The organism is Streptosporangium sp. NPDC000396 (assembly GCF_042898655.1).
In the GTDB taxonomy this organism is placed as follows: Bacteria; Actinomycetota; Actinomycetes; order Streptosporangiales; family Streptosporangiaceae; genus Streptosporangium.
The window spans coordinates 1-57,671 of sequence record NZ_JBIAZA010000033.1 but is presented as its reverse complement, the minus strand read 5'-3'; the positions used below and the strand labels follow the sequence as shown (position 1 = coordinate 57,671).

The window sequence follows — 57,671 nt, the reverse complement described above, 5'->3', positions numbered from 1 at the left end:
CACCCCGGTCACGAGGGTCGCGATGATCAGCCATCCCACCAGGACAAGAGGAAAGCACCAACGCACATGCCCACCCTTGCAGGGTGGACGTCAAGAGAAGGTTATGCGACCTATGGCTGATGTATACCAAAGGTCGCATAAATGCCAACTTAATGAAAAATGTCCAATATGTCGCCTTTCAGATTGGCAACTGTTCAGCATGAGGCGAGCACGGTCCGCATGGCATCCTTCTCCGCGGACGTCACCCACAGACCGTATTTGACCTTCACATCGATCTGACGCGAGACATAGGCGCACCGGTAGGTGCGGCGCGGCGGCAGCCAGGTGGCCGCGTCACCGGCCCCCTTCTGGCTGTTCAGCGGACCGTCCACGGCGAGCAGGTTCAGCGGGTCGTTGGCCAGTTCCTTGCGCTTGCCCTCCGGCCACTGCTGAGCCCCCTTCTGCCAGGCGTCGGCAAGGGCCACCACGTGATCGATCTGCACCGCCATACTGGTCTTCTGGCCGCGCTCGAACTTGATGATCCTGCCGCTGTAGGGGTCGTCGAGGGTCCCGCTCAGCACGATGCAGTCCTTGGTGCCCCGTTTGAACGTCTCGTCCTTCAGATCGCGCCTGAGGATGTCGTTGCGGGTGTCGCACCCGTTGTGGTCGACATCCGACCACGCGGGGCCGAACCGCTCCCGATCGAAGCCGGTCATCGGGGCACGGCCCTTGACCTGCAGCCTGTCCAGCTCCTTGAGCGCCGCCGCCGACGACTTCCCTCCGCCGACGGCCGAGCCGCCGGACCCCTGCCCCACGAGGCCGCATCCCGCCAGCGTGAACGCGATCGTCGCGACGACCGCTCCCCGTCCCAGCATCGACCGCACCATGCCATCCCTCACGCGCACTCGTTACCCATGAAATGGCAAATTATCCCAAATAGCGCTTTAGCCGTGAGAGACGCGCGGTGCCCGCCGGAAGTGAGAGCACAGGAGGCCACGCGGACACACCGCCGGACAGGGGCGACCCGGCTCAGACTCGCCCGTAGGAGTCTTCGAGACGCTCGATGTCGTCCTCGTCGAAGTAGCCGAAAGCGATCTCCAGGATCCGGGTGGCCTTCCCCGAGGAGCTGAGGCGATGAGTCTGGCCCGCCCGGATCAGCACCCGGTCACCGACCGAGGGCTCGATCCGCTCGCCGTCGATCTCGAACACCGCGCCGGGGTCGAGAGCGACCCAGAGCTCATCCCGGTGCTCGTGCCTCTGCAGGCTGAGCCGCTGCCCGGGCGCCACATCGATGATCTTCACCGTGGACGCCTCGTTGAGCGTGTAACGCTCGAACCCACCCCAGGGACGCTCGTCGCGAACGATCGCGCCGAGCCGGTCGATCTTCTGCAAGATGCCTCCACCTTCCTGCCTTGGTAACGCGGGAACTCTCGCACGCGTCCGTAACAACTACGCATGTTTCACGAAACCGGACTCTTAACTCAGGTAAGACGATTACCCCAGGAGTCTCAGGTGACGAGGATTCCACCGTCCACCGGAATCACGGCCCCCGTTACGTAGGAACCCGCGTCGGAGGCCAGGAAGATCGCCGCCGCGACGAGTTCGGCGGGGTCGCCCGGGCGCTTCATCAACACCCGGTGTTCGAGCTGCCGGGCCAGATAACCCTCCGCGTACTGCTCGGTCATCTCCGAGACGAAAAAGCCCGGCTCGATGCAGTTGACGCGGATACCCAGCCGGCCCGTCCACTGCTGGGCCAGGTCACGGGTGAGACCGACGACGCCCGCCTTGGAAGCGCTGTAGGCGGCCTGGGGCAGGCCGGCCGTGGTCTCCCCCAGGACGCTGCCGACGTTGACGATGGAGGAGCCGGGCTTCATGACCCGCGCGCAGGCCTGGGCCATCCAGTAGGTGCCGTGCAGGTTGATCTCCACCACCTGCCGGAATTGCTCGGGCGTCTCCTTGAGCGCGGGCACCGCCGTACCGACACCGGCGTTGTTGATCAGGATGTCCACCGCGCCCAGCTCCGCCACCGCCGCCTCGACCAGCGCCTGGCAGTCTTCGGGACTGGTCACGTCGGTCGTCACGGCCACACACCGCCTGCCGGTCTCCCTGACCAGGTCACGGGTCTCCTCAAGGCGATCTTTGCGGCGCGCGCCGATCACGATGTCCGCACCCGCCTCGGCAAGGCCTCGCGCGAACGCGACACCGAGCCCCGAGGACGCGCCGGTGACGATCGCGACCTTGCCGTCCAGCCGGAATCGGTCCAGCATCCGGATCCCTTCCCCTGCCCGCGGAACATACAGAACGGGATTCTAGAGGTGAAAGGCGCACCGCCCGCGAGAAGGTTCCTCACGGGCGGTGCGCCTCACGGGTCACGAGGCCGTTCGCGGCAGGCTCGCGGCCTGGTGGACACGGCCTACAGGCCGTACTCCTTGACGATGCGCTCGTGCCGCTCCACCTCGACATCGATGGACTTGGCCAGGTCGAGCCAGGCCAGCGGGTGCACCCAGCGCTCGGTGGCGTCGTCGAGCAGCGCGTCCACCTCGACCGGGGTGACGCCCGGCGGGACCGCGATCCAGCCGAACACACCCTGCAGCCGCTCACCCGAGGTCGGGTGGGCCACGGTGTAGTTCTCGTCGCTGTAGACCCACATCGGCCAGCCACGCTCGGCCAGCACCTCGTTGAACTCGGTCCAGTCGGCCTCGCTGGGAGCCGCGCCGTCGAAGAACCAGCTGGTGTAACCACCCGGACGGAGCATGCTGACCGCGGCGAACGGCGGGATGAAGTTCTCCTGCTCCTCCGGCTTCTCGGGAAGCGGTTCCAGCAGCTGCGGGTCGAAGACGACCAGGTCGCCGGCGTTGTAGTCCATGCCGGGCGGCTGCGGAATGGCCAGGCGGGCCGTCGCGGGACCGGTGCGCAGGCTGATGACCGCGCGCTGGCTGCCGTCGGGAGCGGGAAGGATGATGCGCACCAGGCCCATCTCCTCCTCGATCGGCCCCTCGGTGGACTGCAGCGGCATGCCGATCTTGGCGGCGCCCGCGCGGACGGTCTCCCAGTCTTCGGCGGCCGTCGCCATGGTGATCATCCGCCAGACGTCCTCCGGCTTGATCTCGTCGGAGTCGAGGACCTCGCGCAGAACCGCGGCGCCCTTGGCGTTGTCGTCGGCCTGCTGTACGGCGGTGGCCCACAGACGGTTCGCCTCGATGCCCGCACCGGCGGCGACCGCCGCCTCGCCCTCGGCCGCGGCCTGCTCCCAGCGCTCCCGCGCGAGGTGCAGGCGTCCCAGGGCCAGGTGGCGCTGGGCGGCGGGAAGCCGCTCCGCCATCTGCTCCAGGCGCTCGTCCTGGCGGGCCTCGATCAGCAGGCCGGTGAGGTAGGAGATGTCCTCCGGGTCGGCCGTCTCGACGGCGCCGGATTCGACCAGCATGGTCCAGTAGATGTCGGCACCCGTGGCCGGGTAACCGAGGAAGCCCAGCGTGGTGGTGTGCCTCCGGGTGGCCTCCAGGTTCTGCCCGGACAGCGGGAGCAGCCAGCCCACCCAGCGCTCGGGGTCGGCGTTGAAGCCGTCGGCGGCGTCGAAGTAGGCGACCAGCTCGTCCTGAGGCCCGGGAGCCGGGACCTCGGTGGCCTGGTCTGCGGCGGCGCGCAGCGCGGCGATCCGCTCGGCGACGTCACCGGGGTTCCTCAGCTCACCGGCTGCGGACTCGGCGAGGTCGGCCAGCATCCGGGCCTGCCAGACACCCTGCCGGGCGACGGCCAGGTCACCGGCGACGAGCGCGAGCTCGACCCGGGCGCGGTAGCCGCCCATCATCGCGAAGTAGTCGATCCACTGCTTGAGCACCCGGCCGAGCTGCCAGGTGTTGGTGATCTGCGCGGATCCGGCGAGCTTGCGGATGGCGTGCGCCCACTCGACCCAGTCACGCGGGTGGTCGCCGACCACGTCGAGGTCGGGCAGCGCGTCAACGGCCTCCTGGACCCGGTCCAGGGTGGCGAGCACGAGCGCGCGCAGCACACCCTCGCGGTGCGGCTTGGCCACCGGGTCGTCGGGCTTGAATCCCGTCGCGGCGTCGAGCGCGGCGAGCGCGTCCGCCGCGCGTCCGGCGGCCAGAAGCGCGCGGGCCGAAGCCGCCGCAAGCTCCCAGCTCGACTCACGGCCGGCCTCGCCCAGCTTCGCCACGGCGGACTCGGCGTGAGCGATCGCCTCGTCGAGGCGTCCGGCGTCCGCCAGAGCCGAGACGTACTGCTCGGCGACGGCGGCGAAGGCCAGCGAGTCAGGCTCGACGTCGACCGCGGCCAGAGCCGCGAGCCGCTCAGATGCGTAGCCGGGTCCGTCGGTGTTCGCCTGAACGACCGCCAACGCGATGACCGCGCCGGGAGTCGCCGGGCAGTCACGGGTGTCTTCGCGCTTGGCGAACTCCACCAGCGTCTCGGCGTCGGCTATGGCGACCGCTCCCTGCGCCCGGTCGCCGATGCGGCCGATCAGGTGCCAGTAACGGGCGTAGAACTCGAGCCAGGGCAGCTCCAGGTTCTCAGCCTGCTGCGCGATGGCCGGCGCGAGCACGTCGAGCTGCGAGTATCGGCCCTCCAGCGCCTGCGCGGGCACGTCGCCGATCGCCATGGCCAGGCCGGTGTTCCCAGCTTCGTGCAGTTGCCGCTGGGTGTCGCCGACCCAGGCCCAGATGTCCACGTCCATGGGACGTCAGTCTGCCAGGTTGGAGGGCATGCCCCAAACGACTCGGCTGTCGCGCCCGGCCGAGTGGGACGGCCGGATCGCCCGCGTGCCCTCAGAGAGTGAGCTCTCCCGAGGCGATCAGGACCGCGGGACCCGAGAGGTGGCTGGTGTGCTCGTCGAGGGTGACCGTGACGATGCCGCCCAGAACCTGGACTTCCCAGGTGCCGGTGGACTCCCCCGCCAGGTGTGCGGCCGCCACGGCCGAGGCGACCGAGCCGGTGCCGCAGGACCGGGTCTCGCCCGAGCCTCGCTCGAAGACCCGCATCACGACCCGGCGCGGGCCCACCGGGTTGAGCAGCTCGATGTTCACCCCGGCCGGGAACGTCTGCGGGTCGAACGCGGGCTGGTGGCTCAGGTCGAGCTGGGCGACCGGATCGCCGATGACGCAGGCCAGATGGGGGTTGCCCATGTCGATGTGGAGGCCTTCGTACTCGCGGCCCGCCACGCTCGTGCGGCTGCGGCCCAGCACCCGGGCCGGGCCCATGTCCACGGTCACGTCACCGGTCTCCGCCAGCCGTACGCGCCTGACTCCTGCCCGGGTGGCGACGCCGAACTCACCCGCGCCGGCCAGCCCCGCGTCGACCAGGTAGCGGGCGAAGACCCGCACCCCGTTGCCGCACATCTCGGCGATGCCGCCGTCGGCGTTGCGGTAGTCCATGAACCACTCGGCCTCGCCGGCCTGATCGGCGACCTCCGGGCTGAGCTTCGTCGGTGTCACGCGCAGCACGCCGTCGCCGCCGATCCCGGCGCGCCGATCGCACACCGCCGCCACGAACGCCGCGGACAGCTCCAGCTCACCGTCGGGATCGGGGAGGATCACGAAGTCGTTTTCAGTGCCGTGTCCCTTGACGAATCTCATGTCCCAACTCTAGGCCGTGCCCCCGGAGGCTCTCGCCTCCCGCGATCAGCCGCGCACCCTCATGAGCGCCTGGTCAAGAAGATCCGGGGCCTGCTGGGGAAGCCAGATCACCCGGGGGTCGCGGCGGAACCACGACTCCTGGCGGCGGACGAACCTGCGCGTCGCGCGGATCGTCTCCTCCATGGCCTGTTCCTCGGTCCACTCGCCGTCGAGGAACCGCAGCACCTGGGCGTAACCGAGGGCTCGGCTGGCCGTACGACCCTCGGCGAGCCCTCGCGCGGCGAGTCGCCTGACCTCCTCCACCAGCCCGGCCTCCCACATGTGTTTCACCCGCGCGGCGACCCGCTCGTCCAGCACGTCCCTGGGCACCTCCACACCCAGCTGCACGCTGTCGTAGACGGCGTCGTACGACGGCATCGTGGCCGAGAACGGCTGCCCGGAGAACTCGATGACCTCCAGCGCGCGGACGATCCTGCGGCCGTTTCCGGGAAGGATCGCCTCGGCGGCCTTCGGATCGAGTTCGCGGAGCCGCTCGTACAGCGGGGCCGGACCCGTGCGCTCAAGCTCCGCCTCCAGCCGGGCGCGGATCCGCGGATCGGTGCCGGGAAACCGCAGGTCGTCGAGCGCGGCCCGCACGTAGAGCCCGGACCCGCCCACCAGGATCGGCACGACCCCCTTCGCCCGCAGGTCGTCGATGAGCGGCCGGACCAGCGCCTGGTACTCGGCCACGCTCGCGGTCGTGGTCACCTCCCAGATGTCGAGCAGGTGATGCGGGACACCGCGTCGTTCCGCGAGGGAGAGCTTGGCCGTCCCGATGTCCATCCCCCGGTAAAGCTGCATGGAGTCGGTGTTGATGACCTCACCCCCCAGTTCGAGGGCGAGGTCCACGGCGAGATCGGACTTTCCGGCCGCCGTAGGCCCGACGACGGCGATGACTGGTAGCTGGCGCACGGGGATAAGTGTGTCAAGTCGCTGGGTATGCATGGGATACGAGGCTTCACCTCATCGGAATCGGGGGATTCGCCGATGTCAATCTTCGACAAGGTCAAGAGCCTGCTGAGTCAGCACAGCGACAAGGTCGAGGAGCTGACCAAACAGGGCATCGACAAGGCAGAGCAGATCGCCAAGGAGAAGACCCGCGGCAAGTACGACCAGTACATCGACACCGCGGCGGACAAGGCGCGTGAGATGGCCGAGAAGATCGACGACCAGACCGGCACGCCCACGACCCCCGGCCAGCCTGGCAGGCCCGCGGCTCCCGGCCAGACCGGCACGTCTCCCAAGCACCGCCGGCCCGGCGCGCCTCCGGATCCCGGCCAGCCCGGAACGCCTCATATCTGACATATCTGATCAGTCTGACCGGGGAGCGTGCCGGGAAAACCCGTGAAACCCTAGGAGGCCGGAGGAGGCTCGCTCCGCAGGCCCATGCGGTCGAGAGGAAGGATCTGCTCGGCGAGCACGGCGGCGATGACCGCGGCGATCGCGATGCCCCACGCGATGGGGTCCAACGGCACGCATCCGAAGAAGTGACTGATTCCCGGAATCTGGACGATGGCGGCCAGCAGCGCCGCGGAGCCCAGCGAGCTGAGCAGGATCGGACGGCTTCGCTCACCCGCGAGGAGTGTCTGGGCGAGCTGGGTCCCGACCAGGGCGACCAGCCCGACGGTACGGGCACGCGACTGGGGTCCGGTCAGCCTGGCGAGCGTCCAGCCGGCTCCCGCGCCGAGAGCGGTGAAGATCGCCCGTTGCACGATGTCGTGGGTGAGGGCCACTCCGAGGGAGGACTCGGGCCCCTCGTCGAGCAGTGCCGCCGCCGTGTCCTCCGAGGGCGCCCGTACGGCGATGGCCAGCGCCGGAGCGAGGTCGGTGAGCATGTTCACCAGCAGCAGTTGCCTCGCCGACAGCGGAGAGCGGCCCGTGGCGAGCGACACGGCGAGGGTGAAACCGATCTCACCGAGGTTGCCGCCGACGAGGATGGCCAGCGCCTCCCGCACCGAGGCCCACATGGCCCGCCCCTCGACCAGCGTCGAGATGATGGTCTCCAGGCTCTCGTCGGCCACGACGAGGTCGGCCGCGGTCTGGGCGGCCGGGGTGGCGCCGGAGCCCAGGGCGATCCCGATGTCGGCGAGCCGGATTCCGGCCGCGTCGTTGGAGCCGTCGCCGGCCATGGCGACGACCTTGCCGAGCCGCTGGAAGGACTGGATGACCCTGACCTTGTGGGTGGGGGTGCAGCGGGCGACCACGTCCACCGAGGGAAGCGTCCTGTCCAGTTCGGCGTCGTCCATGTCGTCGATGTCGTTGCCGGTCAGGACACGAAGGTCGGTGTCGTCGGTCACGTGGGCGGCGATGGCGCCGGCCGTACCGGGGTGGTCCCCGGTGACTATGACGATCTGGACACCCGCGTTCCGCAGGGCCGCCACCGCGGATACGGCGGTGTCGCGCACGACGTCGGCGAGGCCGAGCAGGCCGGTGAAGGTGAGATCTCCGACGGCGTCGTCGTCGAGCCGGTCGGTGTCCACACGCCGTTCGGCGACGGCGAGGACCCGGTGCCCCGAGGAGGCGAGGTGCTCGATGCGGGCTTCGACCGCGCGCCGGCTCCGATCGTCGAGCCCGGTGCATCTCGGCAGCATGGTCTCCGGCGCGCCCTTGACGCTGAGGAGCCGGTCCGCGCCGCGGCGTCCGAGCGTGGCGTGGTAGCCGCGGGAGGACTCGAAGAGGAGGGCGGTGACCTCCTCCCACCCGTCGGCCCCGGTCTGGCGCGAAACCCCGAGACCGGCCGCGCCCTCGGCGACGGCCTGGTCGGTGATGTGGCTGTATGCGCCGTTGCCGGAGTGCGGTGTGGCGCGCAGGGCCACGGCGATCACCTTCCGCAGGCTGTCGTCGAGCTCGCCCACGTCCCGCTCCCGGCGGGTGTCGCTGACCCGTGCCAGCCGGATCTGCCCTTCCGTCAGCGTTCCTGTCTTGTCGAAGCACAGCACCTCGACCCGCCCGAGCGCTTCGATGGTCCCCGGGTTGCGGACATGGACGCCGCGGGTGGCGAGCCGCCGGGTGGCGGCGAGCTGGGCCGCGCTGACCAGCAGCGGCAGGCCTTCGGGGACCGAGGCCACGGCCAGGCTGACGCCCTCGCCCAGGGCTTCCCTCAGCTGCCTTCCGCGGACGAAGCCGGACAGGGTCACTCCGGCGGCCGATCCGACCGCGATCGGGGTGGTCGCCCGGGTGATGGCGGCGAGCCGCTCCTCGACACCGCTCATGCGCCCGGTCTCCGCGGCGGCGGCCATCGCGCGCCCGACCTCGGTGGCCTCCCCCACGGCCACCACGACCGCTGTGGCGCTGCCGGCGGCGATCATCGTCCCCTCGTACAGCATGGAGCGGCGTTCGGCGACATGCTGCGCGAGCACCGGCCCGCTGCCCTTGGCCACGGGCAGGGACTCGCCGGTCAGGGATGACTCATCCGTTTCCAGGCTGTCTGCCTCCAGGATGCGGCAGTCGGCGGGAACCACCTGCCCGGTGTCGAGCACGACGATGTCCCCGGGAACCAGCTCCGCCGCCTCCACCTCGCGTTCCTCGCCGTCGCGTAGCACGCGGGCGCACACCCTGGTCAGGGCGGACAGCTCCGACAGCGTCCTGGCGGTGGCCGTCCGCTGCACCCCGCCCACCAGCGCGGACAGGCCCATGACGCCGAGGACGAGTGAGGCGTCGACCATGGAGCCGAGGACCGCCGAGCCGGCCGCGCCGGCCGCCAGCACCGGGGTGAACGGGTTGGCGAGCTCGGTGCCGACGGCGCGTGCCAGCGTCCAGGGCGCCGACGGCGCCTTCGCGCGGAGCCCGCGGCGCCGCTCCGCCTCCGCCGCGGTGAGCCCGGTCCTGCGGGTCTCCAGTGCGGCGAGCACCCGGTCGCCCGGCATGGCGTGCCAGGGCGTCGTGGGCAGCGCCGGGGCGGTCGTCTGCCGCATGCTCTGGTGGGCCTGCCAGGTGCCCTGCAGCAGTGAGAGCGCGGCGACGCCGTTCACCGCGGACAGCACCTGCCCGGTCGCCCGGTCCGGCCGCCCGGTCAGCCCGTAGATCGCGGCCACGCCGGTGCCCGCCTTGGCGAGCGTCACGCCGCGCTCGCTGACCCGGCGGGCCGCGCCCGCCGACTCGACGATCAGGGCCGCCGTTGCCAGGTCGTCGCCCACGAGCAGGTGAGCGCCCCACGGCGGCAGGCCGTCGGGACCGGTCACGCCGATCCCGCAGTCGGCGGCCGCCAGTGCCTTCCGGTCGCCCGACAGCAGCATCACGACGGATCCGTCCCGCTGTAGCTGGCGTATCGACGCCGCGAGGTTCTCGCCACCCGCCAGGTGATCGTCGGGCTTGCCCGCCGGATCGAGTCGATCGCCCGCGACGACCAGCCGCAGCCCGGCGCGGCGCGCGGACACGGTCAGGGCGTGCGCCTCGGGGGCCTGCCGGGGGACGACCTCGACGACGGCGTGGAGCCGTTCGCCGTGGGTCAGGGCCAGCACGTGCACGGCAGAGCCGTTCCGGAAACGGTCGCGGTGCTTCTTGCCCGCCCACCCCGTCCGGGGCAGGTCCTCGTAGGGACCGAGCGCCCAGTTCCCGTCCCTGCGGACCTCTTCCGGCGCGGCCGGGTCGAACAGGCCGTGGACCCGGACGGCGACCTCTTCGTGATCCGCGTATCGGGCGGGGGCCACTTCACCGATCATCACATGCTTCGAGATCAGCGCTTCGCCGTCCAGCACCACCGTGTCGACCCGGTCCAGGCGGCTCAGCACCTCGGGGTCGGTGACGATCACGCCGTGTTGGGCCAGCAACGCGCCCAGCTCGGCGGCGAAGGCCTCTCGTCCGGCCGATGACGCCTTGGGCAGGCCGGCGAGGGCGACCTCAAGGCCGCGGTGCATGTCTCCGGTCAGCAGCCCTCCGGCGAGGCTGCCGACCGCGCTGGCCGAGAGGACCTGCTCGGCGTGCCGCTCGATCGGGCCCTCGGGCAGTGGCGTGGATCGCGCGGGTGCCCGCAGGTGGGCTTCGGCGCGTTCGGGGGTGCCGGTCAGCTCGTGTTCCTTCCGCACCCACACGATGTCCCGCAGCCGTGCCTGGCGCATCTGCAGCAGCCGCTGCACCATGTCGATGGCCAGGCCGGTCCCTCCCGGGGTGAGGGTCTGGACGGTGGTGTTCACCAGCGGCATCCACGACCGGCACGCGGGGATCGACTTGTCGATCACTCGCCGCAGCTGGGGAACCGCGGTCAGGTAACCCGCGAGGCCGGCGGCTCCCGGGGGCAGCGGAGCCCGGTGGAGCAGCCACTCCACGGCGGTCACCCCGAGACCGGCCGCGTCGGCGGCGAAGAGGAGGGCGGCGGGGGGCCTGCCGCCGGGCGTGCCCTCCGTGACCGCCGGTTCCTTCTCTATGAGGGCCCGTTCCGCCTCGTCGAGGATCGCGCCGAGGTCCTCGACGGCCGGCGGCGGCCCTTCCACGGCGACGACCGCTCGACCGAGCGGAACGTTGACCCGGGCCCATCGCACGGAAGGATGCGCGCACAGCGCCGACTCAAGCGCCTCGCAGTACTCCTCCCGGATCGGGCATCGGAGTTCGAGGTGGATCCGGCCGGGATACGTCCATGTCAAACGACGCACGCCGGCCAGGTCGGCCAGCGTGGAGGCCGCCCATCGCGGCACCTCCGACATCCTGCCGACCGCGCCCGCGGTCCATCTGACCGGTGCCGCGACGAGATCCTGTCCCGGCAGCCGAGCCAGACCTGAAAGGGACAAACCAAACACCATGTCGGCTCTGTACCCATCAGGCAATAATTACGCCTTTTAGTGATATATCGCCTTTCATGGTTAACCGGGGAGACGCTCTCGCGTCCAAGCGTCCGGCCCCGCACGCCCGGACCCGCGCGCCCGACCCCGCGCGTCCGGTCCCACGCGTCCGGGACGGGATCAGTCCCAGTCGAGCATCGGCTGCAGATATCCCTCCAGGGTGAGCAGCCACCGCTTGGACTCCACGCCGTATCCCCCGCTGAACCCGCCCAGCCCGTTCCCGGCGACCACCCGATGGCACGGGACGATGATGGGGATCGGATTGGCACCCATGATCGATCCGATCGCCCGCGCGGGAACGCCCGTCTGGCTGCGGGCGGCCAGCTCACCGTAGGTCACGGCCTTGCCGTAGGGGACCGTTTCGTACAGCGTGCCGAGCACCTTGCGCTGCACGGACGAGGTCAGCCGCCAGTCGACCGGGACGCTGAAGACCCGCAGCCTGCCCGCGTAGTAACCGGCGAGCTCGTCGAGCACGACGGCCGTCCGCGCGGGGTCGTCCACCTCGTCCAGCTGGAGGCTCTCCAGCAGGCGGGCCTTGAGCCCGTCGCTCCGGTGGCTCCAGCCGACACCCGCCACACCGTCCTCCGTGACGGCGACAAGCATCTCCCCCAGCGGTGTCGGAACACTCCCGAACGCCACGGTTCCTATCATGTGGGCTGTGTCCCTCCGCGAACTCGTCATCCTCGGCACCTCAAGCGCGGTCCCTACCCGCCACCGTAACCACAACGGATATCTCCTGCGATGGGACGGTCAGGGCTTCCTGTTCGACCCCGGTGAAGGCACCCAGCGCCAGATGCTCCACGCGGGCGTCAGCTCCCACGACATCACCTGGATCTGCGTCACCCACTTCCACGGCGACCACTGCCTGGGCGTTCCCGGAGTCGTCCAGCGCATCGCCAGGGACGGCGTGACGCACCCCGTCCAGGCCGCCTACCCGGCCGTCGGCGAGACCTACTGGCGGCGCCTGCGCCACGCCGCCGTCTTCACCGACACCAACACGATCTTCGAACGTCCCGTCTCCGGCGAGCTCACGACCTTCGAGGCGGGCCCGGTGACCCTCACCGCCCGCCCGCTCTCCCACCCCGTCCCGTCCTACGGCTACCGCCTCGACGAGCCGGACGGCCGCCGGATGCTCCCCGAGCTCCTCCGGGAACGGGGAATCCAGGGCCCGATGATCAGCCGGCTCCAGCGTGACGGCGTGGTGACCGTCCCCGACGGATCCACCGTCCGCCTGGAAGACTGCAGTGAACCTCGCCCCGGCCAGAGCGCCGCGTTCATCATGGACACCCGGCTGTGCGACGGTGTTTTCGCCCTCGCCGCGGGAGTGGACCTGCTGGTGATCGAGTCGACGTTCCTGTCCTCGGAGCTGACGATGGCCACGCGGTACGGCCATCTGACCGCCGCCCAGGCGGGCCGGGTCGCGGCCGACTCCGGAGCCCGCAAGCTGGTCCTGACCCACATCTCCGAACGCTACGGCGCCGACGACGAACCCCGTTTCCTCGACGAGGCACGCCAGGCTTTCGACGGCGACATCGTCCTCGCCCACGACCTGATGCGCGTCCCGGTCCCCCACCGGGATCACTCCGTCCGGCCGAAGACCGGACAGCCGGCACCGTAGGACCACCCGGCGGCCGGCCCGCGCGGGATCGGCGACGGCCTCCGCCGCGAACACGGCTACGCCGTGGAGGAAGGCGTCAGGATCCGCTGGATCTCCGCGGCGAGAGCGGCGTCGGCGGCGCCGACGCCGGTGAGGTCCGCCACCGTGATGTCCCCGGGACGTCTGGCGAACCCGTCACGCAGGATGGCACCCACGGCCACACCGGCTGTCTCGGGCACGACGCCGGCACGGACCGCGTGTCCGAGATCGCCGTGGTCGAGACACTGGGAGTGGTCGTCGACAGCGATCGCGGCGGCGCGGGCGAACAGGCCCGCAGGAAGCTCGTTCTTGTGGGGCATGTCGGCGCCGATGCCGGTGACGTGGGCGCCCGGCGCGACCACGGCGGCGGGAAAGAGCGGGGCGGTCGCGGCGGTGGCGGTGATGACGATCGGCACGCGTGCGGTGTGGTCGGGCGGGGCGGGACGGGCGGACGGTCCCAGCTCACCGCACAGCCTGGCGGTCTCCTGGGTACGGCGGCCCGACACGAGAACCTCGTCGATCGGGCGGAGCAGCCTCAGCCACTGTGCCTGGAGCCGGGCCTGGAGCCCGGTGCCGAACACCCCGAGCGTCCTCGCCTCGGGCGGCGCCATCGCATGGGTGATCAGGGCACCGGCGGCGGCGGTGCGCCAGGCGGTCAACCAGCCGCGATCGTCGAGCAGCGCGGTGATCTGGCCGGTCTCGGCGCTGACCACACAGATGAGGCCGTTGTTGGCGGGCAGACCTCGGGCTCCGTTGCGATAGAAGCCCGTTGCGATCTTCACGGCGAAAGCCGAGGCGCCGGAGATCCACCCGGCCTTGACGTGGCAGTCGCCGTCGGCGCCGGGGAACTCCAGGTGCATGGGCGGCGGCACGGCCGTACGGCCTTCGGCATGGGCGATCAGGGCGTCGCGCACCGCGGTGAGGACCAGCGCGGGCCGGGCGGCCTGAGTGATCTCTTCCAGGGAGAACAGCCTCATCGGCGGGCTCGCAGCCACGTGGCGAAGGCGTCGAGCGCGTCCTGCGCTCCGTGACGGCCCACGCCGATGCGGAACCGGTCGGCGGGGACGTCGGTGAGCTCGGAGCGGTAGATGCTCGCGGGCAGCAGCAGCACACCGGCCTCCTTGACCAGGGTCTCGCAGAACGTCTCCACGGAGCCGGGGCCCAGGTAGCGGGGAAAGCAGACGCAGCCGCCCTCGGGGGCCGACCACTCGAAGAGGCCGGCGAACTCGGCGAAGAACGTCTCGAAGATCGGCAGGTTGGCGGCGATCACTCCACGGTTGCGGGCGAAGATCGTCTCTCGCGACTTCACCGCGATCCTGGCCAGGATCTCGCTCGGTGCCGCGTTGCAGATGGAGGTGTAGTGCTTGGCACGTTCCAGCCGGCTCAGCAGCTCACGGTCGCGGCAGGCGATCCATCCGACCCGCAGTCCGGCCAGGCCATAGGCCTTGGACACGACGTTCAGCGACAGCGCGTTGCGAGAAAGGTCCGCGGCCTGCGGCAGGGTGCGCGCGGGGTCGAGCTCCAGCCCGCGGTAGACCTCGTCGCTGAACAGGTGGATTCCCCGCGCGTCGCACAGCTCCACCAGGCGGCGGAAGTCGGCCGCCGGGATCAGCTTCCCCGTCGGGTTGTTGGGGAAGTTCACCGAGACCACCCGCGTGTTGGGCCGCAGCGCCGCCTCGATCTTCTCGACGTCGAGGGCGAAATCCCGCTCGGCGTCGAGCGCCACCCCGGTGACCTCGCACAGCGACAGCGGGACCGTCTCGGCCGCCTGATAGTTCGGCGTGACCACGACGGCGTGGTCACCGGGGCCGAGCAGGACGCGCATCGCCAGGTAGATCCCCTCCTCCGCGCCGGCGAAGCACAGCACGTCCTCGGGCTGGACGCCGGTGTAGGTCGCCGCGATCGCCTCCCGCAGCCCCGGGTCGCCGAACGTCTGGGTGTAGCCCAGCCGCAGGTCCGCCCAGGCCCGGCGATCCTCCCGGTCGGCGAGTGCGAGCAACTCGGCCATCGACATGGTCTCCGCGTCCGAGGCGGTGAGATGGTGACGGGCGGTGAACTCCCATCGGGAGAAATAAGTCTCCAGCCTGAAATCGGGCAGGGTGGTCATGGTGTGCTCCTGAGGTCGGAGAGCAAGGTGTAAACGGTCGAACGGGACACCCTCAGGGCCCTGGCCACCACCGGCACGGCCCGCCGTACGCCGAACACGCCGAGCCGGTCGAGCTCGGCCAGCACGGCGAGTCGGTCCTCCCTGGTGAGCTGTTCCAGCGGGCGCTGCCGCTCGCGGACGAAGGCGCCCACGGTCTCGGCCACCAGTTCGGTCCAGTCGCGCTCGAACAAGGCCTCCGGCCGCTCGGTGACCGGAGCGGCGAAAGCGGAGAGCAGGGCGGCGGCCTGGTCCAGCGGGGTCCGGTCGACGTTGATGCAGAGCACGGCTGACGGGCGCCCCTCTGCGTCGGCGACGACCGCGCTCACCGAGGACAGCCGCCGGCCGTCGGCGAGCATCTTCTCGTAGGGCCCGTACACGCCTGACGGAGACGGGCTCAGCCGGTCGAGTTCGCCGAGCAGCGAGGGGTCACCGGGCTTCCGCGCGGACATCGGATTCCAGATCGCCAGCACCTCGTCCCGTTCCGGGTCGTGCAAGACGACTTCGGCGTGCGGAGCGAGCAGAGCGGCGATCGCGGCGCAGACAGGTGACCACTGCGCCACTCTCAGGTCGTTCACGCTTAGACACTATGTCCATTCTGGACTTTATGTCCAGGCGATCCGCATGCCCGACCTGAGGAGGGACGGCGGTGAACTCACTCCCGGCTCATGACCTGGGCTTACGACCCGATGGCAGGCCCGGTTTTCTACCGGGACCTCTCCGTCCAGCCGACGACGAAGTAGCCGACACCATAGGGGGCGTCGTCATAGAGGACCTCCCCGGCGAGGTCTTCCCCACCGGAGGAACTCCTCGCTCCCGCGAGGACCTGGAGCGCGGCACGGCCGGCGACCCACAGCTCGGCGGCTTCGCGAGGGTCGAGCTCCATGACCGCGGCACGGCCGAGGGCGCGGACGATCGCGGCGTTGTACGGCTCGGCGCGAGGATGCAGGTATCCCGGGGACTTCTCGGTGAGGCAGGCGGAGCCGTCGGCCATGACGAGCATCGCCACCCGATCCGGGGCGCCCGCCAGCCTGCCGCCGAGTGCCGCGCACGCCTCCGGAGAGGCGTCGAACGGCACGGCGTGGAATTCCGACGCGGCCAGGCCCTCCCTGTCCAGCAGCCAGCGTCCGACGGTCAGGGAGAGCGGCAGGACGGGCTCTCCGGTGCCGGCCCGGACGTCGACACCCCAGGGGGCCAGGCTTCCAGCGGCGTCCGCGCCGTAGGTTCCCGCCCGGTCGGCACCGCCGACCACCACGACCACGTCGGGCTCGGCGTCCCGCAGGACGCCTATCGCGGTGGCGCAGGCCGCCCGGAGCTCATCGAGCTCCGAGGCCGCGGCACCGGCCAGCTCGGGGACCAGAAGCGGAGGATGCGGGCACACGGCCACGGCGGCAAGCACCTCGCCAGACTAACGGAGTGCCCCGCCCGGAGCGCGATCGAGATCGAGATCGAGGCTGCCCCTGCTACCGCTCAGGGGCAGGTGGAGCAGCCCGAGGACTCCTTCTGGGGTGTCGGGGCCGGACGGCCGATCGAGGGCATGCCCAGCATGACCCCGGAGGTCGCGGACGCCGGAGTGGCCTGCCTCGCCTCCCAGGCGTCACCCGCGCGGGTGCGGCGGAGCTCCAGCACGGGCCCGTCGGCCACCAGGTGATGCGGTGCCGCATAGGTGACCTCGACGGTGACCATGTCACCGGGACGCGGGACCTCCGAACCGTTCCCGCCGGAGCTCGGCGTGCCGTGCCCGTCGTTCCCGTCTCGCGAGCTCGGCGTACTGCGCCCGTCGTTCCCACCTCGCGAGCTCGGCGTGAAGTGCACCAACCGGTTGTCGGGGGCACGGCCGGACATGCGGTGGGTCGCCTCGTCCTTGCGGCCCTCGCCCTCGGCCACCAGCACCTCGAGCGTCCGGCCGACCTGCTTGCGGTTCTCCTCCCAGGAGATCTCGTTCTGCAGGGCGACGAGCCGCTCGTAGCGCTCCTGCACGACCTCCTTGGGAATCTGGTCCTCCATGGTGGCGGCGGGCGTGCCGGGGCGGATGGAGTATTGGAACGTGAAGGCGTTGGCGAACCGCGACTCGCGCACCACGTCGAGCGTGGCCTGGAAGTCTTCCTCGGTCTCGCCGGGGAAGCCCACGATGATGTCGGTGGAGATGGCGGCGTCGGGCATGGCCGCGCGGACCCGCTCGATGATGCCCAGGTAGCGCTCGGCCCGGTAGGAGCGGCGCATCGCCTTGAGGATCCGGTCGGAGCCCGACTGCAGCGGCATGTGGAGCTGGTGCATCACGTTGGGCGTCTCCGCCATGGCCGCGATGACGTCGTCGGTGAAGGCCGCCGGGTGCGGGCTGGTGAAGCGGACCCGCTCCAGCCCGTCGATGTCGCCGCAGGCCCGCAGCAGCTTGCCGAAGGCGAGCCGGTCGCCGAACTCCACACCGTAGGTGTTGACGTTCTGGCCCAGGAGGGTGATCTCCAGCACTCCCTGGCCCACCAGCGTCCGCACCTCGTTGAGGATGTCACCGGGACGGCGGTCCTTCTCCTTGCCCCGCAGCGACGGCACGATGCAGAACGTGCAGGTGTTGTTGCAGCCGACCGAGATCGACACCCACGCGGCGTAGGCGGACTCCCGCTTGGTCGGCAGCGTGCTCGGGAAGGTCTCCAGGGACTCCTTGATCTCGACCTGGGCCTCCTGCTGGATGCGCGCCCGCTCCAGCAGCACCGGCAGCGAGCCGATGTTGTGGGTGCCGAACACCACGTCCACCCAGGGCGCCCTGCGGACGATCTCCCCCTGGTCCTTCTGCGCCAGGCAGCCGCCCACCGCGATCTGCATGCCCGGGTTGCTCACCTTCGAGGGACGCAGATGGCCGAGGTTGCCATAGAGCCGGTTGTCGGCGTTCTCCCGCACGGCACAGGTGTTGAACACGACCACGTCGGCCGTCTCCCCCTCGGACACCGGGACGTATCCCGCCTCCTCGAGAAGGCCCGACAGGCGCTCGGAGTCGTGCACGTTCATCTGGCACCCGTAGGTACGAACCTCGTACGTGCGGGCGCTCTCCACGGTGACAGTCATCTCAATAGACAAGGGTAGGCGCTCCGTCGGCCCCCGATGTACGGCTCACGCCGGCCGTACGACGAGTAATGAAACCATCACGCTCAGCGAAAGGCGTCGTTAAGGTGGGGCTCCAAAGCCGCGCAGGGACGAGATGTCACCGGCGGCGCGACGGCGATGCTCGCGCAGACCTCGAAGTCGCCGGCGAAAGCCAGGAAGCCACACAAGAAGGCGGCGCCGAGGTCGGCGACCCAAAGCAGGTCCACGTCGTCGCGGAAATCACCCTCGCGTCCACCGCCTCGACAGACCGGATCATCAAGCCTGCGAAGTATGCCGCGGCGGGCATCCCCCACTTCTGGCGCATTGAGATGAGACCGTTCCGCGGCCAGGGCAACGACGCGCTGCCGGTCGTCTTCACCTACACGCTTGACGAGAACGGCGAGTATCAGCTCGTCCACCGAGTCAGCGCGGGGATGACCGCCGACTTGACAGAACCCTTCAAGCTGAGGCTTGACCCGGCCGCCCTGGGCCGCATTTAACGTAAGCGGAATAAAATTTTACCCATCATGACCTTGCCGTGATCTGATCGGTACCGCAGGGTTAGCCCGAGGTGCCCTTTACAGCTTTACGTTGTGCTTCATGACGGAGAACGGGGACGCGACTCCTCTGGTCGTGCTTACGGATGTCAACAAGCATTTCGGCAGCCTGCACGTCCTGCGCGACATCAATCTGACGATCTCTCGTGGTGAGGTCGTCGTCGTCATCGGCCCTTCGGGTGGCGGCAAGTCGACCCTGTGCCGGACGATCAACCGGCTGGAGACGATAGACGACGGAACGATCACGTTTGACGGGAAGCCGCTCGCGGCGGAAGGCAAGACCCTGGCCAAACTCAGGTCCGAGGTCGGCATGGTGTTCCAGTCCTTCAACCTGTTCGCGCACAAGACGATCTTGGAGAATGTCACGCTCGGACCGGTCAAGGTCCGCGGTGTCGCCAAGGCGGAGGCCGAGCGGCGCGGCATGGAGTTGCTGGAACGGGTCGGGATCGGCGCCCAGGCGTCGAAGTATCCCGCACAGCTCTCGGGAGGCCAGCAGCAGCGCGTGGCCATCGCCCGCGCACTGGCCATGGACCCCAAGATGATCCTGTTCGATGAGCCGACCTCCGCGCTGGACCCCGAGATGGTCCAGGAGGTGCTCGACGTCATGATCGGACTTGCCGGCGAGGGCATGACGATGATGGTCGTCACCCACGAGATGGGCTTCGCCCGCCGCGCGGCACACCGGGTGGTGTTCATGGCCGAGGGCCAGATCGTCGAAGAGAACACTCCCGACGAGTTCTTCACCACCCCCCGGACCGACCGGGCTAAGGACTTCCTTTCCAAGATCCTTACGCACTGACGGCTCACTCCCCCTTTAAGGAAAGAAGAAGAGGTAGCAGGATGCGTGTACGTCGTATTGGAGCCGTAGTGATCGCGGCGGCGGCCGCGGCGGCCAGCCTGACCGCGTGCAGCGGCGGTGGCAGCGACAAGTTCGTGGTGGGCATCAAGATCGACCAGCCCGGCCTCGGACAGAAGCAGCCCGACGGCTCGTTCAAGGGTTTCGACGTCGACGTCGCGAGGTACGTCGCCAAGGAGCTTGGCTACACGGACGACAAGGTCGAGTTCAAGGAGGCCATTTCGGCCAACCGTGAGTCGTTCATCCAGCAGGGCCAGGTCAACATCGTGATCGCGACCTACTCGATCACCGACGACCGTAAGAAGAAGGTCGGCTTCGCCGGGCCGTACCTCGTCACCGGCCAGGACATCCTGACCCGCGCGGACGACACGTCGATCAACAGCGTCGACGACCTGAAGACGAAGAAGGTCTGCGGCGCCCAGGGCTCCGCCTCGCCCAAGCGCCTGGTCGAGAAGTTCGGCGACGCCTGGAAGTCCCAGTACCTCACCGAGCAGCAGGGCTACGGCGCCTGCCTGCCGCTGCTGGAGAACAAGCAGGTCGACGCCATCTCCACGGACGCGACGATCCTGGCCGGGTTCGCCACCCAGTCGCCCGGCAAGTTCCGCCTCGTCGGCAAGACCTTCTCCGAGGAGAAGTACGGCATCGGCGTGAAGCTGGACGACAAGGACACCCGCGAGAAGATCAACGCGGCCGTCGAGAAGATGTTCAAGGACGGCAGCTGGAAGAAGGCCGTCGACGCCAACTTCGGTGAGTTCGGCAAGTTCTTCGCGAACCCGCCGGCCGTCGAGCGTTACTGATCGGCCACAAGTCGGCCGGGGCGTGCGCACGCCCCGGCCGACGGCCATTGGAGGGATGAGTGCAGGCACTCTTCGACGAATTCCCGGTGATCCTGGGCGCCTTCTGGCTGACGATCCGGCTCACGCTCGCCAGCGGGTTAACGGCACTGATCCTCGGGACGATCCTCGCCGGGATGCGGGTCAGCCCGCTGCCCATCCTGCGCGGGATCGGCACGGCGTATGTGAACATCTTGCGGAACACCCCGCTGACCCTGGTGATCGTGTTCTGCGGGCTGGGCCTCGGCCTGGTCCTGGACGTCTCGTTCTCCACGAGCCTGTCCACCAACTACCTCTGGCTGTCCATCATCGGCCTGTCCGCCTACACGGCGGCGTTCGTCTGCGAGGCGATCCGGGCCGGGATCAACACGGTGCCGATCGGCCAGGCTGAGGCGGCCCGGGCCATCGGTCTCACCTTCTTCCAGAACCTGAGGCTGATCGTGCTGCCCCAGGCCCTGCGTGCGGTGATCGCCCCGCTGGGCAGCATCCTGATCGCGCTGACCAAGAACACCACGGTCGCCGCCGCCATCGGCGTCGGCGAGGCGTCCCTGACGATGAAGACGCTCTTCGAGGCGCACGGCGACGCGGTCATCCAGATCTTCTTCGGGTTCGCGCTGGGCTTCCTGGTGCTGACCCTGCCCACCGGGCTGCTGTTCACCTGGCTGTCCAAGCGCATGGCGGTGATCCGATGAGCACGATGACCGCCGAGCCGAAGAAGGTTCCCAAGCGCGCGAGCTCCGCCGAGCGGGTCAGCGTCCTCTACGACGCGCCCGGCCCCCGCGCGAGGATGCGCAACAACGTGCTCACGGTGCTGGTCATCCTCGCCGCGCTGTTCGCCGTCTACGCGATGGTGATCAAGCTGGACGAGAAGAACCAGCTCAGCGCCGACCTGTGGACCCCGTTCCTGCGGGGCGACGTGTGGGTCAACCTGATCCTGCCCGGCCTGTTCAACACGCTCGGCGCCGCGGTGGTCGCCGCGTTGATCGCGGTGCCGTTCGGGTTCGTCTTCGGCATCGGCCGGCTGTCCGACCACGCCTGGATCCGCATTCCGTCGGGCGTCGTGGTCGAGTTCTTCCGGGCGATCCCGCTGCTCATCATGATCTTCGCGGTGATGTACGGCGGGAGCGCGGTCTTCGGGCTCACCGTGACCCCGTTCACGGCAGTGGTGACCGGCCTGGTCCTTTACAACGGGTCGGTGCTGGCGGAGATCGTGCGGGCGGGCATCCAGTCCATCCCGCGCGGCCAGACGGAGGCGGCGCTGGCGATCGGCCTGCGCAAGGGCCAGGTCATGCGGATGATCCTGCTGCCGCAGGGGGTCACCGCCATGATGCCGGCGATCGTCGCGCAGCTCATCGTCCTCCTCAAGGACACGGCGCTGGGATTCATCGTCTCGTTCGAGGACCTGCTGAACGCGGGGGCGCGCGTCCTGCCCTCCAACTTCAACAACATCATCCCCGCGGTGATCGTCATCGCGACCGTCTACATCATCATCAACCTGATCGTCGGCGCCTTCGCCACCTGGCTGGAGAAGCGCAGCCGTCGCAGCCGGAAGACCTCGGCCCGGCCGATCGCCCCGCCCGGAGCGGTCGTGTCGCCCGGCTCGGACACCATCTCCGCGGTGGACTGAGCCGGAAGAGCCACCGGTCGCGACGAGCCGACCGGGCTTCGCCGGAAGGCGGTCACCAGTCGCGGTGGCCGCCTTTCGGCGTCCGGGAACCCGGCTCGCTTGACGGACCGGGGCTCCCGGCCGAGGCCGGGTGGTTCGCGGTTCACCACCCCGCCCGGCGGCCGGAGGGTCTCCACTCCGCCACCCCATGCCCGAGGACGGCCGAAGGCAGCGATGGAACCGAAGTCAAAGTTTGTTCCATGTTCTTGTCCGCCCCGGGGAACGGGGCGCCCACGCGGTAGGTGCTTGGTGAGGCAGACATGAGGGATGAGCGCCATAACGACGACAGGCGGCGGGTTATCAGGCAGGATTGCGCCATGTCCCCCGAGCAGGTCACCCTGCCGTACGCCACCTGGCCGTCGCCGATATCCACCACCGGCGTCGCCCGCTCCGGGCTGCGCCTGGGATTCCCCACCGTGCTCGGCGAGGAGGCCTGGTGGACCGAGGACCGCCCCGCCGAGGGCGGCCGGACCACGATCATGCACCGGGGCACCGACGGCACGCACCACGAGCTGCTCTCCGCTCCGTGGAGCGCGAGGACCCGCGTCCACGAGTACGGCGGGCGGTCCTACGTGGTGGTTCCCGGCGATGGCGTGGTGTTCGCCAACCTCGCCGACCAGCGCCTCTATTTGCTGCTCCCCGGCGTGGAGCCGGAGCCGATCACGCCGGAGCCCGGCCTGGAGGCCGGGCTCCGCTACGCGGACATGGTCTTCCATGACGGGCAGGTCTGGTGCGTCCGGGAGCGGCATCACGACAACGGCAAGGTCAGCCGCTCGATCGTGTCGATTCCCCTGCACGGCGGGGCCGAGCCGCGCGAGCGGGTCAGCGGGAGCGACTTCTACGCCTGCCCCACGATCTCTCCCGACGGCGAGCACCTGGCCTACATCTGCTGGAACCATCCCCGCATGCCGTGGAACGGCACCGAGCTGCGGATCACGAAGCTGGCCGACGGCGCTTCATGGACGGTCAGCGGCGGATCCACCGAGTCGGTGCTCGCCCCGCAGTGGCGCGACGACCGGCGCCTCTACCTGATCTCCGATCGGTCAGGCTGGTGGAACCTCTACCAGGTCGGGATTTATGACGCTTCACTTCGAGCGCTCTGTCCGGTGGAGGAAGAGTTCTCCGGACCGCTGTGGCAGCTCGGCGGCAGGCCGTACCAGGTGCTGGCCGACGGGCGGGTCGCGGTCCTGCACGGGCAGGGAGACCTGCGGCTGGGCGTCCTCGACCCGGACAGCGGTGTGCTGACCGACCTTGAGGTGCCCTACGACGGCTGGGACCAGGCTCTGGCCTCGGACGGGCACGTGCTGACCGGGATCGGCTACGGCCCGTCGGCGCCCCGGTCGATCGTCCGGGTGGACACCGTGACCGGACGGGTCCATGAGCTCCGTCGCGACGTCGACGAACTGCCCGACATCGCCTACCTGCCGCTGCCGGAGATCGTGCGGATCGAGAGCCGGTTCGGCCGCGATGTGCACGCCTTCGTCTATCCGCCGTCGAACCCCGGGGTCACCGGCGACGGCGCCCCGCCGTACGTCGTGTTCGTTCACGGCGGCCCCACCGGGCGTGCCACCAGCGCGCTCGACCTGGAGAAGGCCTTCTTCACCAGCCGGGGCATCGGCGTGCTCGACGTCAACTACGGCGGCTCCACCGGCTACGGCCGCGCCTACCGCGACCGGCTGCGGGGCCAATGGGGCGTGGTCGACGTCGAAGACTCGATCGCCGCCGCAGAATGGCTGGCCGCACAAGGGCTGGCGGACCCGGAACGGATCGCGATCCGGGGTGGCAGCGCGGGCGGCTGGACGGTCATGGCGGCCTGCTGCGTGTCCGACACGTTCGCCGGCGGCGTCTCCTACTACGGCGTGAGCTCCCTTTCCTCGTTCATCGCCACCACCCATGACTTCGAGTCCCGCTACATCGAGTGGCTGGTGGGCCCGGAGGACTCCGCCCTGTACGGCGCGCGCGAGCCCCTTGGCCAGGCCGCGGGAGTGAGCTGTCCCATGCTGCTCCTCCAGGGGCTTTCCGACCCGGTGGTCCCCCCGGCCCAGTCACAGGCCTTCGCCGACGCCCTCGCCGAACGCGGGGTTTCCTGCACCTACCTCACCTTCGAAGGAGAGGCCCACGGCTTCCGCCGCGCTGAGACCCGCAGCGCGGCCCTGGCCACCGAGCTCGCCTTCTACCAGCAGATCTTCCGCGCCTAGTGGTGCCCCCTGACCGGTGACGTTCGCCGGGACGGTGTGTTCGGCTGTGTAGCCGGTGGCGGGGTGTCCGAAGGCGAGGCGTCCCGCAGAGACCGGCCTGTACGGCCACCGCGGGATGCTGCGATCTCAGCGCGGGTGATAGTTGAGCCTCCCGAGGGGCCAGTCCGTGGACAGCCAGGCCGCCACGGCTTCATACAAGGGCGCGTCCAGCTCCGCTCGGTCGGCCCGGACCCAGGAGGCCACGTCGGTGTCATGGTCGTCGCTACGGGAGGGATAGATGTAGACGCATCCGATCACCTCGCCGCCGACCGTCTCAAGGACGGTGTAGGTGAATCCGCGGCGCTGAGCGAAGTCGTTCGCATGACGCCGCAGGTCGGCGAGATTCGCCTCCAGGGTCATTCCAGCCGAGGGAGGCCATCCTCGGTCCTGGAAGCCCGGGGTCGCGCGAATGTGCTCGATACTGCTGGTCCAGGCGGCGTGGTCGGCAGCGTTGTGCCGGGGTCCCAGGGGTTCCAGGCGGAACTGTGGGGTGACCAGGTCCGGGGGGACGGCGAAGTCGTCGGGAACGAGGGCACGGTTGTTCATGAAGCCGAGGCTATGGGGCTGAGCTCACGGGTTGCATCTGGATTGATCACGCCGCTCGCCCGGCTCGCATTTAACCGACCCGTCTACCACCTCGACCAGCAACCCGGTGAACGTCATTGGCCAGAGCACCAGGTGTGCTGTCCCGGCAGGCTGGTGACATGGCCGGCCGGGGTATGGCCGCCGATGCCGACGTGGGGTCGGTGATGGCTGTGCCAATCCAGCCAGCCGGGGAATGCGGCCTGGCGCTCGGCTTTTGAGGTGTAGGGCCGGTGGTAGGCCCATTCCTCCAGCAGGGTGTGGTGGAAGCTAGCAGGGTGTGGTGGAAGCGTTCGACCTTGCCGTTGATCTGAGGCCGCCAGGGGTGGGTCCGGCGGGGCGCGGTGAGAAGCCATGGCGAAGCCTGGCGATCGTCCGATGGCCCGCCGGCGGGTCTCAGCGGGCGAATTCGGTGGCGCGAGACTCCCGGACGACCGTGACGCGGATCTGACCGGGGTAGGTGAGCTCCTCCTCGACCTGCTTGGCGACGTCTCGGGCGATCACCTGGGCCTGGATGTCGTCGACCGCGTCGGGCTTCACCATGACCCGCACCTCCCGGCCTGCCTGCATGGCGAAGACCTTCTCGACGCCCTCGTAGGAGGTGGCGATCTCTTCCAGGCGCTCCAGCCGCTTGACGTAGGCCTCCAGCGATTCTCGGCGGGCGCCCGGCCGACCACCGCTGATCGCGTCGGCGGCCTGGGTGAGGACGGCCTCCACGGTCTTGACCTCGACCTCGTTGTGGTGTGCCTCGATCGCGTGGACGACGTCCTCGTGCTCGCCGTACCGTCTGGCGATCTCGGCGCCGATGAGCGCGTGGCTGCCCTCGACCTCGTGGGTGAGGGCCTTGCCGATGTCGTGCAGAAGCGTGCACCGCTTGAGCAGCATCGGGTCGAGCCGCAGCTCGGCCGCCATGATCCCGGCGACGTGGGCCGACTCGATGAGATGGCCGAGCACGTTCTGGCCGTATGAGGTGCGGTAGCGGAGCTGACCGAGCAGAGTGATCAACTCGGGGTGCATGTCGGTGATGCCCAGCTCCACCAGGGCGTCCTCGCCTGCGCGCACACACAGGTCCTGCACCTCGGCCTTGCTGCGCTCGTGAGCCTCCTCGATGCGCTGGGGATGGATGCGCCCGTCGAGGACGAGCTTCTCCAGCGTCAGCCGGGCGGTCTCGCGGCGGACCGGGTCGAAGCACGACAGCAGCACCGCCTCGGGCGTGTCGTCGATGATCAGATTGACCCCGGTGGTCGACTCGAAGGCACGGATGTTACGGCCCTCACGACCGATGATGCGCCCCTTCATCTCGTCGCCGGGCAGGTGCAGGACGCTGACCACGGATTCGGCGGTCTGTTCGGTGGCCACGCGCTGAACCGCCAATGTGACGATCTTGGTGGCCCGCTTCTCCCCCTCCTTGCGGGCCTGGCTCTCGATCTCGCGGACGATCAGCGCGGCCTCGCGCTTGGCCTGGTTCTCGATCTCCCTGACCAGCTCGGACTTGGCCTGCTCGCTGGTCAGCCCGGCCACCCGCTCCAGGACGGCCTTGCGCTCCTGGGAGACCCGGTCGAGGTGCTCGCGGCGGTCGGCCAGCTCGGTCTCGGTCTCGGCGAGCTTGCGCGCCCGATCGACCTGACGCCTGGCCTCTTCGTCAAGACGCTGCTCCCGCTCGGCCAGCCGGTTCTCTCTGCGCTCAAGGTCGGAGCGGAGCTCCTTGAGCTCGTATTTCAGCACCCGGCTCTCCGTCTCGGCCTCCTTGCGCAGTTCCGCGGCGGACTCGACGGCGGCCTCGGCCTTGCGCAGGACCTCTCCGGCGTCGTCCTCCGCCTTGGTGCGAATCTCCACGGCCTCACGCCTGGCCGCTTCGAGCTCGGACTGGATCTCGGCCATCTGCTCGGGGGAAGGACCGCTCACCCTGCCACCCGCTCCACCGGTGCGACGCAGCAGCACGATCAGCGCGGCTATCGTCACCACGGCAAGAATCACAACCGCCCCTGCCAATGCGACGACCACAACCGGATCCATGCGCGCCCCACCCTCCTCGCATCGCAAATATCAAACACGCGAAGGGTCACACGCACGGCGCGGAAAGCCCAAGCGGTGGCACCACCGGGGCAGGTGTCAACCCAGGACCGACACTGACCGGCCGGTCACGCCGACACACCACCTGGCCGCATCCGCCAAGCCTGCTCGTCCGTAATTCACCGTTATGACAATCCGCGCAGCGCGGAGTAACTCCTCACTGCCGTCGAGGTTAAGCGTCAAAGAGGTAACGGGCAAGCAAAGCCCTACTAGGAGCTATCTAAACATGAGAAGGCGGTGTTTCTTTCCGCATTTGCCCTGTCGAGACGGGGGCGGGCGTCGCCGCTCGACCCTCCTGGAGAGCCCAGGATCTAGGCCCTTTTGGGACAAGCCCCCGCCCTCAGGACAGCGTCGACACAAATAATCTCAGCGTGGTTGAACTAGTCGTCTGGGTAATCAAAATCTGCCGAGAAACCGGGATTTTCTTCCTCTTCGCTCTCAAGCGCCTCACGAATCACACGAAAGGCCAGGCCGGGACCATATCCCTTCCGGGCGAGCATGCCGGCCAGCCTCCGGGTCCTGGTAGCGGGCTCAAGACCGCGGGTGGAGGAAAGCTTGCGCGCCACGAGCCTGCGTGCCGTCTCCACCTCCTGCTCGGGGTCGAGCTGGTCCATCGCCTCCTTCACCGTGTCTTCGTCCACGCCTCGGTGACGAAGCTCCGACGCCAGGGCCCCCCGGGCGAGACCGCGCCCGGTGTGACGAGAGCTCACCCATGCCGCGGCGAACGCCTTGTCGTCGATGAGCCCGACCTCGGAGAACCGCTCAAGCACGGCCTCGGCCGCCTCCTCGGGCACCTCACGCTTGCGCAGCGCCTCGGCGAGTTGAGCCCGGGTGCGCGGCGCCATGGTCAGCAACCGCAGGCAGATCGCCCTCGCCACAGCCTGTGGATCGGCGGCGGGCCCCCGGCTCGCCAGAGAGCCCTCGGCCGGTCCGTCGGGCAGGCTCCCCGGAGAACTCCTCCGCGACCGCCTGTCGCCACGCCGGGCCCCACGAGCACCCCGGCCTCCCGGCCCCTCGCCAGAGCGCTCTCCCGGCTCCCCCCAGAAGCCGTCATCCCGGGCGGACTCGCCGCCCGTCCTGTCTTCCCAGGCGAGCTCGCCGCCCGTCGCGGAGTCGTCACCCGCCATGGAGCCGTCACCCGTCGCGGAGCCGTCACCCCGGATAGGGCCGCCGTTTCCGGCGGAGACGAACGCATCCCAAGCACCCGGCTGCCCGGCACGTGACCGGTCCCTGCGTGAACGCCGCGATCGGCCGCCCCCTCGGCTGCCCGTCTCGGAGGGTCCGGCCTCCGGCACGTCGGGCCAGGCACCCCAGTCCCTCGGCCCGGCCGCGTCGGCCGGACCGGAGTCAGGTCCCGTCTTCATCGATCAACCCGGGTCAGACGTCACCCGGCTTGGGGGTGGCCGCCTTGGACCCACGACCGGACGGGGCGGGAGAGGAAGCCGGAGCGGCGGGCGGCGGGGTGGCCGGGCTGTCGAGGCGCGGGCCGATGCCGAGCTTCTCCTTGATCTTCTTCTCGATCTCGTTGGCCATGTCGGGGTGGTTCTTCAGGAAGTTGCGGGCGTTCTCCTTGCCCTGGCCGAGCTGGTCGCCCTCGTAGGTGTACCAGGCGCCGGACTTGCGGACGAAGCCGTGCTCGACACCCATGTCGATCAGGCCGCCCTCGCGGGAGATGCCGACCCCGTAGAGGATGTCGAAGTCGGCCACGCGGAAGGGCGGAGCCATCTTGTTCTTGACGACCTTCACCCGGGTGCGGTTGCCGACCGCCTCGGTGCCGTCCTTGAGCGTCTCGATGCGGCGGATGTCGAGACGGACCGAGGCGTAGAACTTCAGCGCCTTTCCACCGGTCGTGGTCTCGGGCGAGCCGAACATGACGCCGATCTTCTCGCGGAGCTGGTTGATGAAGATCGCGGTGGTGCCGGTGCTGTTGAGCGCGCCGGCGACCTTGCGCAGGGCTTGGGACATCAGGCGGGCCTGGAGGCCGACGTGGCTGTCGCCCATCTCGCCCTCGATCTCGGCCTTGGGCACCAGGGCCGCGACCGAGTCGATGACCAGCAGATCGACGGCGCCGGACCGGATCAGCATGTCGGCGATCTCCAGCGCCTGCTCACCGGTGTCGGGCTGGGAGACGAGCAGCGCGTCGGTGTCGACACCCAGCTTCTTGGCGTATTCCGGGTCGAGAGCGTGCTCGGCGTCGATGAACGCCGCGATGCCGCCGCTCCGCTGCGCGTTGGCCACCGCGTGCAGCGCGACGGTGGTCTTACCGGAGGACTCGGGACCGTAGATCTCGACGATGCGGCCGCGCGGGAACCCGCCGATGCCGAGGGCGACGTCGAGCGCGATGGAACTGGTCGGAATCACTTCGATGGGCGCGCGGGCCTCGTCGCCGAGGCGCATGACGGAGCCCTTGCCGAATTGCCGCTCGATCTGGGCGAGCGCGGTCTCGAGGGCCTTCTCGCGGTCGTTAGCTGCCATGGGAGCCCCTTGGAGGGTCGCGGGTTGGATCGGTTGCCAGAAAGCTACGGGGTGCGACCGACAATTTTCTGGAAGAGCACGCCATGAGTGGCGGCGCGTCCAATATAGCCGAACGACTGTTCGATCGTAGCTCAGCGACATCGCGTGTTCCCGGCCGACACGCACCCCGGAGGAGCGCGGGCCCCATCCCGGGGGCGACGTTCCCCGGCATTCCACCGGATCCGTTGCGGCCGTACCGACCTGCGGGAATGCCGAGGGAAAACAGTCCCTGAGGTATCCGAGGCGCCTGTCACGTACACCCGGCGACGTCTGTCTCATCTCGAGTCCCTGGCGGCCGAGCCGCCCTCCCGGGGACTTGTCGGTCGCATGCTCGAGGGCGACGGTCGCCTGCCCTGGGTGTGGCATCCGGGCAGCGGGAGACAGACGATCGTCTTCGCCACCCCGGTCAGGAGCGGCCGGCTCTTCCTGTGGTCGTCGCACGGTCAGGAGAGCACCGGGAATCCCGGGCACTCGGCCGAAATGATCAAGGAGTTACCGGACGGCGCATCCCAGCCCTAAGCACGTCCTGTGACTTTTCCCCACGACACCGGACCGATCAGCCGGACGCACCGCGACGCCAGGGCGAAAGCTCGTGACGGGGGTCATGGCCGACGAGAGGCCCGGGGCTCTCAGCGCAGCGAGCCGGTGACGTCGGCCACCCGGCACACCGCCCCCCAGACCTCCTTGGCGGCGATGCCGTCGGCCAGCGCCTGGTTGACGGTCCGCCCGCCCAGGTCGGCGATGACGTAGTCACGGGCCCACGACTCGGCGTATGGATCACCGAAGTGCAGTTTCATACGGTTCCAGAAATCCGACAGGCGCATCTTCCTAGTCTGGCACCTTCCTCAGCCCCAAAGGCCGGGGCTTCCCGGCCATGGCCGGGTGGTTCACGAGTTCACGACCGCCCCGGTTACCGGAAGGCTCTCCGCGCCGCCGCTCCACACCCTCGGAGCGGCCGGCCGCGTCCCCAACCTCACGGGTCAGTACGTCCGGGAGACGTCCGCATCCATAAGGGGCCCACACCCGGGAGGCGCTCACGCCCGGGAGACCTCAGAGAACGCGGGAGCCGTACATCTCGCCGAGCGCGTCGGCGAGCAGTTCCAGCCGGACCCCGTCGGGATCTCTGAAGTAGATCGAGGCGCCGCCCTCGATCTGATGCGGCACACCCGCGGCCTCCAGCTTTCCCCTCAGCCGCTCCCAGGTCGACGGGTCCACCGACAGGGCGATGTGGTGGAGCCCGCCGAGAACCTCCTTGTAGGGGCCGAGGTCCAGGCCTGGGAAGTCGAAGAAGGCGAGCAGGTTGCCGTTTCCGATGTCGAAGAAGAAGTGGTTCGATCCCCGGTAGTCGCGGTTCTCGATGATCTCCGTGAGAGGGAACTCCAGAAGATCCTGGTAGAAGGCGATCGTCGCCTCGACGTCGGAGGAGATCAGCGCGAAGTGGTGCAGCCCCCTCGCGCTGCTCGGCGGGCGGTGCTCCCTCAGGTGCTCTGCCTTGATCCGCTCACGCGCCTTCTCGACGGCCGGATAGTCGATGCTCATCGATGGCTCACCGCTCACTGCGTCAGGTGGTCGTCTGAGCTCTATCTCCGTCTCGTCACGGGATGAACCTTTCCTCGCCGTCACGCCATGGTGGCCAGGATCTCCTCCACGATCTCCATCGAGGTGTCGGGGTGCAGGAAGGCGAACCTCGCGACGGTCTCCCCCTCCCAGCCGGTCGGTGTGACGAAACCGATCTGCCCGGCGAGCAGTCGCTCGGACCAGTCGTAGTAGTCCTTGTCCGTCCATCCGGTACGCCGGAACAGCACGGCCGACAGCTCCGGCTCGCGGATCAGCTCCAGGTGTCCGGTGCGGCGGATCAGTTCGGCGGTCTCGCGGGCGAGGGTCAGGCCCTTCTCGACGGCCTCGGTGTAGGCCTCGGTGCCGTTCACCGCCAGGGAGAACCAGAGCGGCAGGCCGCGGGCTCGCCGGGTCAGGTGGTAGGCGTAGTCGGTGGGGTTCCACTCGTCGCCCTCGGTGTGCAGGACATCGAGATAGGAGGCGTCCTGGGTGTGCACCGCACGGGCCAGGCGGGGGTCGCGATAGAGCAGGGCCGCGCAGTCGAAGGGCGCGAACAGCCATTTGTGCGGGTCGACGACGAAGGAGTCGGCGTGCTCGATGCCCGCGTAGCGGTGGCGGATCGAGGGGGCGAACAGCCCGGCGCCGCCGTACGCGCCGTCCACGTGGAACCAGAGGTCGCGCTCACGGGCGACCTCGGCGACTCCGGCGAGGTCGTCGACGATCCCGGCGTTGGTGGTGCCCGAGGTCGCGACCACGGCGATCACGTTGGAGGGGTCGGGGTCGGCGGCCAGGGCCGCGCGCAGGGCCGCGCCGGTGAGGCGGTGGTCCGCGGAGGGGACGACGAGGGCGTCCACGTCCATGATCCGCAGGGTGTTGGAGATCGAGGAGTGCGCCTGGTCACTGACCGCGACGCGCAGGCGGCCCTCCGGGCGCCGGGACCGGGCCGTGTCGCGGGCCACGACGAGCGCGGACAGGTTGCCCGCCGAGCCACCCGAGACGAAGCAGCCTCCCGCGGTCTTCGGCATGCCCGCCTTGTCGGCGAGCAGGCGGAGCACCTGATTCTCGGCGGCGATCGCGCCGGAGGCCTCAAGCCACGAGATGCCCTGGAGCGAGGCGCAGGAGACGACCATGTCGAACAGCAGGGCGGCCTTGGTCGGGGCGTTCGGAATGAACGACAGGAACCTGGGGCTGTCGGCGGAGATGACCGCCGGGGCCAGTTGCGTCGCGTAGACGTCCAGGACCTTCTCGGGGTCGGTGCCTCCGGGAGTGATGAGCCCGGCCAGGGCCGCGTCGAGCTTGTCCTTCACCCCGGGGTGGTCGAGGGGAACGGGATCAAGCGAAAGCCGCTCCTTCATGTAGGAGAAGACCAGGTTCGTCAGGCGCTCGTCGTAGCTGTGCACTCGTGCAGTATGCGGACAAAACAGTTAAAAAGGGTAATAGACATTTTGGACACCTTTAGGTGATGTTTGCTCCCACCCGTATGGGCCTCGCCCCCGTCGGCGGATTCTGTCGGTGGGGCGATGCACTATGGACCCCGTGACCGGATCAGCGCTCGACCACTTCAGCCCCGTGACCAGAGGCTGGTTCACCGGGGCCTTCGCCTCGCCCACCGCCGCCCAGCGGGAGGCGTGGGCGTCGATCGCCCGGGGAGACAACACCCTGGTGGTCGCGCCCACGGGGTCGGGCAAGACGCTGGCCGCGTTTCTGTGGTCACTCGACCGGCTGGCCGCCGAGCGCTCGGCCGTAACCGGCGATCCCGTCGCAATCGGCGACCTGGCCGGGAAGGCGGCGGGCGGCGCGGGGAGGCGGAAGCCCTCGCGAAAGGGCGACGCGCCCGCCGGACGCTGCCGGGTCCTCTACGTGTCACCGCTCAAAGCCCTGGCGGTGGACGTCGAGCGCAACCTCCGAGCTCCGCTGGCCGGGCTGAAGCAGACCGCGCGGCGGCTCGGGCTGCCGGTGCCGGAGATCTCGGTGGCGATCCGGTCGGGCGACACCTCACCGGAGGAGCGGCGGCGCTTCGCGGCCAAGCCGTCCGACATCCTCATCACGACACCCGAGTCGTTGTTCCTGTTGCTGACCAGCCAGGCCCGCGAGGCGTTGCGGGGCGTGGAGACGGTCATCGTCGACGAGGTGCACGCGGTCGCGGCCACCAAGCGCGGCGCGCACCTGGCACTCAGCCTGGAGCGCCTGGACTCCCTGCTGGCCCGGCCCGCGCAGCGCATCGGCCTGTCGGCGACCGTGCGGCCGGTGCAGGAGGTGGCCGCCTTCCTCGGCGGCCCACGCCCGGCGGCCGTGGTCCAGCCGCCCTCGGAGAAGGTCATCGAGGTCGACGTGGTCGTCCCGATCGAGGACATGACCGAGCTCGACAACGCTCCGCGGCCCGTTCCCTCCGATGACGACGACCGGTGGCTGACCGAGCCTCCGGCCCGGCGGTCCATCTGGCCGCACGTCGAGGAGCGGTTGTTCGACCTGATCGGCGACCACCGCTCGACGATCGTGTTCGCCAACTCCCGGCGGCTGGCCGAGCGGCTGAGCACCCGCCTCAACGAGCTGGCGTGGGAGCGCCGGGCCGGCGACACGGAGCCGGCGGAGCCGGTGCACTGGGCGGAGGGGTTTCCGGGACCACCGGCCTCCCTGTCCACCCCCGCGGCGATGATGGCGCAGGCGGGCGCCTCCAAAGGAGTGGTCCCGGAGATCGTGCGGGCGCACCACGGGTCTGTGTCGAAACAGGAGCGCTCCCAGATCGAGGAGGCGCTCAAGTCCGGGCGGCTGCCCGCCGTGGTCGCGACCTCCAGCCTGGAGCTCGGCATCGACATGGGCTCGGTGGATCTGGTCGCCTGCGTGGAGTCCCCACCGAGCGTGGCCAGTGGCCTGCAGCGGATCGGCCGGGCCGGGCACCAGGTGGGAGCGGTCTCGCGTGGCGTGATCTTCCCCAAATACCGGGGTGATCTGGTCCAGACCGCCGTGGTCGCCGAGCGCATGAGAAGCGGGGAGATCGAGGAGCTTCACTGCCCGCGCAACCCGCTCGACGTGCTCGCCCAGCAGATCGTGGCGATGACCGCGCTGGACGAGTGGACGGTGGACGAGCTGGAGACCGTGGTACGGCGCGCCGCGCCGTACCGGACGTTGCCCCGCGGCGCGCTTGAGGCGACACTCGACATGCTCGCCGGGCGCTACCCGAGCGAGGAGTTCGCCGAATTGCGCCCGCGCATCGTGTGGGACCGGGTCACCGGCACCCTGCGGGGGCGGCCGGGGGCCCAGCGGCTGGCCGTGACCAACGGCGGCACGATCCCCGACCGGGGGCTGTTCGGTGTCTTCCTAGTCGGGGAGAAGGCCTCCCGGGTGGGCGAGCTCGACGAGGAGATGGTCTACGAGTCCCGGGCCGGTGACGTGTTCGTGCTGGGCGCCACCTCCTGGCGGATCGAGGACATCACGGCCGACCGGGTGCTGGTCTCCCCCGCACCCGGGCAGCCGGGCAAACTGCCGTTCTGGCACGGCGACAGCGCGGGCCGCCCGGCGGAGCTGGGCCGGGCGATCGGCGCGTTCCTCCGGGAGATGTCCGCCGCCGGAGCCGACTCCGGAGCGAGGCCGGGCACCGCCAGGCGGGAAGATCCGGCACCCGGCGGAGCGAGGCCGGGCGCCGTCAGGCGGGGAGATCCGGCACACGACGGCGTGCGGCCGGGCCCGGCCGGACGGCGGGCCCCGGAGCGCGACGGCACGAACCCGGGCCCCGCGGAAGAGGCCGATCCGGCGCGGAAGCGTGCGCTGGAGCGGATCAGGGCGGCGGGACTCGATGAGTTCGCCGCGGTCAACCTGCTGTCCTATCTGGCCGAGCAGCGAGAGGCCACCGGATACGTCCCCGACGACCGGACGCTGGTGGTCGAACGGTTCCACGACGAGCTGGGCGACTGGCGGGTCGTGGTGCACTCGCCGTACGGAGCCCGGGTGCACGCGCCGTGGGCCCTGGCGATCGGGCGGCGGCTGCGGGAGCGCTACGGGACCGACGTCCAGGCCGTGCACTCCGACGACGGGATCGTGCTGCGCATCCCCGACACGCTCTCCGGTCCCCCGACGGACCTCGCGGTCTTCGACGCCGAGGAGATCGAGCGGATCGTCACCGAGGAACTCGGCGGTTCGGCACTGTTCGCGGCACGGTTCCGAGAGTGCGCGGGGCGGTCCCTGTTGCTGCCGCGCCGTACGCCGGGCAAGCGCACCCCCCTGTGGCAGCAGCGCCAGCGGGCCTCGCACCTGCTCAACGTGGCCAGCCGGTACGGATCGTTTCCGGTCGTGCTGGAGACGATGCGTGAGTGCCTGCAGGACGTGTTCGACGTGCCGGGGCTGGTCCAGCTCATGCGGGACATCGCGGCGCGGCGCGTGCGGCTGGTCGAGGTCGAGACCGGCCAGGCGTCGCCGTTCGCGGCGTCGTTGCTGTTCAACTACATCGGCGCGTTCATGTACGAAGGGGACGCCCCTCTCGCCGAGCGCCGCGCCCAGGCGCTCGCGCTCGACACGAGCCTGCTGGCCGAGCTGCTGGGCCAGGCGGACCTGCGCGAGCTGCTCGACCCCGATGTGATCGCCGACACCGAGCGTGAGCTGGCCCGGCTGGACCGGCCGCTCCGCGACGCCGAGGACCTGGCCGACCTGCTCCGTTCGCACGGTCCCCTGGTCGCGGCCGACGTGAGCCTGCGCGAGGGCGATCCGGCGTGGCTGGCCGATCTGGAGAGCGCCCGGCGGGCGATCAGGGTGCGGGTGGCCGGGCAGGAGCAGTGGGCGGCGATCGAGGACGCCGCCCGGCTGCGTGACGCGCTCGGTGTGCCGTTGCCGGTGGGGCTGCCGCACGCGTTCCTGGAGCCGGTGGACGACCCGCTGGGCGACCTGATCGCCAGGCACGCCCGCACGCGCACCCCGTTCCCGGCGAGCACGGCCGCCGCCAGGTTCGGCCTCGGCACCGCGGTCGTCGCCGACACGCTGCGCCGCCTGGCCGCCTCGGGCCGGGTGGTGAACGGGGAGTTCAGGCCGGGCGGCCGGGGAGAGGAGTGGTGCGACGCCGGGGTGCTGCGGATGTTGCGCCGCAGATCCCTGGCCCGGCTCCGCAAGGAGGTGGAGCCGGTCTCGCCCGAGGCTCTGGCCGCCTTCGCGCCTTCCTGGCACGGCATCAGCGGCTCCCCGCAGAAGGGCAGGCCACCGATCGACGCGCTGGTGGGCGCGATCGAGCAGTTGCAGGGCGCCGCGGTGCCCGCCTCGGCGCTGGAGACTCTCGTCCTGCCCTCGCGGGTGCCCGGATACGACCCGTCTCTGCTTGATGAGCTGACGGCCTCGGGCGAGGTCATCTGGGCCGGACAGGGCTCGCTGCCGGGCGGAGACGGCTGGGTCGCGCTGTATTTCGCGGACACCGCTCCTCTGCTGATGCCCGACCCGCTTGAGATCACCATGACCCCGGTGCACGAGAGGATCCTTGAGGTCCTCGGTGGTGGAGGCGCCCTGTTCTTCCGCGAGCTGGCGGACCGCGTCGGCGCTCTCATGACCGGCTCGGTCACCGACGACCGGGTGCTGGCCGCCGCCGTCTGGGATCTGGTGTGGGCGGGGCGCATCACCGGTGACACGCTCGCGCCGCTGCGGGTCACACTCGGCACCGGGCGTCCCGCACACCGCCCGGCCACGACGCGCAGACGCCGGGCGGTGCTGCCCACCCGGAGCGGCCCGCCGACCGTGAGCGGGCGCTGGTGGCTGCTGCCCGCACCGGCCGGCGACGCGACCCAGCGGGCCCACGCCCAGGCCGAGGCGCTGCTGGAGCGGCACGGCGTGGTGACCCGGGGCGCGGTCACCGCCGAGCGGCTGCCCGGCGGGTTCGCCGCGGTCTATCCGGTGCTGCGCGCCTTCGAGGAGAGCGGACGATGCCGCCGGGGCTACTTCGTCGAGGGCCTGGGCGGCGCCCAGTTCGCCCTCCCCGGCGCGGTCGACCGCATGCGCGCGGCCTCCACGGCGCCGGGGACCGCGTCACCCGGCCTCGACCCGTGGAGCACCCGCGGGCCGGGGGAAGACGCACGGCGAGCCGTGGTGCTGGCCGCGGCCGATCCGGCCAACCCGTACGGCGCCGCCCTGCCGTGGCCCGCTCACCCCGGAGACGTGTCCCACAAGCCCGGCCGCAAGGCGGGCTCCCTGGTGGTGCTCGTGGACGGGCGTCTGGTGCTCTACGTCGAACGCGGTGGCAAGACCTTGCTGTCCTTCACCGATGACGACGCCCTCCGGCCCGCCGTGGACGCCCTGGCGCTGGCCGTACGCGATGGTGCCCTCGGCAAGCTGACCGTGGAGCGCGCGGACGGCGTGGCCGTCAACGACTCTCCCCTGGCCGCCGCCCTGGAGGCCGCCGGATTCCACCCGACCCCGAGGGGTTTGCGCCTGCGCGCGTAGACCGGCGTTCACCCACTGGGTTCAGGCGGAGTACCCGAGGGGTCCGCGCCTGCGCGCGTACCCCCTCACCGGGCAGGCCTTTTCGACCGGCGTGACACCTGCCCTTCCTCCTCGGCGGTCGCCACGACACCTGGCTGCCGATCTCCGGCAAAGTCGGCCAGACCAGATGGCCCGATCACCGCGACCGCTTTAAGGTCAACCGAAAATCAGCCCATTTACCGGGGAAGTCGCATCGCGGCCGTCACAGGACGGCCGAACGGTTCGATCTCGCCACTGGGCGCGACGGTTCCGGGATAATCGCCGGTAAAGCAGGTCATACAGGGAACCATTCCGTCCAGATGGCCATATGCCGGGGCCCCGAGCAGGTTCCCGAACGGCGTTTACCTGATGCCCTTATCGGCCTTCTTGCCGATTTCGGGCAGCGCGAAAATCGGCGACCGATGACCCCTGCGAACGGCCATGACGTGCACGAAGAAGGCTCGGAGCGCGTTTTCTTCCTGCTGTTCTTCACGGGCTCCCCAGACGGGGCAACCCCCCTCTCACCGCGACCTCCAGCAGCCTCCAAGTGGGTCGCAAGAGTGCCCGCATAAAACGGCATGGAATCACGATCCCTCTGCCAGACCTACGCATATCCAACGCTTTTGGAGGCATTTCGTGCTGACAGTTCCCGACTTGGTCGCCGCATGGGCGGTGATGACTCCCGAGTCGATCGCGGTCCGCCAGGACGGCCGCGAGCTCAGCTATGGAGAGTTGCTCGACCAGGCCGACCGGCTGACCAGGCGACTACGCGCCACGGGGGCCGGGCCCGACCGGGTGGTCGCGGTGCGGTGCGGACGCTCGATCGAGTTCGTGGTCGCGGCGCTGGCGGTGCTGCGTGCCGGGGCGGCATACCTGCCGCTCGATCCGATGTATCCGGTGCTCCGCCAGGAGTTCATGCTGGCCGACGCCGACGTGCTGACCGTGCTGGAAGGCACGGAACTGAGCGCGGCATCGGATGAGGAGCCGGACGAGGACCCGCCGCCGGTCGCCCCCGGTCCCGAACAGCTCGCCTACGTCATCTACACCTCCGGCTCGACCGGCACCCCGAAGGGGGTGGCGGTGCCCCACGCCGGCCTGACCAATCTGATCGGCTGGCACCATCGTGAGTTCGGCGTCACCGCGGCCGACCGGTGCGCCCAGGTGGCGAGCGTCGGCTTCGACTCCTCGGCCTGGGAGATCTGGGGAACCCTGACGGCGGGCGCGACCCTGGTGATCCCCGACGCCGCGGCCAGGCGATCCCCGGCCCGGCTGCGTGACCTGTTCGTGAGCGAACGAATCACGATCTCCTGGGTTCCGACGGCGATGGCCACCGAGCTCGTACGGCTGGGCTGGCCCTCGGGCACCGCCCTGCGCACGCTGCTCACCGGCGGGGAGCAACTGCTGGTCCGCCCGCCGGAAGGGCTGCCGTTCACGCTGGTGAACACCTACGGCCCGACCGAGACGACGGTGACGGCCACCGCAGGTGCGGTCGCCCCGGGCGTCGGCGTGCCGACCATCGGGCGGCCGATCGATGGGACCACCGCGACCGTCGTCGACCCGCACGGCGCGCCGGTGCCTGACGGCCAGGTCGGCGAGCTGTATCTGGGCGGGATCGGGCTGGCACGCGGGTATCTGAGGCGGGCCGGGCTTACCGCGGAGAAGTTCGTCGAGTACGGCGGCGAGCGAATGTACCGGACCGGGGATCTGGTTCTGCGCCGGGAGGACGGCGAGCTGGAGTTCCACGGCCGGATCGACGAGCAGGTTCAAATCCTCGGCCACCGGGTCGAGCCCGGCGAGGTGGAGGCGGCGCTGCTCGCCCATCGGGAGGTGACCGGGGCCGCCGTGGTCACGGGAACCGACCCGACCGGCGCGACCCGCCTGGTCGGGTACTACACGACGGCGGCGATCGTCACCGATCCGGTGGGTCTCAACGGGAGCGTGGTCACCGGAAACGTGTCGGACGCAGCCGTGAACGGCACGAACGACGGGAATCTGTCGGCGGCGACCGTGGACGGTAGGAACCCCGGGGAACCGTCGAGCGCAACCGTGAACGGCACGAGCACCGGGAATCCGTCGGGCGTGACTTTCGGTGGTGTCGGCCCCGGAGTCCCGGCGGCCTCGCTCACCGGCGGCCCCGATGCCGGGAAACTGCGTGCCTGGCTGGCCGAGAGGCTGCCGCCGTACATGGTCCCGGCTGCCCTGGTACCGCTGGCCGAGCTGCCCTTCACGCACAACGGCAAGGTGGACCGTACGGCGTTGCGCGCCGTCGCCCTGCCCCGGCTACCGGTCGGCCGACCCGCGGTCACCCCGGCAGAGGTCGCGCTCGCCGGGATCTGGCGCGAGGTGCTCGGCTTCGATGCCGGTGCGGACGAGCCCATTGACACGCTCGGCGTGCACTCGCTGCACGTGATGCGGATCGTGGCCAGGATCGCCGACCGGTTCGGCGTGAACGTGTCGCCGGAGCGTCTGTTCGGGCCGGTCACGATCGCCGACCTGGCCGCCGAACTGCCGAACCCGGAGGGCACCGGACGGTCAGCCGCCGGAGCTCCGGGCCAGCCTTCCGAAGTGCCGGGCCAGCCTTCCGAGGCGGCGGACCGGCTCGCCGGAACCCCGGGCCAGCCTTCCGAAACGCCGAAACGGCCTGCCGGAACCCTGGACCAGGCTTCTGCAACGCCGAAACGGCCTGCCGGAGCCCCGGGTCGGCCGGCCGCGGGTCTGCCGGAGATGCAGGCGGAACCGGGTGCCGCTTCGCCGGAGACGGGCACGGCCGGGGCGCCGACGGCGGCGCAACGGCGGTACTGGTTCCTCGATCAGTTGGCGCCCGGCGTCGGGCTCTACAACGTCTCGTCGCTGTTCGCGATCAACGGCGACCTGGATGTCGAGACGCTGCGCCGCTGTCTCACCGCGTTGCTCCACCGGCACCCCGCGCTGCGCACCGTGCTGCTGGAGACTCCTGGCGGGCTCCGGCAGCACGTCGTGCCGCCGTCGGCGATGGAGCCGGTGGAGCTGCCGGTGCTGGACCTGCGCGGCACCGGCGAATCGGCCGAGCACGCGTTCGCACCGTACGCCGCCGCGCCCTTCGACCTGTCGGCGGCTCCGCTGCTGCGGGCGGCGCTGGCCAGGGTGGGCGACCGGGACTGGCGGCTCTGCCTGACCGCGCACCACGCCGCGCTGGACGCCGCCTCCGTCGACGTGCTCCTGCGCGAGCTCGCCGAGCTGTACCCGGACCCGGCCGCCGCCGCGCGTCTCATGAAGCCCGCGCCGGGCTTGATCGAGCTGGCCGCCTGGGAGGCCGGGCAGGACTGGGGGCCCGCGCTGGCGCACTGGACCGAGGCGCTGCGCGGCGCGCCGCCGTCCCTTGAGCTGCCCGCCGACCGAGCACCCGGCCGAACCGACCGGAGCGACCGAACCGATCGGACCGACCCGACCGACTGGACCAAGCGGACCGATCGGACCGGTTGGACCGATCGGACCGGTTGGACCGATCGGACCGGTTGGACCGATCGGACCGGTTGGACCGATCGGACCGGTTGGACCGATCGGACCGGCTGGGCCGGTGCCACGGCGGTCAGGCCGATCGAGGACGGGCTGCTCGACGCTGTGGACGATCTGGCCAGAGACCAGCGGGCCAGCCGGTTCATGGTCCTGCTGGCCGCGCTGGCGACGCTGCTGCACCGGTATACCGGCGAGACCGACCTGGTGATCGGCGTGCCCGCGGCCAACCGGACAAGACCGGAGTTCGAGGATCTGGTCGCCGGGGTGGTCAACCCGATGGCGCTCCGCTGCGACCTGGCCGGGCGGCCGACGTTCCGGGAGACGCTCGCCCGGGTACGGCGGGCGGCCCTGGCCGGATACCCGCACCAGGCGTTGCCGTTCGACCGGCTGGTCGACGCGCTCGGCGTGGCACGCTCGGTGGACGACCATCCGCTGTTCCAGGTCATGCTGGTGGTGCAGCAGCCTCTAGTGGAGGAGGTCGGGCTGCCGGGAGCCACGCTCAGGCAGCTCGGCGAGCTGCATGGCGCGACCGCCCGGCTCGATCTGGCGGTGGTGGTGGAGCACGGCACGATCACTCTGCGGTACGCCACCGCCAAGTTCGACCGTGGCACCGCGGAGCGGCTGCTTGAGCGGTTGCACCACCTCCTGACCGCCGCGGTCGCCGACCCCGGCGCGGCCGTCGACGAGCTGCCGCTGATGCCGCCCGCGGAGCGGGAGGCGGTGCTGGCCCTCGGCGCGGGTCCCGCGCCCACGGTGGATCTCAGCAGGCCGGCGTACCTGCGGTTCGAGCGTGTCGCGGCGGAGCACCCTGACCGGATCGCGGTGATCTGCGATGACCGGGAGCACACCTACGCGCAGCTGAACGCGGCGGCCAACCGGCTGGCCTGGCGGCTGCGCGACCTCGGCGTCGCCCCCGACGACGTGGTCGGGGTCTGCCTGCCCCGCTCGGTGGCGGCGGTGGCGGCGATGCTGGCCGTGGCCAAGGCCGGTGGGGCGTACCTGCCGCTGGATCCGGCCCACCCGGACGAGCGCCTCCGGCTGATGCTCGCCGACGCCCGGCCGCCCATCGTGGTCTGCGCCGACCAGGACCGGCTCGGGCGGCTGACCGGCGCGAAGCTGGTCACCGCCGAGCAGGAGGGCCCGGCCGGCGACCTTCCACCGGCGGCGAACGGGGCGAACCTCGCCCACCTGATCTACACGTCCGGCTCCACCGGCCGCCCCAAGGGCGTGCTGGTCGAGCACGCGGGCTTCGCCAACCTGGTCGCGGCGAAGATGCACCGGTTCGACGTCCGGCCGGATTCGAGGGTGTTGCAGTTCGTGCCGTTCGGGTTTGACGTGTCCGCCGCGGATGTCTACATGACGCTGTCGGCGGGCGCGACCCTGGTGCTCCGCCCGGACGCCGAACTGGGCGGGGACGGGCTGGCCGCACTGATCAACCGGCACGCGGTGACCAACCTGGTGCTGCCCGCCTCGGTGCTCGCCGCGCTGCCCGACGTGGAGCTGCCGACGGTCAGGTCGATCACGGCCGGTGGCGAGCACTGCTCGCCCGCGCTGGTGGCGCGGTGGGCGCCCGGCAGGCATTTCGTGAACTCCTACGGGCCCACCGAGGCCACCGTGGCCGCCGCCATGGCGGTCTGCCACCCCGGCGACGACATGGTCACGATCGGCCGGCCGATCGAGGGAGTGCGGATCTACCTGCTCGACGACCGGCTGAACCCGGTGCCGATCGGGGTCCCCGGAGAGTTGTGCATCGGCGGAGTGGGCGTCGCCAGAGGGTATCTGAACCGGCCGGAGCTGACCGCGGAGAAGTTCGTCGAGTTCGGCGGCGAGCGGGTGTACCGGACCGGCGACGTGGCTCGCTGGCTGCCGGACGGCCGGATCCTGCTGCAGGGCCGCCGCGACGACCAGGTGCAGCTGCGCGGGGTCCGGGTCGAGCTCGGCGAGGTGGAGGCGGCGCTGTCGGCCCACCCTTCGGTACGGCAGGCGGCGGCGGCCGTGCACGCCGAGCGGCTGGTCGGCTACTACGTGGGAGACGTGGCCGACGCGGAGCTGCTGGCCTTCCTCAGGGACCGGCTGCCGGGTCCGATGGTGCCGGCTCTGCTCATGCGGCTGGACGCTCTGCCGCAGGGCAGCACCGGCAAGGTGGACCGGCGGGCCCTGCCGGCTCCCGGCCCGCGGGCGGCCTACCGGGGCCCCGCCACCATCACCGAGGAGATCCTGGCCGAGATCTGGAACGAGGCGCTCGGCGCCACGCCCGGCGTGGACGACAACTTCTTCGCCCTCGGCGGCCAGTCGCTGACTGCCGCGGCCGTCGCGGCCGTCATCGCCGACCGGTTCGAGATCGGCCTGAGCGTCCGCTCCCTGTTCGAGGCGCCCACCATCGCCGAGCTGGCACTCGTGGTCGAGAAGGCCGTCCTCGACGACCTCGCCGCCTCCACCGGCCCGGACGCCTCCCCGGCGACCGGACGTGAAACCGAAGCCACCCCGGAACAGGACGCCGGGCCCAGTTCCATGCCGGCCCCGGGCATCGGTCTCGGGGCCGCCCTCCCACCCGCGCGAATCGGAGAGCAAAGATGACCGACGCATTGGCCGCCCGGCTCGCCCGGGCCAAGAACCGCAAGCCCGTCGCCGCGGATCTCCGGATCCCGGCCCGGCCCGCCGGTGTCCCCCTCGAACTGTCCCCCGCCCAGCGGCAGCTGTGGTTCCTGCATCAGTGGGCTCCGGACAGCCCGGCCTATCACGTGCCGGTCGCCTGGCGGCTGCGCGGCCCGCTGGACGTCCAGCGGCTGCGCGCGGCGCTGACCACCGTGATCACCCGGCACGAGCTGCTGCGAACCCGCTACCTGGCCGCCGAGGGCGAGCCGGTCGCCGTGGTCGACCCGCCCGCCGAACCGTCGCTGCCGGTGCTGCCCGCCACCGATGCCGGCCCGCGACTCGCCGCGCTGGCCCGGCGGCCGTTCGCGCTGGACCGGGACTGGCCGGTCAGGGCCGAACTGCTGCGGATCTCCCCCGACGAGCATGTGCTGCTGCTCACCTTCCATCACATCGCGATGGACGGCTGGTCGGCCGGGCTGCTCGCCGCTGAGCTGGCCGCCGGATACACCGGCGAGGCGATGCCGGTTCCCGTCCAGTACGCCGACGTCACCCATCACCGGCGCGACCGGAACCACGAGCGGGAGCTGCCGTACTGGCTGGACCGGCTGGCCGACCTGCCGGAGCTGGCCGAGCTCCCCGCCGACCGGCCCCGGTCGCACCAGCCCTCCGACGCGGGCGCGACGCACTCCTTCGAGCTGGACACCGAGCTGACCGAGGCACTTCGCGCCCTGGGCGCCGCCGAGCGTGCCAGCGGTTTCATGCTGACGCTCGCGGGATTCGCCGCGCTGTGTTCCCGGTACACCGGCGCCCGCGACCTCGTGGTGGGCACGCCGGTCGGCGGCCGGGACGGGCACCCGGGGCTGGACGAGGTGATCGGCTGTTTCGTGAACACGCTGCCGCTGCGGATTCGCTTCCCCTCCGGCGTCACGGGCCGTGAGCTGCTCCGCCGGGTCAGGGACGACGTGCTCGCCGACACCGAGCACGCGAGCCTGCCGTACCCGACCCTGGTCGAGGCGCTGCCGCGCCGGGGCGAGCTGTATCAGCTCCAGTTCGTCGCCACCCACGTTCCCCGCCACTCGCTGTCCCTGCCCGGGCTGACCGTCACCGAGATCCCGGTCGACCTGGGCGCGGCCAAGTTCGACCTCAGCCTGGCCGTCGCCGACCTGGGCGGGCCGACCATCGGCGCCACCGTCACCTACCGGACCGAGCTGTTCGACGAGGCGACCATCGCCCGGTTCGCCGGCCACTACGTCCGGCTGCTCGCCGGGCTGGTCGCCGACCCGGACACGGCGGTCGCCGACCTTCCGCTGCTCGGCGAGGAGGAGGCGCGCGGCCTGCTCCTGCCGCCGGCACGGCCGGTGACCGGTCACCGTGGGCGCACCGTCCTCGACGACTTCGACGCCTGGGTGCGCCGCGCGCCCTCGCGCCCGGCGGTGGTGGCCGCCGACGGGACGCTCCGCTACGCCGAGCTGGACGAGGCGTCCCGCCGGATCGCCGCCTGCCTGGTCGCGGCCGGAGTCCGTCCCGGCGAGCCGGTCGCGATCTCGGCTGAACGCTCGATCCGTTTCCTCATCGGCATGCTCGGCGTGCTCCGGGCCGGAGCCGCCTACCTTCCGATCGAGCCGGACCAGCCTCCCGCCCGCCGGGCGGCGATGCTCGCCGAGGCCGGGGTACGGCTGTGCGTCGAAGACCTCGACCCTGCCGGTGGCGTGACCGGGACGGCGCTGCCCTCCGTGGGCCCCGAGGACCTGGCCTACGTGCTGTCCACCTCCGGATCCACGGGCGCACCCAAGATGGTGGCGGTCGAGCACCGCAACCTCTCGGCGTATCTGGACTCGATGGCCGACCGGCTCGCCCCGCCGCCCGGCGCCTCGTTCGCGCTCTGCTCCACCCTGGCCGCCGACCTCGGGCACACCATGCTGTACGGCGCGCTCCGCACCGGCGGCACCGTGCATCTCATCGACGCGGAGACGGCCGCCGACCCGGAGAGGTTCGCCGCGCGGATGGCCGCGCGCCCCGTGGACTACCTGAAGCTGGTCCCCTCCCACCTGGCCGCCCTGCTCGACGCGGCCACCGCCGACCTGCTGCCCCTGCGCTGCCTGGTGCTCGGCGGGGAGGCGATGAGCTGGGAGCTGGTCGAGCGGATCCACGCCCTGCGCCCCGGGCTGCGCGTCCTCAACCACTACGGGCCGACCGAGACCACGGTCGGCGTGCTCACCTACGATGTGCCGGTCTCGGGGCCCCAGCCGCCCGTCGTGCCGCTGGGCAGGCCGCTGCCGCACGTCGCGGCCCGGGTGCTCGACGACCGGTTGAACCCCGTCCCCGTGGGAGTGCCGGGTGAGTTGTGCATCGGCGGGGCCGGAGTGGCCCGCGGGTATCTGAACCAGCCGGAGCTGACCGCCGCGCGCTTCGTCGACGTGGGTGGCGAGCGGCTGTACCGCACCGGCGACCGGGCCAGATGGCGGCCCGACGGCACCCTGGAGTTCCTCGGCCGCGCCGACCGCCAGGTGAAGATCCGCGGCTACCGGGTCGAGCCGGGCGAGGTCGAGACGGTGCTGCGTGGCCATCCCGAGATCCGGGACACGGCGGTGCTCGCCGTCGACGGCCGGCTCGTGGCCTACGTGGTGCCCGCCTGCGCCGGATCGGGCACCGCGGCACCGGCCGGTGCCGGAGGCGGGGAACCCGCGCTTCCCCATGGGCTGGCGGACTGGCTGGCCGGGCGGCTGCCCGCCCATATGGTGCCCGCCGTGCTGGTGCCGCTCACCGCGCTCCCGCTCACCGCCAACGGGAAGGTGGACCGGGCGGCGCTGCCCCGCGTGGCCGTGCGGCACAGCGCTTCCCGCGAACCGGCGGGACCGATGGAGCGGGCCGTCGCCGCGGTGTTCGGCGAGTTGCTCGGGGTGAACCCCGTCGGCGCGGACGACGACTTCTTCGCCCTGGGCGGGCACTCCCTGCTGGCCACCCGGGCCGTGTCCCGGCTCCGCCGCGATCTGGGGCTGAGCTTCCCGCTGCCCGCGTTGTTCGACCATCCCACTGTGGCGGGGCTGGCGAGATATCTGGCCACAGTGGATCCGCCGGTTCCGGGATCGGGCCCGGACGCGCCCGCCGTGCTCTCCGGGACCGACCGGGCGGGCGGGCCGCCGGTGCTGTCCGCGGCGCAGCGCCGGCTGTGGTTCCTGGACCAGGCGACGCCGGGCGGCCCGGCGTACAACCTGCCCTACGCGCTGCGGATCACCGGGAAGCTGGACGTGACCGCGTTGCGGGCCGCGCTCACCGGGATCGTGGCGCGGCACGACGCGCTGCGCACCGTGTTCCCGAGCGTGGACGGCGTTCCGCGTGCCCGGCTGCTCCCGCCGTACCAAGTGGAGCTGCCCGTCTCCGACGTCACCGGCCAGGCCGAGATCCGGCGGGAGATCGACGAGGAGTTCCGGCACGGCTTCGACCTGGCGTCGGGCCCGCTCCTCCGCGCCCGCCTGCTCAGAAGCGGCGCCGAAGAGCATGTGCTGCTGCTCACCTTCCATCACATCGCGTTCGACGGCTGGTCCTACGGGGTGTTCGTGGACGAGCTGGCCGCCGGGTACGCCGGCCGCACGGTCCCGCCGCCCCCGGTGAGCCACGCGGACTACGCCCGCTGGCAGCATGACCTCGACCACTCCGACGACGTGAGGTACTGGCGCCACGAGCTGGACGGCGCGCCGGGCGGGCTGGAGCTGCCGGCCGACCGGCCGCGCCCGGCCACCCCGTCCTATCGGGGCGGCGCGATCCCCGTCACCATCCCCCCGGGTACGGCCGGCAGGCTGAACGCGCTCGGGCGGGAACGCGGCGCGACGCCGTTCATGACGCTGCTCGCGGGATACCAGCTCCTGCTGGCCCGGTACGGCGGCGTCCGGGACCTGGTGGTCGGCTCGCCGGTCGCCGGACGCAGCCGCCCGGAGCTGGAACGGCTGCTCGGCTGTTTCGTGAACATGCTCCCGCTGCGCGGCCGGATCGATCCCGATCTCGGCTTCCGCGCGCACCTGGACCGGGCCAAGGACAGCGTGCTGGCCGCCCTCGACCACGCCGAGCTGCCGTTCGAGCGGCTGGTCGGCGAGCTGCAGGTGTCCCGCGACCCGAGCCGCCACCCGGTGTTCTCCACGATGTTCGCGCTCCAGAACACACCGAGACCGGCCCAGGAGCCGCCGGGCCTGCGTCTGACCCCGCTGGACGGCCCGACCGGAGTGGCCAAATACGACCTGTCGCTGATCCTCACCGAGGAGGACGGCGGGTACCGGGGCTGGCTGGAGTACAGCTCGGACCTGTTCGACCGGGAGACCGTGGAACGGCTGGCCGGGCACCTGGGCATCCTGCTGGCCGCGATAGCCGACGACCCGGACACGGCGGTCGGCGATCTGCCGCTGACCGGTCCGGCCGAGCGGCACCGGCTGCTGGTCGGCTGGAACGACACCGCCGCGCCGTACCCGGCCGAGACCGTGCCCGAGCTGGTCGCCCTGCGGGCCGCCGCGACCCCGGACGCGGTCGCGGTGGCCGACGACTCCACCGCGCTCAGCTATCGCGAGCTGGACCGGCGGGCCAACCGGCTCGCCCACCGGCTGCATGAGCTCGGCGTCGGGCCGGGCGGCCTGGTGGCGGTGGCCGTGGAACGCTCCGTCTCGCTTCCGATCGCGCTGCTCGCGGTGCTGCGGGCCGGTGCGGCGTACCTGCCTCTGGACGCCTCGCACCCGGCCAGGCGGCTGGCCTTCACCTTGTCGGACTCCGGCGCGTCCGTGCTGCTCACCGACGCCGCCGTGGAGATCCCCTTCGAAGGTCCCCGGCTCCACCCGGCCGACCCGTGCGGCGGTCTGCCGGACAGCTCGCCCGCGATCCGGGTCGATCCCGGTGACCGGGCCTACCTGATCTACACCTCCGGCTCCACGGGCCGGCCCAAGGGGGTGGCGGTGCCGCATCGGGCGCTGACCAACTTCCTGGCGGCGATGGCCCGGGAACCGGGGCTGGCCGCCGGCGACACCCTGCTCGCGGTGACCACCCCGTCGTTCGACATCGCCGGGCTGGAGCTGTGGCTGCCGCTGACCGTCGGCGCGTGCGTGGTGATCGCCTCGCGGGAGACCACGATGGACGGCTCGGCGCTGGCCCGCAGGATCGCCGAGACCGACACGACCTGCCTGCAGGCCACCCCGGTGACCTGGCGGTTGCTGCTGGACGCCGGCTGGCCCGGCGATCCGGGATTGACCGCGCTCTGCGGCGGCGAACCGCTGCCGGTGGAGCTGGCCGCCGCCCTGGCCGGGAAGGTGAAGGCGCTGTGGAACCTGTACGGCCCGACCGAGGCGACCATCTGGGCCACCGCGAAGCGGATCGAACCTGGTCGCGGCGAGATCACCATCGGCCGCCCGATCGCCAACCTGAAGGCTTACGTGCTGGACGAGCGGAGGCATCCGGTACCGGCCGGCGTGGCCGGTGAGCTGTATCTGGGTGGCGCGGGGCTCGCGCTCGGCTATCACGACCGGCCGGAACTGACCGCGGAACGGTTCGTCACCTTCGCGGGTGAGCCGGTTTACCGTACCGGCGACCTGGCCAGATGGCGGCCTGACGGCGAACTGGTCCTGCTCGGCAGGATCGACGGGCAGGTCAAGCTGCGCGGGTACCGGATCGAGGTCGGCGAGATCGAAGCGGTGCTGGCCGAACATCCGGCCGTCCGCCGCGCCGCCGTCGAGTTGCGCCCGGACGCCGCCGGGGAGCCCCGGCTCGTCGGCTACCTCGTCGAAGTCGAAGCCGAGGATCCCGGCGGGGAGCGGGAGAGCCCGGCGGGAACCGCGGACCCGGGTCTGGATCCCGGCGCGCTGCGGGGCTGGCTGGCCGACCGGCTGCCGCCGTACATGATCCCGAGCGTGTTCGTGCCGCTGGCGGAGCTGCCGGTCACCCCGAACGGCAAGCTGGACCGGCGGGCGCTGCCCGACCCGGCCCCGGCGGCCCCGGTGTCCGTCTCCCTCGACGATCCGGTCGAGGCCCGCATCGCCGCGGTCTTCGCCGAGTTGCTCGAATGCTCCGGCGTCGGCCCCGACGACGACTTCTTCGCCCTGGGCGGCGACTCGATGCGGGCGGTCAGGGCGGTCAGGATGATCGACCCGTCGCTGAGCGTGCTGGAGCTGTTCACCCACCCGACGCCCCGGGGGCTGGCCGGCCGGGTGGCCGGGCCCGACGACGGTACGCGGCTCCTGCACCACCTGGTGCGGGGAAGCGAACGCACCGTGGTCGCGGTCCCGTTCGGCGGCGCGGGCGCGGTCGTCTTCGCCGAGCTGGCCAAGAGGATGCCGAAGGGGTGGGGACTGTGCGCGGTGCAGCCCCCGGGCCGGGATCCGGCCCGTCCCGGCGAGCCGGGCGTTCCCCTGCCCGAGCTGGCCGACCGGATCGCGGCCGAGCTGCTCGCCGAGCCGACCGGCACGGCCGGGGTCGGCGGGCCGATCGTGCTGTACGGGCACTGTGTGGGCGCGGCGCTGGCCACCGCGATCGCCCAGCGGCTGGCCGAGGCGGGACGTCCCGCCGAGGCGCTGGTGGTGGGCGCGGCGTTCCCGATCGCGCGGTTCCCCGGCGTGCTGGGCGTGCTGTCCAGATTCGCCCCCGACCAGCGGCTGTCGGACCGGGGCGTCACCGACGGGCTGCGCGCGCTGGGCGGGCTGGACGAGGAGCTCCCCGACGCCGAACGCAGGATGCTGGCCGCGGCGGTCAGGCACGACGCGGCGCAGGCCGAGGACTTCTACGCGGCCCCGCCCCGCCCGGTGGACGCGCCGGTGCTCGTCGTCGTGGGCGAGAACGACCGGATCACCGAGTTCCACGGCGAACGTGCCGCCGAATGGGCGGCCTACGGCACCACGGTCGACGTCGCGGTCCTTCCGGACGCCGGGCACTTCTTCCAGGGCGACCCCGGCCTGGCCGGCGTGCTCGCCGACCGGGCCGGCCAGGCACCCGTACGGCCGCCTGAGGTTCCGCCGAAGGCCAGGCTCGGCGCGTTCCTCACCGTGACCGCGGGACAGCTGGTCTCGCTGATCGGCACCGGCCTGTCCACCTTCGCCCTCGGGGTGTGGGCCTACCAGACGACCGGTGCGGTGGCCACCATGGCCCTGATCGCGTCGTTCACCTTGCTGCCGCAGATCCTGGTCGCGCCACTGGCCGGAGCGGTCGCCGACCGCTACGACCGGCGCAAGGTGATGATCGGCTGTGACGCGGCGGCGCTGGCGGGTTCGGCGGTCGCCGCGGCTCTCCTGCTGAACGGCACGCTGGCGATCGGGCATCTCTACGCGCTCGTCACGGTCCACGCGATCGCCTCCGTGTTCCGGCAACCGGCCTATCAGGCGGCGGTCGCGCAGCTGGTGCCGAAGCGCTATCTGGGCCACGCCAACGGCGTGGTCGGGCTCGGCAGCGCGACCGGTGCCCTGCTCGCACAGGTGGCCGGAGGGGCGCTGATGGTCGCGGTCGGGCTCACCGGAGCGCTCTGGCTGGACGTGGTCACGTTCGCCGTGGCGCTCGGCACCCTGGTCGTGACCCGCTTCCCGAAGCTGGGCTTCACCCGCAGGGACGAGCCGCTGATCGCCGAGATCGTCGCCGGCTGGCGCTACCTGACCGGTCATCGCGGCATGGTCGCCGTGGTGGTGTTCTTCGCGGTCGGCAACGCGCTCAGCGGCGTGGTGCTGGTCCTGGTCACCCCGCTGGTGCTGGCCTTCGGCTCGCCCGCGGCCCTCGGCGGCGTACTGGCCGCCCAAGGGCTCGGGCTGCTCGCGGGCAGCGTGGTGATGACGGTCTGGGGCGGCACCCGCCGCCGGGTCACCGGAATGATCGGCTTCGTCGGGCTGTTCGCGGTCTCCGCGATCGTGATCGGGCTGCGGCCGATCACGATGTTCCCCGCGCTGGGCATGTTCGGGGTCGGCGTCGCCGCCTCGATGATCAACGCGCACTGGCTGGCGCTGGTCCAGGTCAGGGTCCGGCTGGAGTTGCAGGGCCGGGTCCTGGCCACCGCGCAGATGCTGGCCCGGGTGATCACGCCGCTCGGTTACCTGGCCACCGGGACCCTCGTGGACCGGCTGTTCGAACCGGCCGCGGCCGATCCCGGCTTTCTCGGCGGCCTGATCGGCACGGGCCACGGGAGAGGCATGGCGGCGGTTGTGATCCTGGCCGGGCTGGCGGTGGCGGGCTGGACGATCGCCTGCTCCCGCTACCGCCCGCTGCGAGAGCTGGAGGACGACGGTGCTGATTCATCCCGCTGACCCCGAGCGCTATCTGCTCGCCGTACCCGACCTGGACGCGCTCCCCGCCGAACTGGCGCGCTACGGCGGCGCGCTGCGCACGGTGGCCGACTGGGCCGGGAACTACCTGGCCAGGCCGCACCCGGAGCTGGGCCGCACCGGCCCGGTCTGCCCGTTCGTGCCGGCCGCGCTGCGCCACGAGACCTTCTACCTGGCCGTCCAGCCGGGCCTCCGGCCCGATCGCGCGCAGGTCGAGACGGCGATGGCGTTCTACCGGGACTGGTTCGCCGAGCTGGAGCCGCGGAACGGGCCCAGGGCGCAGTTCAAGACCATCCTGGTGCTGTTCCCCGACGTGGCGACCTCCGACGCGCCCGAGGTGATCGACGTGACCCAGGCGAGGCTGAAGGCCTCCTTCGTGGCCGGGGGCCTGATGATCGGGCAGTTCCATCCGCTGCCACCGGCCGAGGGCGGGCTGTGGAATCCGGACTTCCGGCCGTTGCGGAGCCCGGTGCCGCTGCTGGCGATCCGCCATCTCGTCCCGACGGACCTGCCGTTCCTGGTCGGCGAGCGGCGGTTCCTGGAGTCATATGCCCGCCGGTTCGGCGACGCCCTGCCCGAACGGCAGCGCAGCGAGCTGGCCCGTGCGCTGAGCGGCTGAAAGGAAGGTGAGCGGCCTCACTCTCGTGAGGCCGCTCACCTTCCTCCTCGATGCCCGGTTACTTGAGGTTCGCGGGAACGCTTGCCGAGTCACCGATGCCGAGGAGGTACTCCGCGTACTTCTTCACGGTTTCCTTGGTGACCAGCTGTCCTTCCAGCGTCTCGTCGCCCCGCACCTGCTTGCCGGACAGGACGTCACCGGCCAGGGAGACCACTTTCTGACCGAGCGCGTAGGGTGACTCCGCGTTCGTGGCGTACATCTCTCCCGCCGCGACAGCGGCGAGCGCGTCCGCAATGCCGTCGTTGCCGACAAGCTTGATCTTGCCGACGAGGTTGCGGGCCTTGATCGCGGAGAGCACGCCCATCGCCATCTCGTCGTTGGCGGCGTAGACGCCGTCGATGTCGGGGTTGGCCTGCAGGACGTTGGTCATCACGTTGAGCGCCTTCGCCCGGTCGAAGTCGGCTGCCTGCTGGGCGACGACGGTGATGTCCTTGTAGGTGGCGATCTGCTGCTGGAAGCCCTTGCTGCGGTCCTGGGCGACGTTCGTGCCGAGGATGCCCTGGATCTCCACGACCTTGCCCTTGCCGCCGACCGCCTTGGCCAGGGCGTCGGCGGCGTTCTTGCCCGCCTGGACGGCGTTGTAGCCCACGAAGGTGGCCAGGTTTCCGCCGGACGGCTTGCGGTCGAACGCCATGACGGGGATGCTCGCCGAGTTCGCCTGGGTCACGGAGGTGATGGCGGACTGGCTGCCGACGGGGTCGAGGATCAGGATCCCGGTCTGCTTGGAGATCGCGGTCGTCGCCTGGTTGAGGAAGGTGGCGTCGGAGTTGTCGGCGTTCTGGACGTTCAGCGTGATGCCGCTCTTGGCGGCCTGCGCCTCGGCCCCGTCCTTCACGCTGATGAAGAAGGGGTTGCCCAGCGTGCTCATGATGATCGTGGCGTCCTTCTTTCCGGACGCCGGCGCGGTGCCGGTGGCTGAGGTCTGCGTGCCGCCGCGGCTGCAGCCGGACAGCGAGAGGGCGAGAAGGGCGGTCAAGACGATGGCGGTACGGGTTGTGCGCATGGTTCTTCCCTGGATCGGGCTGGGGGGTTTGGTTGAGCTGGATCGGGTCAGACGTGCTGGGCCAGTTCGGGAGTGACGGGTGAGGACGGGGTCGGCGAGGGTCCGGCCGGGTCGCGGCGCGGCATGAGCCGGCGGAGGACGTCGAGGTTGCGGTCGAGGAAGACGGCCAGCAGGATGACCAGGCCCTTGACGACGTTCTGCAGGAACGGCGAGACGTCGAGGAGGTTCATCCCGTTGTCGATGACGCCGAGGACGAGGGCGCCGACGAGAGTGCCGAGCAGACTGCCCCGGCCGCCCGCCAGGCTGGTGCCACCGATGATCACCGCGGCGATCGCGGCGAGTTCGAGGCCGGAACCCGCGGTCGGCTGGGCCGTGGACAGCCGGGCGGTGATGATGAATCCGGCCACCGAAGCGAGCAGGCCGCTGATGACGAACGCGAGGATCTTGATCCGGTGGATCCGGATGCCGGAGAGCCTGGCGGCCTCCGCGTTGTCACCCGTGGCGTACACGTAGCGGCCGAAACGGGTGCGCGCGAGAACGAACCCGAAGACCGCGAACGCCACCAGCATGATCCACACGGGTACGGGCACCCCGGCGAAGGCGGCCTGGCCGATTCCCTGGAAGTCGTAGTCCGTGACGGGAACGGGGTTTCCCGAGGTGACCTGCAGGGTGAGCCCGCCGAGCACGGACATGGTGGCCAGGGTCGCGATGAACGAGGGCATCCGGGTCTTCGTCACCAGCAGGCCGTTGACCAGCCCGACGGCCGCGCCTGTCGCGAGCCCCGCCACGAGGGCGGGCAGAAGGCCGTGGTCGCGCAGCGTCATCGCGGTGACGACCGAGGAGAAACCGAGAGTCGTTCCCACCGACAGATCGATCTCGGCGAGGATGATGACGTAGGTCTGGCCTGCCGCGAGCAACGCGGCGACAGACGTGGCCAGCGCGACGTTGAGCAGGTTCGTCGGGGTGAGGAAGACCGGCGAGGCCACCGAGAGGACGACCCCCACCAGCAGCAGCATCCACACCGCGCGCAGCCGGCTCGCGACGGATTTGAGCTTCGAGGTCATGCGGCGCCTACCAGTGCGTGCTTGAGGATGGACTGCTCGTCGAGGTCGTCGCCGGTCAGCTCGGCGACGAGCCGTCCCTCCCGCATGACGACCACACGGTCGGACATGGCGACGAGTTCCGGCAGGTCGGAGCTCACCAGGAGGACGGCGACACCGTCGGCGGTGAGCTTGTTGATGATGCGGTAGATCTCCGTCTTGGCTCCGACATCCACGCCGCGGGTGGGCTCGTCCAGGAGCAGCACCCTGGGCCGGGTCATCACCCACTTGGCGAACAGCGCTTTCTGCTGGTTGCCGCCGGACAGCGAGCCCACCGCGATGGACGGCGAAGCGGCGCGGACGCGCAGCTCGGAGATCACCGTGCCCGTGACCGCGCGTTCCCTGCCGCGGCGCACGACACCGCCCGCCGTACTGCAGTCACGCAGCGAGGCCAGGGACACGTTCGACTCGACCGAGAGGCTCATGCACAGGCCTTCCGCCTGCCTGTCGGGAGACAGGTAGGCGATCCGGCCGGCGATCGCGTCCTGGACGCTCCCGATCCGTACGGCGGAGCCGTCCACGCGCACGGACCCGCTGTCCAGCGGCTGCAGGCCGAACAGCGCACGGAGCAGCTCGCTGCGCCCGCAGCCGACCACGCCGCCGATGCCGACCACCTCTCCGGCGCGGACCTGGAGGTCGACGTCCTCGAAGCTCGTCTCGTGTCCGGCCTCGCGGATCTCCAGCACGACCTGGTCCCTGGCGTTGCGTTCCTTGGGGTAGAAGTCGTCCACGGCGTCGCCCACCATCGCCGTGACCACCTTGGCGGGATCGAGCTCCGCGGTGGGGGCGTCGAGGGTGACCCGTCCGTCGCGCAGCACGACGACGCGGTCGGAGAGCTCGAAGACCTCGTCGAGCCGATGGCTGATGTAGATCACCGAAACGCCTGCCTTGCGCAGCCTGTTGACCTGCGCGAACAGCTGCTCCGACTCCTGCTCGTCGAGTGCGGCGGTGGGTTCGTCGAGGATCAGGAGCCTGAGGTCGTGGGTCATGGCCTTGGCGATCTCAAGCATCTGGCGTTCCGCGACGCCGAGCCCGCTGACCTGGCGGTGGACGTCCATCTCCATGCCCAGGCGCCGGAGGGTCGCCTCCGCGTCCCTCGCCATCCGCTGCTTGGAGACGAACAGGCGCCCGAAGCGCCGCTCGCGGTCGAGGACGTACATGTTCTCCGCCACGCTGAGGTGCGGGAACAGGTTCTGCTGGAACTCCTGGTAGATGACCTCGATGCCGTGGGCCATGGCGGACTGCGGGTCCTTGAGGGCCACCGCGATCCCGTCGATCAGGAGCTGCCCCGAGTCCGGTTGGTGCGCACCGGAGATGACCCGGGTGAGCGTGGACTTGCCCGCCCCGTTCTCCCCGACGAGTGCCACGACCTCGCCGGGGGCGACCGAGAAGCTGACGCCTCTCAGCACAATGTTGTCGCCAAAGGACTTGTGAACATCGGCGAGCTGGAGATGCATGCCAGGCTCCCGATCAGTACACGACGCCCGCGGTGAGCAGGACGTTGGCGTACGGGGTGAACTCTCCGGAGCGGACGGCCGCCCGGGCGGTGGCGGTGGCCTCCTTGAACGTGGTGTGCGGCACGAACTCCAGCGGGACGTCCAGCCGCGCGAAACGCTCCTGGATGGCTTCGAGCATCGCGGGACTGTGCTGCTTGATCTCCTCTGACAGCAGCACGCCCTCCACGGCGACCTCGTCGAGCACGGTGTCGAGCAGGTCGAGGAAGCGCGGCAGGTTCTCCCTGACGGCGAGGTCCACCCGCTCCACCGTCTGGGGGATGGGCAGGCCCGCGTCGGTGACGATGATCCTGTCCGTGTGGCCGAGCTCGGAGATCACGCGGGCGAGCTGGCCGTTGAGCGTTCCCTGGTTGCGCCTCATCGGGCGGCTCCTTCCAGAAGGGCGTCGGTGCTGATCAGTGCCTCGGCGGCGGCCTTGTCGGGGAGCGAGGAGCTGGCGCCGGGCCTGGTGGTGGCGAGGGCTCCGGCGGCCATGCCGTACTGGATCGCAGTGTCGACGTCGAGCCGGGCGGCGAGGGCGCCGCCGAGGAAGCCGGTGAACGCGTCGCCCGCGGCGGTGGTGTCGACGGGCGTCACGGGGTAGGCGGGGAAGTGACGGGTCCTGTCGGCGGTGACCGAGAGGGCGCCCGCGGAACCGAGGGTGATGAGCGCGTGCTTGACCCCGCGGTCGAGGAACCAGGAGGCCGCCCGCTCCGCGGACGCGACGTCGGTGACCTCGATCCCGGTCAGCGCGCTCGCCTCGCTTTCGTTCGGGGTCACGATGTCGAGGTGCCGCCACACGTTGCCGGGAAGCTCCTGCGCGGGCGCGGGGTCGAGGATCACCGTCAGCCCCGCCGCCGATCCCGCTTCGGCGGCGTGGCAGGCGACCTCGATGGGGATCTCCAGTTGGAGCAGGAGCACGCCGACCCTGCCGCGGACCGCCTGGATGCTCGCGTCGACCATCCCCGTGTCGAGGGAGGCGTTGGCGAGCGGGGTGATGACGATGTCGTTCTCGCCCGAGGCGTCGACGCGGATGTGCGCCACGCCCGTCCGGCCTTCGACGGTGCGCACCTCGGTGAGCGTGACACCGTGGGATTCCAGGCCGGACAGCACGATGTCGCGGAACGGGTCCTGCCCCACGCAGCCCACCATCCAGGTCGGCGCACCGGCGCGTGCGGCGGAGACGGCCTGGTTGGCGCCCTTGCCCCCGAGGAGGAGGGTGAAGTCGTCGCCGAGCACGGTCTCACCGCGCCGCGGCAGACGTCTGCTGAACGCCGTGACGTCCGCGGTGATGCTCCCGACGACGAGAACACCGGTTGGTTCCATGGGGTTCCTCCAGATTTCGGGATGGGTGAGCTGAGGTCACGGCGTCGCGCCGTGCCCTGCGGGTGGGAGGTGGATCAGACCCCGATGGGGTGCCAGACCGTCTTGGTCTCCAGGAACGCGGTCAACCGCCTGGTGCCGGGATCGGCCGCCCAGTCGGTGACGGCCGGGC

The 57,671-nt window shown here is 70.8% G+C and carries 39 protein-coding genes and 1 pseudogene (1 of these 40 running past the window's edge); 13 read left to right on the top strand and 27 right to left on the bottom strand.

What is annotated here, in order from left to right; translation table 11 throughout:
* The 7 genes from ACFY2X_RS38190 to miaA form a co-directional block, all read right to left on the bottom strand.
* Positions 1 to 39, bottom strand: the 5' end (the start) of a protein-coding gene (locus ACFY2X_RS38190) for a hypothetical protein (protein WP_389947955.1). Its footprint begins 375 nt before the window's first position; 39 of the gene's 414 nt are visible here — the first part of the coding sequence; it begins with the start codon at positions 37 to 39; the stop codon falls past the left edge of the window.
* A 155-nt stretch (positions 40 to 194) separates the two neighbouring features.
* Positions 195 to 878 (bottom strand): HNH endonuclease family protein, encoded by a 684-nt coding sequence (locus ACFY2X_RS38185; RefSeq protein WP_389947954.1) that lies wholly within the window; start codon positions 876 to 878, stop codon positions 195 to 197.
* A gap of 130 nt (positions 879 to 1,008) precedes the next feature.
* Positions 1,009 to 1,371 (bottom strand): phosphomannose isomerase type II C-terminal cupin domain, encoded by a 363-nt coding sequence (locus ACFY2X_RS38180; protein WP_389947953.1) that lies wholly within the window; start codon positions 1,369 to 1,371, stop codon positions 1,009 to 1,011.
* A 116-nt stretch (positions 1,372 to 1,487) separates the two neighbouring features.
* Positions 1,488 to 2,246: an SDR family NAD(P)-dependent oxidoreductase gene (locus tag ACFY2X_RS38175; RefSeq protein ID WP_389947952.1), complete on the bottom strand. Its 759-nt coding sequence runs from the start codon at positions 2,244 to 2,246 to the stop codon at positions 1,488 to 1,490.
* 146 nt (positions 2,247 to 2,392) lie between these two features.
* Positions 2,393 to 4,669, bottom strand: a complete 2,277-nt coding sequence (locus tag ACFY2X_RS38170; RefSeq protein ID WP_389947951.1) for a tetratricopeptide repeat protein — start codon at positions 4,667 to 4,669, stop codon at positions 2,393 to 2,395.
* Positions 4,670 to 4,760: 91 nt separating this feature from the next.
* Positions 4,761 to 5,567 (bottom strand): diaminopimelate epimerase, encoded by an 807-nt coding sequence (gene dapF / locus ACFY2X_RS38165; RefSeq protein WP_389947950.1) that lies wholly within the window; start codon positions 5,565 to 5,567, stop codon positions 4,761 to 4,763.
* Between the two features lie 45 nt (positions 5,568 to 5,612).
* Complete coding sequence (miaA, locus tag ACFY2X_RS38160) at positions 5,613 to 6,518, bottom strand: tRNA (adenosine(37)-N6)-dimethylallyltransferase MiaA (RefSeq protein ID WP_389947949.1); 906 nt, start codon at positions 6,516 to 6,518, stop codon at positions 5,613 to 5,615.
* 75 nt (positions 6,519 to 6,593) lie between these two features.
* On the opposite strand from miaA, the gene ACFY2X_RS38155 reads away from it, so the two are divergent.
* Complete coding sequence (locus ACFY2X_RS38155) at positions 6,594 to 6,908, top strand: antitoxin (RefSeq protein WP_389947948.1); 315 nt, start codon at positions 6,594 to 6,596, stop codon at positions 6,906 to 6,908.
* A gap of 50 nt (positions 6,909 to 6,958) precedes the next feature.
* Here ACFY2X_RS38155 and ACFY2X_RS38150 read toward each other — a convergent pair whose 3' ends face one another.
* Together ACFY2X_RS38150 and ACFY2X_RS38145 are read right to left on the bottom strand one after the other, a co-directional pair.
* On the bottom strand, positions 6,959 to 11,329 hold the full coding sequence (locus ACFY2X_RS38150) for an HAD-IC family P-type ATPase (RefSeq protein ID WP_389947947.1): 4,371 nt from the start codon (positions 11,327 to 11,329) through the stop codon (positions 6,959 to 6,961).
* Positions 11,330 to 11,500: 171 nt separating this feature from the next.
* Positions 11,501 to 12,019, bottom strand: a complete 519-nt coding sequence (locus tag ACFY2X_RS38145) for a methylated-DNA--[protein]-cysteine S-methyltransferase (protein WP_389947946.1) — start codon at positions 12,017 to 12,019, stop codon at positions 11,501 to 11,503.
* Between the two features lie 19 nt (positions 12,020 to 12,038).
* On the opposite strand from ACFY2X_RS38145, the gene ACFY2X_RS38140 reads away from it, so the two are divergent.
* On the top strand, positions 12,039 to 12,998 hold the full coding sequence (locus ACFY2X_RS38140) for a ribonuclease Z (protein ID WP_389947945.1): 960 nt from the start codon (positions 12,039 to 12,041) through the stop codon (positions 12,996 to 12,998).
* 56 nt (positions 12,999 to 13,054) lie between these two features.
* Here the strand turns inward: ACFY2X_RS38140 and ACFY2X_RS38135 are convergent, their stop codons facing one another.
* The 5 genes from ACFY2X_RS38135 to miaB form a co-directional block, all read right to left on the bottom strand.
* On the bottom strand, positions 13,055 to 13,993 hold the full coding sequence (locus ACFY2X_RS38135) for an ornithine cyclodeaminase family protein (RefSeq protein WP_389947944.1): 939 nt from the start codon (positions 13,991 to 13,993) through the stop codon (positions 13,055 to 13,057).
* Complete coding sequence (locus ACFY2X_RS38130; protein ID WP_389947943.1) at positions 13,990 to 15,123, bottom strand: aminotransferase class I/II-fold pyridoxal phosphate-dependent enzyme; 1,134 nt, start codon at positions 15,121 to 15,123, stop codon at positions 13,990 to 13,992. Before ACFY2X_RS38130 ends, ACFY2X_RS38135 begins: the two co-directional genes overlap by 4 nt.
* Entirely contained in the window at positions 15,120 to 15,737 is a 618-nt protein-coding gene (locus ACFY2X_RS38125) for a transcriptional regulator (protein ID WP_389947942.1), read from the bottom strand. Before ACFY2X_RS38125 ends, ACFY2X_RS38130 begins: the two co-directional genes overlap by 4 nt.
* Before the next feature lie 128 nt (positions 15,738 to 15,865).
* Positions 15,866 to 16,558, bottom strand: coding sequence for a class III extradiol dioxygenase subunit B-like domain-containing protein (locus ACFY2X_RS38120; protein WP_389947941.1), 693 nt, complete (start codon positions 16,556 to 16,558; stop codon positions 15,866 to 15,868).
* A 71-nt stretch (positions 16,559 to 16,629) separates the two neighbouring features.
* Complete coding sequence (miaB, locus tag ACFY2X_RS38115; RefSeq protein ID WP_389947940.1) at positions 16,630 to 18,219, bottom strand: tRNA (N6-isopentenyl adenosine(37)-C2)-methylthiotransferase MiaB; 1,590 nt, start codon at positions 18,217 to 18,219, stop codon at positions 16,630 to 16,632.
* 104 nt (positions 18,220 to 18,323) lie between these two features.
* Here miaB and ACFY2X_RS38110 point away from each other — a divergent pair, with 104 nt between their 5' ends.
* The 6 genes from ACFY2X_RS38110 to ACFY2X_RS38085 all read left to right on the top strand — a co-directional run bounded on the left by ACFY2X_RS38110 (position 18,324) and on the right by ACFY2X_RS38085 (position 24,347).
* Positions 18,324 to 18,737, top strand: coding sequence for a Uma2 family endonuclease (locus ACFY2X_RS38110; protein WP_389947939.1), 414 nt, complete (start codon positions 18,324 to 18,326; stop codon positions 18,735 to 18,737).
* A 100-nt stretch (positions 18,738 to 18,837) separates the two neighbouring features.
* Positions 18,838 to 19,593, top strand: coding sequence for an amino acid ABC transporter ATP-binding protein (locus ACFY2X_RS38105; protein WP_389947938.1), 756 nt, complete (start codon positions 18,838 to 18,840; stop codon positions 19,591 to 19,593).
* Positions 19,594 to 19,634: 41 nt separating this feature from the next.
* Positions 19,635 to 20,447: a glutamate ABC transporter substrate-binding protein gene (locus ACFY2X_RS38100; protein WP_389947937.1), complete on the top strand. Its 813-nt coding sequence runs from the start codon at positions 19,635 to 19,637 to the stop codon at positions 20,445 to 20,447.
* Between the two features lie 59 nt (positions 20,448 to 20,506).
* Positions 20,507 to 21,175, top strand: coding sequence for an amino acid ABC transporter permease (locus ACFY2X_RS38095; RefSeq protein ID WP_389947936.1), 669 nt, complete (start codon positions 20,507 to 20,509; stop codon positions 21,173 to 21,175).
* Positions 21,172 to 22,110, top strand: coding sequence for an amino acid ABC transporter permease (locus tag ACFY2X_RS38090; protein ID WP_389947935.1), 939 nt, complete (start codon positions 21,172 to 21,174; stop codon positions 22,108 to 22,110). The genes ACFY2X_RS38095 and ACFY2X_RS38090 overlap by 4 nt, the downstream gene beginning before the upstream one ends.
* A gap of 356 nt (positions 22,111 to 22,466) precedes the next feature.
* Complete coding sequence (locus ACFY2X_RS38085) at positions 22,467 to 24,347, top strand: prolyl oligopeptidase family serine peptidase (protein ID WP_389947934.1); 1,881 nt, start codon at positions 22,467 to 22,469, stop codon at positions 24,345 to 24,347.
* A 126-nt stretch (positions 24,348 to 24,473) separates the two neighbouring features.
* Here the strand turns inward: ACFY2X_RS38085 and ACFY2X_RS38080 are convergent, their stop codons facing one another.
* From ACFY2X_RS38080 to recA, 5 genes and pseudogenes are all read right to left on the bottom strand, one after another.
* On the bottom strand, positions 24,474 to 24,932 hold the full coding sequence (locus tag ACFY2X_RS38080) for a GNAT family N-acetyltransferase (RefSeq protein WP_389947933.1): 459 nt from the start codon (positions 24,930 to 24,932) through the stop codon (positions 24,474 to 24,476).
* Between the two features lie 113 nt (positions 24,933 to 25,045).
* Positions 25,046 to 25,305: pseudogene (locus ACFY2X_RS38075) on the bottom strand (integrase core domain-containing protein); the annotation flags it as partial.
* Between the two features lie 59 nt (positions 25,306 to 25,364).
* Positions 25,365 to 26,984: a ribonuclease Y gene (gene rny / locus ACFY2X_RS38070; protein ID WP_389947932.1), complete on the bottom strand. Its 1,620-nt coding sequence runs from the start codon at positions 26,982 to 26,984 to the stop codon at positions 25,365 to 25,367.
* 437 nt (positions 26,985 to 27,421) lie between these two features.
* Entirely contained in the window at positions 27,422 to 28,168 is a 747-nt protein-coding gene (recX, locus tag ACFY2X_RS38065; RefSeq protein ID WP_389948013.1) for a recombination regulator RecX, read from the bottom strand.
* A 250-nt stretch (positions 28,169 to 28,418) separates the two neighbouring features.
* Positions 28,419 to 29,516: a recombinase RecA gene (gene recA / locus ACFY2X_RS38060; protein ID WP_389947931.1), complete on the bottom strand. Its 1,098-nt coding sequence runs from the start codon at positions 29,514 to 29,516 to the stop codon at positions 28,419 to 28,421.
* Between the two features lie 366 nt (positions 29,517 to 29,882).
* Between recA and ACFY2X_RS38055 the strand changes: the two genes are divergently transcribed.
* A complete protein-coding gene (locus ACFY2X_RS38055; RefSeq protein ID WP_389947930.1) occupies positions 29,883 to 30,074 on the top strand; it encodes a hypothetical protein in 192 nt (63 codons plus the stop codon).
* Positions 30,075 to 30,184: 110 nt separating this feature from the next.
* Here ACFY2X_RS38055 and ACFY2X_RS38050 read toward each other — a convergent pair whose 3' ends face one another.
* The 3 genes from ACFY2X_RS38050 to ACFY2X_RS38040 all read right to left on the bottom strand — a co-directional run bounded on the left by ACFY2X_RS38050 (position 30,185) and on the right by ACFY2X_RS38040 (position 32,512).
* Positions 30,185 to 30,379, bottom strand: a complete 195-nt coding sequence (locus ACFY2X_RS38050; RefSeq protein WP_389947929.1) for a DUF3046 domain-containing protein — start codon at positions 30,377 to 30,379, stop codon at positions 30,185 to 30,187.
* Between the two features lie 226 nt (positions 30,380 to 30,605).
* Positions 30,606 to 31,094 carry a VOC family protein gene (locus ACFY2X_RS38045; RefSeq protein ID WP_389947928.1) on the bottom strand — a complete coding sequence of 163 codons (489 nt, stop codon included), beginning with the start codon at positions 31,092 to 31,094 and terminating at the stop codon, positions 30,606 to 30,608.
* 80 nt (positions 31,095 to 31,174) lie between these two features.
* Positions 31,175 to 32,512 carry a pyridoxal phosphate-dependent decarboxylase family protein gene (locus ACFY2X_RS38040; RefSeq protein WP_389947927.1) on the bottom strand — a complete coding sequence of 446 codons (1,338 nt, stop codon included), beginning with the start codon at positions 32,510 to 32,512 and terminating at the stop codon, positions 31,175 to 31,177.
* Between the two features lie 136 nt (positions 32,513 to 32,648).
* Between ACFY2X_RS38040 and ACFY2X_RS38035 the strand changes: the two genes are divergently transcribed.
* From ACFY2X_RS38035 to ACFY2X_RS38020, 4 genes are all read left to right on the top strand, one after another.
* Positions 32,649 to 37,523: an ATP-dependent helicase gene (locus ACFY2X_RS38035; protein WP_389947926.1), complete on the top strand. Its 4,875-nt coding sequence runs from the start codon at positions 32,649 to 32,651 to the stop codon at positions 37,521 to 37,523.
* A 654-nt stretch (positions 37,524 to 38,177) separates the two neighbouring features.
* On the top strand, positions 38,178 to 43,613 hold the full coding sequence (locus ACFY2X_RS38030; RefSeq protein WP_389947925.1) for an amino acid adenylation domain-containing protein: 5,436 nt from the start codon (positions 38,178 to 38,180) through the stop codon (positions 43,611 to 43,613).
* Entirely contained in the window at positions 43,610 to 51,883 is an 8,274-nt protein-coding gene (locus tag ACFY2X_RS38025) for an amino acid adenylation domain-containing protein (protein WP_389947924.1), read from the top strand. Before ACFY2X_RS38030 ends, ACFY2X_RS38025 begins: the two co-directional genes overlap by 4 nt.
* Positions 51,864 to 52,520: a DUF6875 domain-containing protein gene (locus ACFY2X_RS38020; RefSeq protein ID WP_389947923.1), complete on the top strand. Its 657-nt coding sequence runs from the start codon at positions 51,864 to 51,866 to the stop codon at positions 52,518 to 52,520. The genes ACFY2X_RS38025 and ACFY2X_RS38020 overlap by 20 nt, the downstream gene beginning before the upstream one ends.
* Positions 52,521 to 52,578: 58 nt before the next feature.
* On the opposite strand, the gene ACFY2X_RS38015 is transcribed toward ACFY2X_RS38020, so the two are convergent.
* Genes ACFY2X_RS38015 through ACFY2X_RS37995 form a run of 5 tightly spaced genes read right to left on the bottom strand, consistent with a single transcriptional unit; the run spans position 52,579 to position 57,502 of the window.
* Positions 52,579 to 53,583 carry a substrate-binding domain-containing protein gene (locus ACFY2X_RS38015; RefSeq protein WP_389947922.1) on the bottom strand — a complete coding sequence of 335 codons (1,005 nt, stop codon included), beginning with the start codon at positions 53,581 to 53,583 and terminating at the stop codon, positions 52,579 to 52,581.
* 47 nt (positions 53,584 to 53,630) lie between these two features.
* The gene (locus ACFY2X_RS38010) at positions 53,631 to 54,647 is read right to left on the bottom strand and encodes an ABC transporter permease (RefSeq protein ID WP_389947921.1); all 1,017 of its coding nucleotides are present in this window, start codon (positions 54,645 to 54,647) and stop codon (positions 53,631 to 53,633) included.
* Positions 54,644 to 56,140, bottom strand: coding sequence for a sugar ABC transporter ATP-binding protein (locus ACFY2X_RS38005; protein ID WP_389947920.1), 1,497 nt, complete (start codon positions 56,138 to 56,140; stop codon positions 54,644 to 54,646). The genes ACFY2X_RS38010 and ACFY2X_RS38005 overlap by 4 nt, the downstream gene beginning before the upstream one ends.
* A gap of 13 nt (positions 56,141 to 56,153) precedes the next feature.
* Entirely contained in the window at positions 56,154 to 56,558 is a 405-nt protein-coding gene (rbsD, locus tag ACFY2X_RS38000; RefSeq protein WP_389947919.1) for a D-ribose pyranase, read from the bottom strand.
* Positions 56,555 to 57,502 (bottom strand): ribokinase, encoded by a 948-nt coding sequence (locus tag ACFY2X_RS37995; RefSeq protein WP_389947918.1) that lies wholly within the window; start codon positions 57,500 to 57,502, stop codon positions 56,555 to 56,557. Before ACFY2X_RS37995 ends, rbsD begins: the two co-directional genes overlap by 4 nt.
* Positions 57,503 to 57,671 lie beyond the last annotated feature (169 nt).

Coding starts and splice junctions, on each gene's coding strand:
- ACFY2X_RS38045 (WP_389947928.1), bottom strand. CDS start 31,094: ATGAGCATCGACTATCCGGCCGTCGAGAAGGCGCGTGAGCGGATCAAG.
- ACFY2X_RS37995 (WP_389947918.1), bottom strand. CDS start 57,502: ATGGAACCAACCGGTGTTCTCGTCGTCGGGAGCATCACCGCGGACGTC.
- rbsD (WP_389947919.1), bottom strand. CDS start 56,558: ATGAGGCGCAACCAGGGAACGCTCAACGGCCAGCTCGCCCGCGTGATC.
- ACFY2X_RS38130 (WP_389947943.1), bottom strand. CDS start 15,123: ATGACCACCCTGCCCGATTTCAGGCTGGAGACTTATTTCTCCCGATGG.
- rny (WP_389947932.1), bottom strand. CDS start 26,984: ATGGATCCGGTTGTGGTCGTCGCATTGGCAGGGGCGGTTGTGATTCTT.
- ACFY2X_RS38175 (WP_389947952.1), bottom strand. CDS start 2,246: ATGCTGGACCGATTCCGGCTGGACGGCAAGGTCGCGATCGTCACCGGC.
- ACFY2X_RS38080 (WP_389947933.1), bottom strand. CDS start 24,932: ATGAACAACCGTGCCCTCGTTCCCGACGACTTCGCCGTCCCCCCGGAC.
- ACFY2X_RS38055 (WP_389947930.1), top strand. CDS start 29,883: ATGCTCGAGGGCGACGGTCGCCTGCCCTGGGTGTGGCATCCGGGCAGC.
- ACFY2X_RS38025 (WP_389947924.1), top strand. CDS start 43,610: ATGACCGACGCATTGGCCGCCCGGCTCGCCCGGGCCAAGAACCGCAAG.
- ACFY2X_RS38170 (WP_389947951.1), bottom strand. CDS start 4,669: ATGGACGTGGACATCTGGGCCTGGGTCGGCGACACCCAGCGGCAACTG.
- ACFY2X_RS38155 (WP_389947948.1), top strand. CDS start 6,594: ATGTCAATCTTCGACAAGGTCAAGAGCCTGCTGAGTCAGCACAGCGAC.
- ACFY2X_RS38105 (WP_389947938.1), top strand. CDS start 18,838: ATGACGGAGAACGGGGACGCGACTCCTCTGGTCGTGCTTACGGATGTC.
- ACFY2X_RS38050 (WP_389947929.1), bottom strand. CDS start 30,379: ATGCGCCTGTCGGATTTCTGGAACCGTATGAAACTGCACTTCGGTGAT.
- dapF (WP_389947950.1), bottom strand. CDS start 5,567: ATGAGATTCGTCAAGGGACACGGCACTGAAAACGACTTCGTGATCCTC.
- ACFY2X_RS38015 (WP_389947922.1), bottom strand. CDS start 53,583: ATGCGCACAACCCGTACCGCCATCGTCTTGACCGCCCTTCTCGCCCTC.
- recX (WP_389948013.1), bottom strand. CDS start 28,168: ATGGCGGGTGACGACTCCGCGACGGGCGGCGAGCTCGCCTGGGAAGAC.
- miaB (WP_389947940.1), bottom strand. CDS start 18,219: ATGACTGTCACCGTGGAGAGCGCCCGCACGTACGAGGTTCGTACCTAC.
- ACFY2X_RS38085 (WP_389947934.1), top strand. CDS start 22,467: ATGTCCCCCGAGCAGGTCACCCTGCCGTACGCCACCTGGCCGTCGCCG.
- ACFY2X_RS38010 (WP_389947921.1), bottom strand. CDS start 54,647: ATGACCTCGAAGCTCAAATCCGTCGCGAGCCGGCTGCGCGCGGTGTGG.
- ACFY2X_RS38005 (WP_389947920.1), bottom strand. CDS start 56,140: ATGCATCTCCAGCTCGCCGATGTTCACAAGTCCTTTGGCGACAACATT.
- ACFY2X_RS38135 (WP_389947944.1), bottom strand. CDS start 13,993: ATGAGGCTGTTCTCCCTGGAAGAGATCACTCAGGCCGCCCGGCCCGCG.
- ACFY2X_RS38090 (WP_389947935.1), top strand. CDS start 21,172: ATGAGCACGATGACCGCCGAGCCGAAGAAGGTTCCCAAGCGCGCGAGC.
- ACFY2X_RS38100 (WP_389947937.1), top strand. CDS start 19,635: ATGCGTGTACGTCGTATTGGAGCCGTAGTGATCGCGGCGGCGGCCGCG.
- recA (WP_389947931.1), bottom strand. CDS start 29,516: ATGGCAGCTAACGACCGCGAGAAGGCCCTCGAGACCGCGCTCGCCCAG.